The sequence below is a fragment of the Micromonospora sp. DH14 genome (assembly GCF_029809455.1).
Lineage (GTDB): Bacteria > Actinomycetota > Actinomycetes > Mycobacteriales > Micromonosporaceae > Micromonospora > Micromonospora parva.
The window spans coordinates 57,672-115,342 of the sequence record NZ_JARVKT010000006.1 but is presented as its reverse complement, the minus strand read 5'-3'; the positions used below and the strand labels follow the sequence as shown (position 1 = coordinate 115,342).

The 57,671-nt window shown below is 71.2% G+C and carries 46 protein-coding genes and 2 pseudogenes (1 of these 48 only partly in view); 24 read left to right on the top strand and 24 right to left on the bottom strand.

All coding sequences use genetic code 11. The features are described from left to right. Positions 1-183 precede the first annotated feature (183 nt). On the bottom strand, positions 184-2,244 hold the full coding sequence (locus QCZ28_RS10855; RefSeq protein ID WP_279516491.1) for a cellulose binding domain-containing protein: 2,061 nt from the start codon (positions 2,242-2,244) through the stop codon (positions 184-186). A gap of 357 nt (positions 2,245-2,601) precedes the next feature. Between QCZ28_RS10855 and QCZ28_RS10850 the strand changes: the two genes are divergently transcribed. Then, positions 2,602-3,936 carry a PHB depolymerase family esterase gene (locus QCZ28_RS10850; RefSeq protein WP_279516490.1) on the top strand — a complete coding sequence of 445 codons (1,335 nt, stop codon included), beginning with the start codon at positions 2,602-2,604 and terminating at the stop codon, positions 3,934-3,936. A gap of 562 nt (positions 3,937-4,498) precedes the next feature. Further along, the gene (locus QCZ28_RS10845; RefSeq protein WP_279516489.1) at positions 4,499-5,206 is read left to right on the top strand and encodes an ElyC/SanA/YdcF family protein; all 708 of its coding nucleotides are present in this window, start codon (positions 4,499-4,501) and stop codon (positions 5,204-5,206) included. Positions 5,207-5,212: 6 nt separating this feature from the next. Here the strand turns inward: QCZ28_RS10845 and QCZ28_RS10840 are convergent, their stop codons facing one another. The 4 genes from QCZ28_RS10840 to QCZ28_RS10825 are packed head-to-tail and all read right to left on the bottom strand — an operon-like array spanning position 5,213 to position 9,455. After that, positions 5,213-6,232, bottom strand: coding sequence for a LacI family DNA-binding transcriptional regulator (locus QCZ28_RS10840; RefSeq protein ID WP_279516488.1), 1,020 nt, complete (start codon positions 6,230-6,232; stop codon positions 5,213-5,215). 52 nt (positions 6,233-6,284) lie between these two features. Beyond that, a complete protein-coding gene (locus QCZ28_RS10835) occupies positions 6,285-7,118 on the bottom strand; it encodes a carbohydrate ABC transporter permease (RefSeq protein ID WP_279516487.1) in 834 nt (277 codons plus the stop codon). Continuing rightward, positions 7,115-8,113, bottom strand: a complete 999-nt coding sequence (locus QCZ28_RS10830; RefSeq protein WP_279516486.1) for a sugar ABC transporter permease — start codon at positions 8,111-8,113, stop codon at positions 7,115-7,117. Before QCZ28_RS10830 ends, QCZ28_RS10835 begins: the two co-directional genes overlap by 4 nt. A 49-nt stretch (positions 8,114-8,162) precedes the next feature. Beyond that, the gene (locus QCZ28_RS10825; protein ID WP_279516485.1) at positions 8,163-9,455 is read right to left on the bottom strand and encodes an extracellular solute-binding protein; all 1,293 of its coding nucleotides are present in this window, start codon (positions 9,453-9,455) and stop codon (positions 8,163-8,165) included. Between the two features lie 195 nt (positions 9,456-9,650). Here QCZ28_RS10825 and QCZ28_RS10820 point away from each other — a divergent pair. Then, positions 9,651-9,968 (top strand): annotated as a pseudogene (locus tag QCZ28_RS10820) (family 43 glycosylhydrolase); the annotation flags it as partial. Between the two features lie 91 nt (positions 9,969-10,059). Beyond that, positions 10,060-10,476: a hypothetical protein gene (locus tag QCZ28_RS10815; RefSeq protein ID WP_279516484.1), complete on the top strand. Its 417-nt coding sequence runs from the start codon at positions 10,060-10,062 to the stop codon at positions 10,474-10,476. 46 nt (positions 10,477-10,522) lie between these two features. On the opposite strand, the gene QCZ28_RS10810 is transcribed toward QCZ28_RS10815, so the two are convergent. From QCZ28_RS10810 to QCZ28_RS10800, 3 genes are all read right to left on the bottom strand, one after another. Beyond that, complete coding sequence (locus QCZ28_RS10810; RefSeq protein ID WP_279516483.1) at positions 10,523-11,161, bottom strand: hypothetical protein; 639 nt, start codon at positions 11,159-11,161, stop codon at positions 10,523-10,525. Positions 11,162-11,321: 160 nt separating this feature from the next. After that, complete coding sequence (locus QCZ28_RS10805) at positions 11,322-12,035, bottom strand: hypothetical protein (protein WP_279516482.1); 714 nt, start codon at positions 12,033-12,035, stop codon at positions 11,322-11,324. Further along, complete coding sequence (locus tag QCZ28_RS10800; protein ID WP_279516481.1) at positions 12,032-12,631, bottom strand: RNA polymerase sigma factor; 600 nt, start codon at positions 12,629-12,631, stop codon at positions 12,032-12,034. Before QCZ28_RS10800 ends, QCZ28_RS10805 begins: the two co-directional genes overlap by 4 nt. A gap of 269 nt (positions 12,632-12,900) precedes the next feature. Here QCZ28_RS10800 and QCZ28_RS10795 point away from each other — a divergent pair, with 269 nt between their 5' ends. Continuing rightward, entirely contained in the window at positions 12,901-14,109 is a 1,209-nt protein-coding gene (locus QCZ28_RS10795) for a chitosanase (protein WP_279516480.1), read from the top strand. 360 nt (positions 14,110-14,469) lie between these two features. Then, positions 14,470-14,895 carry a hypothetical protein gene (locus QCZ28_RS10790; RefSeq protein WP_279516479.1) on the top strand — a complete coding sequence of 142 codons (426 nt, stop codon included), beginning with the start codon at positions 14,470-14,472 and terminating at the stop codon, positions 14,893-14,895. 18 nt (positions 14,896-14,913) lie between these two features. Here the strand turns inward: QCZ28_RS10790 and QCZ28_RS10785 are convergent. Next, positions 14,914-15,084, bottom strand: a pseudogene (locus QCZ28_RS10785) (IS630 family transposase); the annotation flags it as partial. Positions 15,085-15,228: 144 nt separating this feature from the next. Here QCZ28_RS10785 and QCZ28_RS10780 point away from each other — a divergent pair. After that, positions 15,229-16,479 (top strand): HNH endonuclease signature motif containing protein, encoded by a 1,251-nt coding sequence (locus tag QCZ28_RS10780; RefSeq protein ID WP_279516478.1) that lies wholly within the window; start codon positions 15,229-15,231, stop codon positions 16,477-16,479. Between the two features lie 368 nt (positions 16,480-16,847). Next, a complete protein-coding gene (locus tag QCZ28_RS10775; protein ID WP_279516630.1) occupies positions 16,848-18,770 on the top strand; it encodes an ABC transporter ATP-binding protein in 1,923 nt (640 codons plus the stop codon). Between the two features lie 188 nt (positions 18,771-18,958). Here QCZ28_RS10775 and QCZ28_RS10770 read toward each other — a convergent pair whose 3' ends face one another. Both QCZ28_RS10770 and QCZ28_RS10765 read right to left on the bottom strand, forming a co-directional pair. Further along, the gene (locus QCZ28_RS10770) at positions 18,959-19,471 is read right to left on the bottom strand and encodes a PepSY domain-containing protein (protein ID WP_279516477.1); all 513 of its coding nucleotides are present in this window, start codon (positions 19,469-19,471) and stop codon (positions 18,959-18,961) included. Positions 19,472-19,610: 139 nt separating this feature from the next. Next, a complete protein-coding gene (locus QCZ28_RS10765; RefSeq protein ID WP_279516476.1) occupies positions 19,611-20,093 on the bottom strand; it encodes a GNAT family N-acetyltransferase in 483 nt (160 codons plus the stop codon). Between the two features lie 69 nt (positions 20,094-20,162). Between QCZ28_RS10765 and QCZ28_RS10760 the strand changes: the two genes are divergently transcribed. Further along, the gene (locus tag QCZ28_RS10760; RefSeq protein ID WP_279516475.1) at positions 20,163-21,044 is read left to right on the top strand and encodes a LysR substrate-binding domain-containing protein; all 882 of its coding nucleotides are present in this window, start codon (positions 20,163-20,165) and stop codon (positions 21,042-21,044) included. 59 nt (positions 21,045-21,103) lie between these two features. On the opposite strand, the gene QCZ28_RS10755 is transcribed toward QCZ28_RS10760, so the two are convergent. From QCZ28_RS10755 to QCZ28_RS10745, 3 genes are read right to left on the bottom strand one after another with little or no spacing between them, the layout of a single operon-like run. Further along, positions 21,104-21,658, bottom strand: a complete 555-nt coding sequence (locus QCZ28_RS10755) for a DUF5872 domain-containing protein (protein WP_279516474.1) — start codon at positions 21,656-21,658, stop codon at positions 21,104-21,106. A gap of 28 nt (positions 21,659-21,686) precedes the next feature. After that, entirely contained in the window at positions 21,687-22,967 is a 1,281-nt protein-coding gene (locus QCZ28_RS10750) for a HAMP domain-containing sensor histidine kinase (RefSeq protein WP_279516473.1), read from the bottom strand. Continuing rightward, positions 22,964-23,659 carry a response regulator transcription factor gene (locus tag QCZ28_RS10745; protein ID WP_210859308.1) on the bottom strand — a complete coding sequence of 232 codons (696 nt, stop codon included), beginning with the start codon at positions 23,657-23,659 and terminating at the stop codon, positions 22,964-22,966. The genes QCZ28_RS10750 and QCZ28_RS10745 overlap by 4 nt, the downstream gene beginning before the upstream one ends. 102 nt (positions 23,660-23,761) lie before the next feature. On the opposite strand from QCZ28_RS10745, the gene QCZ28_RS10740 reads away from it, so the two are divergent. After that, positions 23,762-24,286, top strand: coding sequence for a septum formation initiator (locus QCZ28_RS10740; protein WP_279516472.1), 525 nt, complete (start codon positions 23,762-23,764; stop codon positions 24,284-24,286). Positions 24,287-24,322: 36 nt separating this feature from the next. On the opposite strand, the gene QCZ28_RS10735 is transcribed toward QCZ28_RS10740, so the two are convergent. From QCZ28_RS10735 to QCZ28_RS10725, 3 genes are all read right to left on the bottom strand, one after another. After that, on the bottom strand, positions 24,323-25,399 hold the full coding sequence (locus tag QCZ28_RS10735; RefSeq protein WP_279516471.1) for a hypothetical protein: 1,077 nt from the start codon (positions 25,397-25,399) through the stop codon (positions 24,323-24,325). Next, positions 25,396-25,743, bottom strand: a complete 348-nt coding sequence (locus tag QCZ28_RS10730; protein ID WP_279516470.1) for a PadR family transcriptional regulator — start codon at positions 25,741-25,743, stop codon at positions 25,396-25,398. The genes QCZ28_RS10735 and QCZ28_RS10730 overlap by 4 nt, the downstream gene beginning before the upstream one ends. Before the next feature lie 86 nt (positions 25,744-25,829). Continuing rightward, positions 25,830-29,777, bottom strand: a complete 3,948-nt coding sequence (locus QCZ28_RS10725; protein WP_279516469.1) for a ThuA domain-containing protein — start codon at positions 29,775-29,777, stop codon at positions 25,830-25,832. A gap of 367 nt (positions 29,778-30,144) precedes the next feature. Between QCZ28_RS10725 and QCZ28_RS10720 the strand changes: the two genes are divergently transcribed. After that, a complete protein-coding gene (locus tag QCZ28_RS10720; protein ID WP_030330445.1) occupies positions 30,145-30,435 on the top strand; it encodes a DUF1540 domain-containing protein in 291 nt (96 codons plus the stop codon). A gap of 34 nt (positions 30,436-30,469) precedes the next feature. Here the strand turns inward: QCZ28_RS10720 and QCZ28_RS10715 are convergent, their stop codons facing one another. From QCZ28_RS10715 to QCZ28_RS10705, 3 genes are all read right to left on the bottom strand, one after another. Beyond that, a complete protein-coding gene (locus QCZ28_RS10715) occupies positions 30,470-31,930 on the bottom strand; it encodes a GTPase (protein ID WP_279516468.1) in 1,461 nt (486 codons plus the stop codon). Continuing rightward, positions 31,927-33,780, bottom strand: a complete 1,854-nt coding sequence (locus QCZ28_RS10710; RefSeq protein ID WP_279516467.1) for a dynamin family protein — start codon at positions 33,778-33,780, stop codon at positions 31,927-31,929. The genes QCZ28_RS10715 and QCZ28_RS10710 overlap by 4 nt, the downstream gene beginning before the upstream one ends. Positions 33,781-33,895: 115 nt before the next feature. Next, positions 33,896-34,780 (bottom strand): IniB N-terminal domain-containing protein, encoded by an 885-nt coding sequence (locus QCZ28_RS10705; protein ID WP_279516466.1) that lies wholly within the window; start codon positions 34,778-34,780, stop codon positions 33,896-33,898. Positions 34,781-35,082: 302 nt separating this feature from the next. Between QCZ28_RS10705 and QCZ28_RS10700 the strand changes: the two genes are divergently transcribed. The 7 genes from QCZ28_RS10700 to QCZ28_RS10670 all read left to right on the top strand — a co-directional run bounded on the left by QCZ28_RS10700 (position 35,083) and on the right by QCZ28_RS10670 (position 44,481). Further along, a complete protein-coding gene (locus QCZ28_RS10700) occupies positions 35,083-36,342 on the top strand; it encodes an Hsp70 family protein (RefSeq protein ID WP_279516465.1) in 1,260 nt (419 codons plus the stop codon). A gap of 5 nt (positions 36,343-36,347) precedes the next feature. Next, the gene (locus QCZ28_RS10695; RefSeq protein ID WP_279516464.1) at positions 36,348-38,912 is read left to right on the top strand and encodes a LuxR C-terminal-related transcriptional regulator; all 2,565 of its coding nucleotides are present in this window, start codon (positions 36,348-36,350) and stop codon (positions 38,910-38,912) included. After that, the gene (locus QCZ28_RS10690; RefSeq protein WP_279516463.1) at positions 38,909-40,849 is read left to right on the top strand and encodes a nitrate- and nitrite sensing domain-containing protein; all 1,941 of its coding nucleotides are present in this window, start codon (positions 38,909-38,911) and stop codon (positions 40,847-40,849) included. Before QCZ28_RS10695 ends, QCZ28_RS10690 begins: the two co-directional genes overlap by 4 nt. Continuing rightward, complete coding sequence (locus QCZ28_RS10685) at positions 40,846-41,295, top strand: roadblock/LC7 domain-containing protein (RefSeq protein ID WP_279516462.1); 450 nt, start codon at positions 40,846-40,848, stop codon at positions 41,293-41,295. The genes QCZ28_RS10690 and QCZ28_RS10685 overlap by 4 nt, the downstream gene beginning before the upstream one ends. Continuing rightward, positions 41,273-41,653 carry a DUF742 domain-containing protein gene (locus tag QCZ28_RS10680; protein ID WP_279516461.1) on the top strand — a complete coding sequence of 127 codons (381 nt, stop codon included), beginning with the start codon at positions 41,273-41,275 and terminating at the stop codon, positions 41,651-41,653. Before QCZ28_RS10685 ends, QCZ28_RS10680 begins: the two co-directional genes overlap by 23 nt. Before the next feature lie 74 nt (positions 41,654-41,727). Continuing rightward, entirely contained in the window at positions 41,728-42,462 is a 735-nt protein-coding gene (locus QCZ28_RS10675; protein WP_279516460.1) for a cellulose binding domain-containing protein, read from the top strand. Between the two features lie 102 nt (positions 42,463-42,564). Beyond that, entirely contained in the window at positions 42,565-44,481 is a 1,917-nt protein-coding gene (locus tag QCZ28_RS10670) for a glycerophosphodiester phosphodiesterase family protein (RefSeq protein ID WP_279516459.1), read from the top strand. Positions 44,482-44,528: 47 nt separating this feature from the next. On the opposite strand, the gene QCZ28_RS10665 is transcribed toward QCZ28_RS10670, so the two are convergent. The 3 genes from QCZ28_RS10665 to QCZ28_RS10655 all read right to left on the bottom strand — a co-directional run bounded on the left by QCZ28_RS10665 (position 44,529) and on the right by QCZ28_RS10655 (position 46,537). Next, a complete protein-coding gene (locus tag QCZ28_RS10665; RefSeq protein WP_279516458.1) occupies positions 44,529-45,125 on the bottom strand; it encodes a hypothetical protein in 597 nt (198 codons plus the stop codon). A gap of 94 nt (positions 45,126-45,219) precedes the next feature. Further along, positions 45,220-45,768: an SLATT domain-containing protein gene (locus QCZ28_RS10660; protein ID WP_279516457.1), complete on the bottom strand. Its 549-nt coding sequence runs from the start codon at positions 45,766-45,768 to the stop codon at positions 45,220-45,222. 1 nt (position 45,769) lies between these two features. After that, positions 45,770-46,537, bottom strand: a complete 768-nt coding sequence (locus tag QCZ28_RS10655; RefSeq protein ID WP_279516456.1) for a glycerophosphodiester phosphodiesterase family protein — start codon at positions 46,535-46,537, stop codon at positions 45,770-45,772. Between the two features lie 103 nt (positions 46,538-46,640). Here QCZ28_RS10655 and QCZ28_RS10650 point away from each other — a divergent pair, with 103 nt between their 5' ends. The 6 genes from QCZ28_RS10650 (at position 46,641) to QCZ28_RS10625 (ending at position 57,020) form a co-directional block, all read left to right on the top strand. Next, a complete protein-coding gene (locus tag QCZ28_RS10650; RefSeq protein ID WP_208648924.1) occupies positions 46,641-47,021 on the top strand; it encodes a YccF domain-containing protein in 381 nt (126 codons plus the stop codon). Between the two features lie 153 nt (positions 47,022-47,174). Next, positions 47,175-49,331: an RNA polymerase recycling motor ATPase HelR gene (helR, locus tag QCZ28_RS10645; protein ID WP_279516455.1), complete on the top strand. Its 2,157-nt coding sequence runs from the start codon at positions 47,175-47,177 to the stop codon at positions 49,329-49,331. A gap of 126 nt (positions 49,332-49,457) precedes the next feature. Then, positions 49,458-50,222, top strand: coding sequence for a hypothetical protein (locus QCZ28_RS10640; RefSeq protein WP_279516454.1), 765 nt, complete (start codon positions 49,458-49,460; stop codon positions 50,220-50,222). A gap of 371 nt (positions 50,223-50,593) precedes the next feature. Next, positions 50,594-50,845 (top strand): hypothetical protein, encoded by a 252-nt coding sequence (locus QCZ28_RS10635; protein WP_279516453.1) that lies wholly within the window; start codon positions 50,594-50,596, stop codon positions 50,843-50,845. 3 nt (positions 50,846-50,848) lie between these two features. After that, positions 50,849-56,122, top strand: coding sequence for an AAA family ATPase (locus QCZ28_RS10630; protein WP_279516452.1), 5,274 nt, complete (start codon positions 50,849-50,851; stop codon positions 56,120-56,122). A gap of 28 nt (positions 56,123-56,150) precedes the next feature. Continuing rightward, positions 56,151-57,020 (top strand): hypothetical protein, encoded by an 870-nt coding sequence (locus QCZ28_RS10625; RefSeq protein ID WP_279516451.1) that lies wholly within the window; start codon positions 56,151-56,153, stop codon positions 57,018-57,020. 105 nt (positions 57,021-57,125) lie between these two features. On the opposite strand, the gene QCZ28_RS10620 is transcribed toward QCZ28_RS10625, so the two are convergent. Continuing rightward, positions 57,126-57,671, bottom strand: the end of a protein-coding gene (locus QCZ28_RS10620; RefSeq protein WP_279516450.1) for a LuxR family transcriptional regulator. 2,190 nt of this gene lie beyond the right edge of the window; 546 of the gene's 2,736 nt are visible here — the last part of the coding sequence; its start codon lies off the right edge, out of view; it ends in the stop codon at positions 57,126-57,128.

Below are 57,671 nucleotides of genomic sequence, written 5' to 3'. Positions count from 1 at the left end.
CCTATAGAGCTGATGCCGTCAACGAATCAGCTGACCCCTGGACCGACTCCGCTGACCCCACGGCTGTCACGTGTCCTGATTCGTTTGCGGCATCAGCTCCAAAGCGTCGCTACCCAGGATGTCGCCCTCCGACGGTCGGACGACATGTGCCCAGGTCGACGGGCGCGACAGGCATCAGCTCGGTCAGCCGGTGGCGCACACCGTGCCGTTGAGGGTGAACGCGGTGGGCAGCACGTTCGGCCCGCCGTACGCGCCGACGAACCCGGCGCTCACGCTGCCGCCGGCGGCGATCTGCCGGTTGTCGTCGGTCGGGGTGACCCGCACGGCCGTGCCGACCTGTTCCCAGGTGGCGCTCCAGCCGCTGCTCACCTGCTGCCAGCCGGTGGGCCAGGTCCAGGTGAGCGTCCAGCCGTTGATCGGCTTCGTCCCGTTGTTGGTGATGTCGACGCCACCGATGTAGCCGTTGCCCCAGTCGTTGGCGGTGGTGAAGCGGACGGTGCACGCGCTGGCGGCGGGGCTGCCGGTGGCGAAGGTGAGCGGCGGAGAGGCCCAGGAGACCCGGCCGGCGGTGTCGCGGGCCAGCACGTTGACGGTGTACCTGCTGCCCGGCACCAGGTTGTCGACAGTGAACGAGGTGGACGCCGTCTCGCCGAGCTGCTCGCTGACCGCGCCGTTGTGCCGGTACACCTCGCACTTGGCGATGGGGCTGCCACCCGGGGTGGCCGCCGGCCAGGTGATCGTCGCGGCGCGTTCGGTGACGCCGCTCGCGGTGGGCTGACCCGGCGTCGAGGGTCGTCCGGCGGACGTGCCGGCCGGTCGCAGCACGATCGTGGTCAACGAGTACGCCGGCAGCGTGCGGCTGGTCGCCGAACCGGACTGGCTGGTCGCGATGCCGGTGGCGCCGTTGGTGAGGGTGGACACCGTCGGTGCGACCGCCGACGGGGTGAACCCGGCGTAGTCGATGGCGACCGGGTGGTCGTTGTCCGGGTCCTTGTTCACCAGCAGCACGGCGAGGTCACCGTTGACCCGGCGGACCGCGTGCGCGGTGACCAGCGGCTCGTCGGTGCCGGCGCGGACGAACTGGTCGCCGGGCGTCGCGAAGAGCTTCATCATGCGCAGCCCGTGGTACGGCGCGAAGGGCGTGTTCAGCGGCGGTTGGCAGACCGAGCCGGCCTCGGTGCAGGCGCCGCTGGAGAGCATTCCGAAGTCGCCGTAGTCGGTCTGGCCGGCCACCTGCGTCACGGCGCCCATGCCGTTGTGCACGTTCCACCACTGGACGGTGAAGACGCCGCTCTCCAGCAGCCCGCTGTAGACGTCGGCCAGGAAGAGTGCCGCCGGCTGGGTGGTCCGGCCCGCGTCGACGTTCAGCTCGGTGAAGCTGATGCCGATACGGTCGGCGTTCGCACCGGCGTACCGCGTGAGTTGTTGCCGCAGCAGGTAGGTGGCGTCGGGGAGGTGGTTGACGCGGGCCAGGGACTCGGCCGCCGTGCCGCCCGGGTACCAGTGCACGTCCACGAAGTCGATCTTCGGGCCGGCGATGGAGAGCACCGTCTGGTTCCACGGGCCGGGGTCGCTGCCGGCGGTGATCCCGTCCGGCCAGTTGCCCGGCATGGTCAGCACCGCCCCGACCTTGATGCTCGGGTCCACCGCCTTCATCGCGTCGGCGTACTCGACGACCAGCCTCGCGTACTGTGTCGCGCTCTTGTCCGGGTGGTTGTCCGCCTCCCAGGCGGACCCGTAGTGGCCGTTGCCGTAGTTCTCGTTGCCGACGGTCCAGTAGCGGGCGTCGTAGCCCTTTGTCACGTTGGCGTACCGCACCCAGTCGGCGGCTTCGGCGGGCGTGCCGGTGCCGTAGTTCGCGATGATCATCGGCTGGGCGCCGGCGCGCCGGACCGCCGCCATGAAGGTGTCGAAGTCGGTTCCCGGCGCGACGTAACCGCCGGGCGCGGTGTGGTCCTTCCAGTGGTAGATGTCGGCGTACGAGCCGCCGGGGTAGCGCATCATCTGCACGCCGGCGTCGCGGAGCAGGTCCGATGTCTCGGCGGTGCCGAGGTTCGCGTCCCAGATGGCGTGGTTGACGCCGAGCGCGGTGTCCGGCACGGTCGCCAGACCGGCGCGGGTGTTGACGGTCACGGTGACCGGGTCGGCTGCCGCGCTGGCGGATGGCGGGTTGACGCCCGCGAGCGCGCTCGCGGTGAGCAGCAGGCCCGCCAGGAGTGCTGCACGGGTCTTCGGTGTACGCATGGGCGGGGTTCCTTCGCGCAGGTGAGCCGCCCCGCCGGTCACTGTGCGACGCGGGGACGGGCGAGCTCGTGGACGACTGGCTCTCGTTGGTCCATCGCTTGTGTCACCGTCCCCCGGGATCGCATCTGGATCCCGGCTGCCCAGTGGACGGAGGTCAGCCCGCGCGCGGCTTCATCGACGTACCACAATGGCACTGGCGGCCGGCCAATCTCAAGGTGCGTCAGCCCGTCGTCTTGAGCCGGCGCAGCAAATCGACGGGCGTCATGGTCTATCGTTTGACGAACGGCATGTTATCGCTCACAGTCGATGTGAGGCGATCAGCGTCGGGTGCCCGACTCACGACAAAAGGAACCGCTGATGAGAGCAAGGATCGCACTGCTGGCCGCCGCGCTCGCGACGACACTGGCGACGATGACGGCCGTGGTCACGGTGGCCACCCCGGCGTCGGCCGCGACGCTCACGCAGGTGACCAACTTCGGCACCAACCCGACGAACCTCCAGATGCACCTGTACGTGCCGGACCGGGTGGCCGCCCAGCCGGCCCTGCTGCTCGCCCTGCACTACTGCACCGGCAGCGGCCCGGCGGTGCACACCGGCTTCGGGCTCAGCACCCTCGCCGACCGCTACGGCTTCATCGTGATCTACCCGTCGGTGACCCGCAGCAGCAAGTGCTGGGACGTCTCGTCACCGCAGGCTCTGCGCCGTGACGGCGGCAGCGACCCGGTCGGCCTGAAGTCCATGGTCGACCACGTCCGGAGCCGCTACCCGGTCGACGCCAACCGGATCGCTGTGGGCGGCTTCTCCTCCGGCGCCATGATGAGCAACGTCATGGTCGGCCTCTACCCGGACCTGTTCAACGCCGGGTTCAGCGCCTCCGGTGTCCCGTTCGGGTGCTTCGCCACCACCAACGGCGCGGAGTGGAACAGCGAGTGCTCCGGCGGGCGGATCGTCAGGACCGGACAGCAGTGGGGTGACCTGGTCCGCAACGCCTACCCCGGCTACTCCGGCAAGCGTCCCCGGTTCCAGATCTGGCACGGCACCACGGACACCACGCTGAGCTACGTCAACTTCGGCGAGCAGATCAAGCAGTGGACCAACGTGCAGGGCGTGTCACCGACCCCCAGCTTCACCGACTCCCCGCAGGCCAGCGCCACCCGCACCCGGTACGGGGGCACCGGCGGCACGGCGCCTGTCGAGGCGATCAGCTTCCAGGGATACGGCCACTCCATCCCGTTCGACGCCGCGCAGGCGATCCGCTTCCTCGGCTTCGACACCACGAGCCCCACCACGCCGCCCCCCGGCGGCACGGCCGGGCCGCTGCGCAACACCGGGGCCGGCCGCTGCCTGGACGTCCCGTCCCGGTCGCAGACCAACGGCACCCAGCTGACGCTGTGGGACTGCAACGGCGGCACCAACCAGCAGTGGACGGCGACCGCCGCGAAACAACTCCAGGTGTACGGCACGAAGTGCCTGGACGCCGAGGGCGCCGGAACCTCGCCGGGCACCCGGGTGATCATCTGGGACTGCAACGGCGGCACCAACCAGCAGTGGAACCTCAACACCGACGGCACTGTCACCGGCGTGCAGTCCGGCCTGTGCCTCACGCCGAACGCCGCCGGAACCGCCAACGGCACCCCGATGGTCCTGGCGAGTTGCAACGGCACGAACAGCCAGCGCTGGACCCGCAGCTGACGCGCTGACCGCCGTCGGCGTACCCCCTCGGTTGTCGCCGCCGCGCTGGGTGGCGTCCCGCTGTTCGGGCCCGGACTCCGAACAGCGGGACGCGACCCGGGCGGCCAGGGCCGGGACCGACGGTCGTCGTCAGGGGCGGCCCAGGGGTGGGCCGCTGCTCAGCGGTGCGCGCTGACAGGCGGACGGCCGGTTGTCGTCGCACGACTGTCCCGGCTGCTGCACTGCCCTGGATTCCCGGTGGCCGTTCATGCCTCGGCCGCGTGGCGCGCGGGTCGCCCGGTGGTGGTCTCGGGCCGTCTCGCGCCGGCCGCGTGCCACCCGCCCCACGCCACGATCGTCGTCCGTCACGCCTCGGATCAGTGGCGACAACTCCGTCACAACGGCCTGAGATCGTTCGAGTATCGACGACTGTCCGTAACGTTAACGCTAACAGTGAGCGATTGTCCATAGACAACCGCCTCTGTTCGCTGCCGCGGTGGTGGTGTTTCGGCGGGACGACGCGGCATCAGGTCGACGGCGACGCGGTCGATCGCCGCGCGCACGAACCGAATAGCCTTGCGGCATGCGGGGACGATTCGGGGCGGCCAGGCGGTGGTACGCGGAGCATCGACGGTTGGCCCGCCGTGCGGTGCTCGCGCTCGTGGTGGGGGCGGTGGCGCTGGCCGGGGGCACGGTGGCCAGCGTGACGTGGATCCGCGACATCGCCGACGGCCATCTCTACGCCGAGGCCGAGGTGCCGGACGCGCCGGTCGCGCTGGTGCTGGGCACCAAGGTGGACGCGGACGGCACACCCTCCCCCGTCCTCGCGGCCCGGTTGGAGATCGCGCGGCGACTGTTCGACGCCGGCAAGGTTCGGGCGATCCTCGTGTCGGGCGACAACATGGACGCCGACTACAACGAGCCCGCCGCGATGCGGAGCTGGCTGGTGGAGCGGGGTGTGCCAGCACACAAGGTGGTGCCGGACTACGCCGGATTCGACACCTACGACTCGTGCGCGCGGGCCGAGCGGATCTTCGGGGTGCGACGAGCCACAGTGGTGACCCAGTCGTTCCATCTTCCGCGCGCCGTGGCGCTGTGCCGGCGGCTCGGCATCGACGCCAACGGGGTGGGCGACGACAGCGCGAAGCGGTACGCCCAGACGTGGTGGTTCAGTTCCTCGCGCGAGAACGGCGCCTGCCTGAAGGCCGCGCTGGACCTGCTCTCCGGTCGTGACCCGGCGCACCTGGGCCGCCGCGAGACGGGCGTCGACGACGCGTTGCGGGTCGACTGAGCAGGATCACGACCGGGCAGGTGCGACGCTGTCGCGGACGATGAGTTCGGTGGCGAGCTCCACCCGGGGGCTCTCGGTCCGCTCGCCGCTGGCCAGCCGCAGCACGGTACGCGCGGCCAGCATGCCCATCTCGGCCAGGGGTTGACGGACGGTGGTCAGCGGCGGCGAGCACCACCGCACCTCCGGCAGGTCGTCGAAGCCGACCACGCTGACGTCGTCGGGCACCCGCAGGCCGCGTTTGCGGACCGCCTCGTAGACGCCGAGGGCCATCTGATCGCTGGAGGCGAAGATGGCGGTGGGCGGGTCGGGCAGGCTCAGCAGCTGTATGCCCGCGGTGAAGCCGGACTCGTGGTAGAAGTTTCCCGGCCGGATCAGGGCGTCGTCGATGGGGATACGCGCGGCGCCGAGGGCGGCCCGGTAGCCGTCCATCCGGGCCCGGCTGCACATCAGGTGCGGCGGGCCGGCGATGAAGCCGATGCGACGATGACCCAGGTTGATCAGGTACTGGTTGGCGCTGAGGCTGCCCGCCCAGTTGGTGGCGCCGATGGTGGGTGACTCCTGCGGGTCGACCCCGGCCGGGTCGATGATGACGACCGGCAGGTGCAGCCGACGCAGCTCGGCCTGCAATGGCGGATTCACCATCGAGGTCACGAAGATGATGCCCTCGGTGGAGCGGGTACGCATGTTGTCGAGCCACTGCTTGGCCGAGGACATCCGCCAGTGGATGGCCGACACGACGGTGCCGACGCCGCTGGCCTGGCCGACGTCCTCCACCCCCCGGATGATCTCCACCGCCCACGGGCTGTCCAGGTCGTTGAAGACCAGGTCGATCAGGGCGGCGTCGGTACGCCGGGCCGGTGCACGGCGGCGGTAGCCGTGCCGGTTGAGGAGCGCCTCGACGCGTTCCCGGGTGTCCGGGGCGACGTCGGAGCGGCCGTTGATGACCCGGGAGACGGTGGGTACGGAGACTCCGGCCAACCGGGCGATCATGGCGATGGTGACGTTTCGGCCGTTCTCTGTACCCACGGTCCCCCTGCCTCCTGTTGGAAACGTCAGGTCTGCTCGCGGTGGTGTGCTGTCATCCCTTGATGCTGCCGGTGAGGCCGCCGATGAGTTGGCGTTCGGCCACGGCGTAGAAACCCAGGGCCGGCACCATGGACAGCACGACGTAGGCGAGCACCCGTGCGGTCTCGGCGGTGTACTGGCCCTGGAACGCCTGCACCCCGACGGGCAGGGTCCACCAGCTCTGGTCGGTGAAGACGACCAGCGGGAGCATGAAGTTGTTCCAACTGGTCACCACGGCCAACACCGAGACGGTGGCCAGGGCGGGGCGGGCCATCGGCAGCAGGACCCGCCAGAAGAAGCCGAACGAGCCGCAGCCGTCGAGGACGGCGGCCTCCTCGATCTCCGCCGGGATGGTGCGGAAGAACTGGCGCAGGATGATGATGGTAATCGGCAGCCCGAAGGCGGCCTGGGGCAGGATGACACCGAGCGGGTTGTCCAGCAGGCCCATGCCGCGCAGCAGGACGAACAGCGGCAGGATGGCCACCGCGAACGGGAACATCAGGCCGATCGCGAACAAGGTCACCAGAAACTCGCGGCCCCGGAAGGCGTACCGCGCGAAGACGAACGCGGCCATCGCCGCCGCGGCGACGACGATGACGGTGCTGCTCACGGCGATGAGAAGACTGTTGCCGAGCTGCCGCCAGAACACCTCCGACATCAGGATGTCCGTGTAGTTCGACGGCAGCCAGGGGTCGGGCCAACCCAGCGGATTGGTGGAGAGTTGACCGTTGTCCTTGAAGCCGCCGAGCACGCCGAACCAGACCGGTACGACGATGAGCGCTCCGACGAGGACGCAGACGAGGTGCAGCACGAGGCCGCGGGACCGCTGGGCGCGGTTCACTGTCATCGCTGGCCTCCCTGGTTGGTGATCGCGCCCGCGGTGTCCCGACGCAGGACGATGCGCTGGTAGAAGAGAGCGAAGACGAGACTCAGCAGGAACATGACGATGCTGATCGCGCTGGCGTAGCCGACCTCGAAGCGGCGGAAGCCGTACTCGTACATCGTCACGGCCATGGTCTCCGACGAGTGGATCGGGCCGCCCCGGGTGAGCACCCAGACCATGTCGAACAGTTGGATGGTGCCGATGACCGACAGGAAGACGCTGATGCGGATCGTCGGCCCGAGCAGGGGCAGGGTGACGTGCCGGAACGCCTGCCAGGCGGAGGCGCCGTCGGTCACCGCGGCCTCGGACAACTCCTTGGGGATGCCCTGACGGGCGGCGAGGAAGAGCATCATGTAGAGGCCGAAGTACTTCCAGGACACCACGAGGAAGACGGCGTACAGCACGGTGTCCGGGTCGGCGAAGACCGTGCCGGCGTCGGCGCTCAACCACGTCGCGATCGCGTCGCCCAGGCCCCGGTTGGGTGAGAACACCAGGTCGAACAGGACGGCCGTGGTGACCTCGGAGAGCACGTACGGCGCGAAGAAGATCAGCCGGTACGCGGCGCGGCCCCGCAGTGGCTGGTTGAGCAGCATGGCCAGGGCCAACGCCGCGGGCAGCTGGACGACCAGGGACAGCAGCACCAGGACCAAGCCGCGCCAGAGGTCGCCACGGAAGGTCGGGTCCTGGAAGGCGCGGGTGTAGTTGTCCAGCCCGATGAAGTTCTCCGGCAGCCCGAAGCCGTTCCACTTGTAGAGGCTGGCGTAGCTGGCCACCAGGATGGGGGCGACGACCAGCAGCAGGAACAGCACCAGGGCTGGGGTGAGAAAGATGGCGAGGACGCCGCCGCGGCCCGGCCGGGGCTGGCGGCCGCGCTGTCGCACGGTGCCCGGCCCCGGTGCCGGCGGGTCCGTCGCCGGGTCGCCGCGCCTGGCGTCCGACACGGTCGATGGCCTGGTCATGCCTGCTCCACAGGGGGTTTTCCGGCTACGGATGGGTGGGTGGTCACGGTCAGACGGTCTTCGCCACCTGCGTGATGTCCTTGACGATCTGCGCGGGCGACTTGTTGCCGGCGATCAACTCGGCGACGCTGTCGTTGATCTGCGAACCGAGCGCCGGCGCGTACGCCTGGTCGAGGTAGAGCTGGAAGCCGGTGTAGCTGGCCAGGGTCTCCGCGAGGAGCTTGCCGTTGGCGTCGGGGATCGCCGTCGCGGCCTCCCGCACCGTCGGTAGCACCGCGCCGGTCTGCGCCGACTTGCGCTGGTTGTCGGCGCTGAGCAGGAACTTCAGGAAGTCGGCGGTGGCGGCGGGGGCGTCCTTGCCGATGGCGAAGCCGTTGCCGCCGCCGAACACCTCGGTCGTGGCGCCCTTTCCACCATCGACGGTGGGAAAGGGGAAGAAGCCGAGCTTGTCGCCGAGGCCCTTCTTGCTGGTGGAGCTGGAAGCCTGGACCGCGGGTGCCCACTGCCCCATCAGCTCCATCGCCGCGCCGCCGTTGCCCATGGCGGCGGCCTGGCCGTCGGGCGTTCCGTACGCCGCACCGAGGAACCCCTTCTGGAACGGCTGCAGGTCGACGAGTTCCTTCAGCCGATCGCCGGCGGCGACGAGGTCAGGCGAGTCGAAGTTCTTGTCGTCGACGGCCTTCTGCAGCGCGCCCACCCCGCCGACGCGCATCGCGAGGTAGGACCAGTAATAGTGGGCCGGCCACTTGTCCTTGCCGGCCAGGGCGATCGGCGTGATGCCGGCGGCCTTGAGCTGACGGACCGCGTCGAGCACACCCGCCCAGGTGGTGGGCGCTGCGGTGATGCCGGCGCGGGTGAAGAGGTCCTTGTTGTACCAGAAACCGACCATGCCGATGTCGAACGGGACACCGTAGATCTTGCCGTCGATCGTGTACGGCTCCAGGGCGGCGGGCAGCAGGCCCCCGATCCACGGTTTCACGTCGTCGGTGATGTCCTTGACCAGGCCCGCGTCCACCTGCTGCTTGAGCACGCCACCACCCCAGGACTGGAACAGGTCGGGCGGGTCACCGGCCTGGGTGGCGGTGGTGAGCTTGGCCTTGAACGCCTCGTTCTCCAGCGGCTGGATGTCGAGGGTGACGTTCGGGTGTGCGGCCTTGTACTCGCTGGCCAGCGCCGCCCAGACCGGAAGCATCGGCTCGGTGTTCTGGATGTGCCACCAGTTGATGGTCTGCGGGGCGTTCGGGTCGCTGGGCTCGTCGTCGCCGCACGCGCTCAGCAGACAGGCGCCGGCGCCGGCACCGGCGAGACCGAGCAGCGTTCGACGGGAAAGGTGCGTGGTCATGATCCATCCCTTCGGGGACTCACGGGGGTGCTCGAACGCCGGCGGAGCCGGCCGGTGGGGATCCACGGATCTCCGAAACTTTCAATGCTTCGCCGGTAATACCGATCGATGGCCGGCACGCTACGAGCTGTCGCCTCACCGGTCAATACCTCTGTCCTAATACGAAAAGACCGGCTAGCGTAGGCACGACCTTCAATGGCCCCTGATCGCGAGTTTCCGGAAGTTGCAGACCGCCCGCCCAGAGGAGCGCTCGTGTCGACCGACATCGCTGACGTGGCGACCGCTGCCCGGTCGATCCGCAATCCCGTCCTCGCCGGCTTCCACCCCGACCCGTCGATCCTGCGCGTCGGCGACGACTACCACCTGGCCACCTCGACCTTCGAGTGGTACCCGGGGGTGCGCGTGCACCACTCGCGCGATCTGGTGAACTGGCGCAGCCTCGGCGGGATCATCACCGAGCGGCGGCTGCTCGATCTGCGCGGCTGCGGCGACTCCAACGGGGTGTGGGCGCCCGACCTGACGTACCACGACGGTCTGTTCCACCTCGTCTACAGCGACGTGGCCAGCTTCGCCAGCGGCTACTGGGATCCGCAGAACTTCCACCATGGCGCGCTCCCGGCCCGGGATCACCGCCTACTACAACACCCTCAACTGGCACCACCTCTACCTGACCCGGGCCGACGACGGACGGACGGTGCTGGAGCTGCTCAGCTCCGACAATGGGCGGCGCACCGCGTACCCCGAGCTGAGCGTCGATGCCGACGGCGTCACCCGGGTCGGGCTGCGGGCCGTCATCGACGGACCGGCGGTGCGCTTCGAGTACGACCTCGGCGCCGGTTGGCGGCGGCTACCGGTCGAGTTGGACGCGACCATCCTCTCCGACGAACACGCCGCGCTGATCATCGACGGTGAGCCGGCGGCGTGGGGCTTCACCGGGGCCTTCCTCGGCCTGTGGGTGCAGGGCCTGGGCGGCTGCGACGTACACGCCGACTTCGACCTCGCCACCTACCGCGAGCGGTGACCACGCGGACGGCACTCGGCGGGTGCCGTCCGCGTTCCCACCCGTCCTACCTGACCTGGGCGGCGACAGTGCGCAGCTGACCGAGGGTGGTGCGGAAACCGTGGCCGGACGCGGCCGGGTCCTCGGTGAGCAGACCGCTGACGGCCATGGCCTGCGAGCGGGTCACGGCGACGGCCTCCGCGCCGGCCCCGCTCACGTCGAACACGCCGAAGTCGCCGCTGAGCGTCCGGAACGTCGGAGCCGTCGGGTCCTTGGCCAGGTAGAGCACCACGACCTGGCCCGCCTCCAGGGTGGACATGTGCGCCGCGTCCGGCACACCGCTGGGCAGGCTGGCGAGCGTGATCCGCGCCCCGGCCCGCACCGTCGATCCGGTCGCCGCGCGCAGCACCTCGTCGACCCGGAAACCGGCCGCCTCGACCTCGCCCCGGACGACCAGGTCGGCGGCCTCGCTGAGCTGCCGCACGGTGCCGTACCCGCGCAGCTTGCCCTTGATCGGCGGCACGGCGCTGGTCGGCGTGGCGGCGCTGCTCGGGGCGGCGGCCCTGCTGGGCGTGGCGGCGCTGCTCGGGACGGGTGCGGCGGCCTGGTCGGCGTCGGCGCTACCGCACGCGGACATCGCCGCCGCGGCGAGCACGGCGGCGGCGGTGGCCACCAGAGACCGGGTACGGCGCAGGTCGACTGCCATGGAACGCTCCTTGCGTCTCGGTGCCGTCCCGGGGCGTCTCGCCCGGAACGCGGCACTGCTTGCGCCTTCTATCTGTGCGCTCCGGGCTGCGGGTTCCATCTTTTTCCGGCTCGCTGGCGCTTTTTCGGGCTCAGCCGCGCTCGCCGGCGCTTGTTCAGGCTCAGCGGCGCTCGCCGGCGAGCTGGCGGAGGTCGGCCAGCGTGGTGACGAACGCGCGGCCCGCCCCGGTGGCATCCTCGGCGCGCAGACCGGTCACCGACATCGCCGACGACCGGCTGGTGGCCGTCTCCCCGGCGAGGTCGAAAATCCCGAAGTCGCCGCTGAGCGGGGCGTAGACGCGCGCCTGCGGGTCGCTGAGGGCCAGGTAGAGCACGCTCGGCCGACCGGGCGACCCGGCCGATTCGGTGCCCACCGTGATCTCCGTGGCGACCGGGGCGACCGGGGCGCGGTAGAGCACCTCGGCCACCCGGTAGACGCTCCGCCCGTCCGCCACCGACACGACCTCACCCCGGACCACCAGGTCCGCCGAGTCGGTGAGTTGGCGCACCGTGCCGTACGCCCGGATCTTGGCGACCGCGCCCGGCGGCGGGAGGCGGGCGGCCGAGCGGCTCGCCTGCGGCGACGGCAGCGCCGCCGTAGGTTCGTCGTCGCCCGAGCTGACGGCGAGCCCGGCGCCGGCCGCCGCGACCAGGACCAGCGCGGCCAGCGCGAGCGCCGGGCGCCACGACGCCCGGGGCGAGCTGTGGGTACGCGACTCCCGCGCGATCGCCGTCAGCAACCGGTCGCGGTGCAGCTCGTGCCGGCCCGCCGGCAGGTCGCGATCGCCGGGGTGCGGGGCGATCTCCGCCCACTCGGCCGGGTCGGGCGCGTTCACCGGCTCACCTCCCGCGCGAACGAGGCGTCCACGACCGGCGCTCGCGCGGCGCGCGGCGGGGCATCGACGAGGGTACGGAGCCGGGCACGCGCGCGCGACAGTCGGGACCGCACCGTGCCGACCGGAACGCCCAGCGCCTCCGCCGCGGACTCGTAGTCGAGGCCCTCCCACAGGCACAGGGTCAGCACCTCGCGTTCGGGGCGGCGCAGCCGGGCCAACGCATCGAGCGCGGCGGCGATGCGTCGGCGGTCGTCGAGTCGGCCGGCGACCTCGTCGGCGTGGTCGGGCACCGTGGGGTCGGCGGCGATCAGCGCGGCGGCCACCCTTCGGTAGCGGCGGTTGCTGCGGGTGTGGTTGCGGGCCTCGTTGGTGGCGACGCCGAGCAGCCAGGGACGCAGCGACCCGCCCTCCTCGGTGACCCGCTCCCGGGAACGCCAGGCTTGCAGGTACGTGGCGGCCATGACGTCCTCCGCCGTGGCCCAGTCGGCGGTCAGCCGGAACGCGTGGTTGTACACCGAGCGCGCGTACGCGTCGAACAGCTCGGCGAACGCGCCGGGATCACCGGCTCGCACCCGGGCGCGCAGACTCGACTCCATGACCATCTTCTGTCCGTCGGACGGTGCTGGTTCCGACGGACCGGCCCGTTGATCAGTTACGGTCCGACGATAGCCACCGGCATGGACGCGCCGCCAACGACGGGGTGAACAGGCGCTGTCACGCCTCGCGGTCGTCGATTGACGGGAAATCGACGTACTGGTATCTGTTAATACAGTTTCCTGATGCTCGCGGTGCCCGCCGGGGCCGAACTGCCGCGCCGGGTCACCGACCGGCCGGCGGCACGCCGCCCCTTCCCCGAGGACCCACCATGGTTCACCAGAGAACAGCCGCCTTCGTCGTGGGAGCCCTGCTGATCGGCGTCGCCGCCGTCGGCGTCGGCGTACCGTCGGCGAGCGCCGCGACCGCCGGCCCGATCACCGGCCTCGGTGGCAAGTGCATCGACGTGGCCGGCGCCAACCCGGCCAACGGCACACCCGTCCAGCTCTACGACTGCAACGGCAGCGTGGCCCAGACGTGGACCGTCGGCAACACCGACACCTCGATCCGGGCACTCGGCAAGTGCCTCGACGTCACCGCCGCGTCGACCGCCAACGGCGCCAAGGTGCAGCTGTACGACTGCAACAACACCGGCGCGCAGAAGTGGACCGCCAGCAACGGCGCGCTGATCAACTCCGGCTCCGGCAAGTGCCTCGACGTCACCGACCGCAGCACCGCGAACGGCGCCCGGTTGCAGATCTGGACCTGCGGCGGCACCACGAACCAGCGGTGGACCCTGCCGGGCGGCGGCACCCCCACCCCCACGCCCACCAACCCGAGCGGCACCAACCTCGACGACCCGGCGAAGAAGGACGTCGCCATGCAACTCGTCTCGGCCGCGGAGAACTCGTCGCTCGACTGGCGCGCGCAGTTCTCCTACATCGAGGACATCGGTGACGGGCGCGGCTACACCGCCGGTATCATCGGCTTCTGCTCCGGCACCGGCGACATGCTCGAACTGGTCGAGGCGTACACCCGCACCAAGCCGGGCAACGTGCTCGCCGGCTACCTGCCGGCGCTGCGCACCGTCAACGGCACCCCGTCGCACTCCGGCCTCGACCCCAACTTCCCCCGCGACTGGCGGACCGCGGCCACCGACCCGGTCTTCCAGGCCGCCCAGGAGGCCGAACGCGACCGGGTCTACTTCAACCCGTCGGTACGCGACGGCAAGAACGACCAGGTCCGGGCGCTCGGTCAGTTCGCCTACTACGACGCGGCGGTCATGCACGGGTACGAGGGCATGCGCCAGATCCGCAGCCGCGCCCTGAACCGGGCCAAGCCGCCGGCCCAGGGCGGCGACGAGCGGACCTGGCTCAACGCCTTCCTCGACGAGCGGGTCATCGAGATGAAGAAGGAGGTGGCCCACTCGGACACCTCCCGCGTCGACACCGCCCAGCGGGTGTTCCTCAACAACGGCAACTTCAACCTGAACACCCCGCTGGTGTTCGCCGTCTACGGCGACCAGTTCCGCATCGGGTAGGGCCGGTAACGGGTATCGGCCGGGTGGATGTGATCGGCGGTTGTCGGCTGTCCGTCCGGCAGTGTGTGACGGTGGCGGGTGGTCGAGCTGGCCCGGGTCGAACGCCCGGAACTTCTTGACCACCGCTGCCGTACGCGCACCCCTCAGGGGCGATCACGAGACGCCCGCGGACTGCCGGCTCCTGGAAACCCGCTCCGGTGCCACCCGAGTCGCTGATCGCGCTCGTGCACAGACCAGCGCCGTGGTCGGACGTCCGTGGAACCGCATTAGCATCGATGCGGCGCGGGCGGTGCACTGCCCGACCGGAACGGAGGGCCAGTGGGCGCGGCGAGACCGGCATCGCTTCGACGGTGGGCCGGCGTGCCCCGGTGGATTCGGGTCGTCGTGATCGTCGCCGTCTGCGTCCTCGGGTACGGCGGGATCGTCCACCTGGGCGACCTGCTCGGCGTCCGGCCGGGTGGTCCCAGCCCGTCCACCCCCACCTGGCTGATGCTGTACTTCACCTCGCTGACCGTGTTCGATCCGCTCGCGGCGCTGTTGCTGGCGCTGCGCCGGATCGAAGGACTACTGCTCGGCTGTGCCGTGTTCGTCAGCGACGCGGCGGCGAACGGGTACGCCAACTACGTGCTGGACACCATGCCGGGGATCACGCCCGGCCGGATCGGGCAAGCGGTGATCACAGCGCTCGCGGTCGCCCTGATCGCGGCGGCGCCCGCGGTCGCGCCCTGGCTGCACCGGCCGCGACGTGCCAGCGAGTGCGCTACCCATGAACGTCATCGGGTCTGATCGGTCAAGCGGCTGTGGTGGACGCCGCACGCGGATCGACGTGAGCGCGGACAGGGTGTGATCTGCGCCTTCGCGGCGGCGGTTCACACCCCGCAGCTGGCCGTCGGCGAAGCTGTAGCGGCCGTGGAAGTAGCGGATCCCATGCGTGCGCTTGTCGGTCGCGGGCAGCCGGTCCGGATCCGGCCGTGGCCGACAACCACCCGCCGGTCATGGACAGTCCACTAGCGGCTGTCTCCCACAGCGGATCATTGTCGGCCTGCACTCGATCGACCGCCACCCAGTAAATCGATCATGATGACTGAAAGTGTCGTACGTACGTTCTAGTCTCGGGTCATGGTCGAGGAGTTGGCGCAGGCAGACGACGCGGTCGCCGCGTCTGTCGACGCCGCCGCCTGGGCCCTTTCCGAGCAGGATTTGATCGCCGCGCTCGACGCCGCGCACCGCGTCGAGCAACGCCTCGCCGCGGTCAAGCTGACCCTGATCCGCGAACTCGACGGTCGCGGCACCGCCACCGCCCACGGCGCCTCCTCCACCACGGTCTGGCTCCGCGAGCGCCTGCACCTCACCATTACCGCCGCCCGCCGCCTCGTCGACCTCGCCACCACCCTCGACACCGCCCACCCCGGCATCCGACAAGCACTCGCCGACGGGCACATCACCCTCGACCAAGCCCAAGTAATCACCGACACTGCCACCACCGTGCACACCGCCGCCGGCGCAGAGGCCGCCGACAAGGCCGTCAGCCTGCTCACCGACTGGGACGGGCAGTTCGACCCCGCCCACCTGCGCAAACTCGGCACCCGCATCCTCGGCCACGTCGCACCCGACCTCGCCGACGCCGCCGCCCACGCCGCGCTCGACGCCGACGCCCGCCGCGCGACCCGCGACCGACACCTCACCCTCTCCGAGCAGACCGACGGCCGACTCCGACTCACCGCCACCCTCGACACCGAAACCGCCGGGCTGCTCCGCGCCGCCATCGACCCACTCAGCGCACCCTCCGGCCCTGACGACCAGCGCTCTCCCGGCCAACGCCGCCACGACGCCCTCGCCGACGTCTGCCGGCGCACCCTGCGCACCGGCGAGCTGCCCGATCACGGCGGTGATCCCACCCAGATCGTCGTCACCACCAGCTACGACGGGTTGACCCGGCAACTCGGCAGCGGCGCCCTCGACACTGGCCTTCAGCTCACCCCCGAGGCCGTGCGCCGCCTCGCCTGCGACGCCGCCATCCTCCCCGCCATCCTCAGCGGCGCCGGCCAACCACTCGACCTCGGCCGACAACGCCGCCTCATCACCGGTTCCCTCCGGCGCGCCCTGGTGCTGCGGGACCGGGGCTGTGCCTTCCCCGGCTGCGACCGACCACCGCGCTGGTGCGACGCCCACCACATCCACCACTGGGCCGACGGCGGGAGCACCAATCTCGCCAACGCCGTCCTGCTCTGCGGCCACCACCACCGCCACCTACACCACAGCGACTGGACCGTACGACTCGCCGACGACGGCCACCCCGAATTCACCCCACCCGCATGGCTCGACCCCGAACAACTTCCCCGCCGCAACCACTATCACCGACGAACGTAGGAGCGACCAGCCGAGAACGATCACCGCCTGCCAGGTCGGCGCGCCAGGCACGAGCGGAAAGCCAAAGCGCCGAGCGACACCCGCCTGTACGCCTGTCGACCGGGCCGAACAGAGCGCTGCCGGTGGTGACTCACGAAGGCTTGCCGTGCCGGTGCGCGATGGTTCGGCGGGCGGACCTCCACGCACCAGTGCTCCGCGAACGCGAACGCTAGGGCGTCGCGGTTGGACGCGGTGCCGGAGGTCATCGACGACACCGATGCGAACCTGAAGTGACGGCAACTGTCGGTAATCCAGTTGACCTCAAGCTTGGGTGAGGTCCTAGCCTCCGGTATCGGAGGTAATGCATGAGCATGGAAGTTACCGCGTGGATGTCTCTGCACCACGCGATGAACGCGCAGGATGAGCGACCGCTGTCCCGCGCGACCTTGAAGCGGATCGCGCAGTTCGCGCGGCCACACCGCGCTCTGATCATCAGGTTCCTGCTGCTGAGTGTGGTGACGGCGGTTCTCACCGTGGCGGCGCCGGTGCTCGCGGGTCGGGTGGTCGACGCGATCGTCGACGGCGCCGACAGTGGCGTCGTGATCCGGTTGGCGGTGCTGATCGCGGTGATCGCCCTCGCCGAGGCCGGGCTGGGTCTGGTGACGCGGTTTCTGTCCGCCAGCATCGGTGAGGGGTTGATCGTCCAACTGCGGACGGCTGTCTTCGACCACGTGCAGCGCATGCCGGTGGCGTTCTTCACGCGGACCCGTACGGGTGCGCTGGTCAGCCGCCTGAACAACGACGTGATCGGCGCGCAGCGGGCCTTCAGCGACACCCTGTCGAGTGTGGTCGGCAACGCGGTCACGCTGATGCTGACGTTGGGCGTGATGCTCACCTTCTCCTGGCAGATCACGTTGCTCGCGCTGGTCCTGCTGCCCATCTTCGTTCTTCCGGCCCGCCGGATGGGTTCGCGGCTCGCCCGGTTGCAGCGGGAGGCCGCCGAGCACAACGCGGCGATGAGCACCCGGATGACGGAACGCTTCTCCGCACCCGGGGCCACCCTGGTCAAGCTGTACGGCCGGCCGGCCGAGGAGTCCGCCGAGTTCGCGGCGCGGGCACGTCGGGTCCGGGACATCGGCATCCGCGCCGCGATGCTGCAGTGGGTCTTCATCACCGCCCTCACCGTCGTCGGCTCGCTGGCGCTGGCCCTGGTCTACGGGTTGGGTGGTATCTACGCGCTACGGGGCAGCCTCGACGCCGGGACGGTGGTCGCCCTCGCGCTGCTGCTGTCCCGCCTGTACGCCCCGCTGACCTCGCTGGCCAGCGCCCGCGTCGAGGTGATGAGCGCGCTGGTGAGTTTCGAGCGGGTGTTCGAGGTGCTCGACCTCAAGCCGCTGATCCTCGACCGGCCCGACGCCCGACCCATCCCGGAAGGACCGGTCGCTGTCGAGTTCAACGACGTCCGGTTCGGCTACCCGTCAGCGGACAAGGTGTCACTCGCGTCCCTGGAGGACGTGGCGAAGCTGGACACGCGCGGCGGCGAGGAGGTGCTGCACGGGGTGTCGTTCCGCGCCGAAGCGGGGCAGATGGTGGCGCTCGTCGGCTCGTCCGGGGCGGGCAAGTCGACGATCGCGCAGCTCGTGCCCCGCCTGTACGACGTCGAGGACGGTGCGGTGAAGCTCGCCGACGTCGACGTACGCGACCTGTCGGCCGAGTCGATCCGGACGGCGTTGGGCGTGGTGACCCAGGACGGGCACCTCTTCCACGAGAGCATCCGCGCCAACCTGGCGTTCGCCCGGCCGGACGCGACCGAGGACGAGATGTGGAGGGTGCTGCGGCGGGCCCGACTCGACGACCTGATCCGCTCCCTTCCCGATGGGCTCGACACCGTTGTCGGCGAGCGTGGATACCGGCTGTCCGGCGGGGAACGGCAACGGCTCACCATCGCACGACTGCTGCTGGCCCGTCCGCGGGTGGTCATCCTCGACGAAGCCACCGCGCACCTCGACTCCACCTCGGAGGCGGCGGTTCAGGACGCCCTCGCCGAGGCCCTGACCGGCCGGACCAGCGTGGTCATCGCGCACCGGCTCTCCACCATCCGGGCAGCCGATCAGATCCTCGTCGTGGAGGCCGGGCGCATCGTCGAACGCGGGCGACACGGCGACCTGCTCGCGGCCGGCGGTCGCTACCACGAGTTGTACCGCACCCAGTTCGCCCAGGACCAACCGACGGTCCAGGAGCAACCGACGGTCCAGGAGCAACCGACGGTCCAGGAGCAACCGACGGTCCAGGAGCAGCGCGTCGGGCGCTGACGGCCCTCGCCCACCTGAAACAGCCGCGACAACCGGCCATCCGTCAAGGACGGCCTGAAACAGCCAGGACAGCCGGCCATCCGTCAAGGACAGGCCGGACGCCTGGGTCGCGAGCCGCCGGTTGATTCGGCAGCGCCGCCCGACCCGGAAGACACTCCGGGTCGGGCGGCGGCCGATCAATCGTCGTCTCAGTCGTTGTCGTTGTCGTCGTCGTTGCCGTCATCATCGTCGTCGTCGGGCTCGTCGGCGTCGTTGTCGTCGTCGACCGGCTCCTGCTCGGCCTTGACCACCGACCCGTTGTCCCGGTCGACGTCCACCTCGTGCTCGGTGTCGCCCGCGACGATCTCGACGCTCCACACCGGCCGGCCGTTTTCCTGCTCGGCTTCAACCTCGACGATCTGGCCGCCGCCGGCCTTGGCGAGGGCGATCTCCCCGGCACGCGTCTCATCGACAGCGCTGCCCGCGGGCGCGCTACCGGTGGACGGCGTAACCGACGGGGTCCCGGACGACGGCGTGCCGCTCGACGGCGTACCCGGTGGGGCCGACGGCGTGTCGGTGGCCGGCGGGGCGACGGTCGCCGCGGCGAGTGCCGTGCCGCCGGTCCGCGAGTCGTTCGCGGCGGTGACGCCGAGCGCGACCCCGGCCACCGCCAGCACCGCCGACCCGCCGACCGACGCCAGAAGCAGATTGGTGCGCTTCATCGTGGTGTCCACCTTTCCTCGGTTGTCGACTCCGAGGATCGGTCAGATCGGGATAGCACCGCGCTGTCCGGACACTAAGGCCGGGTTAAGCCGAGGATCCCGCACCGCCCTCTCGGGACTGCGCGTCGGCTTCGAGCGGTCAGAGCGCCATCCGCATGAAAACGTCGGCGCGGGCGTACGGCGACAGCGGGATCCGTTCCGGATCGACGTGCTGGAAGCCGACACTTTCGTAGAGGTGCACGGCGTTCGGAAGCTTGGTGCTGCTGACCAGGAACAGGGTGGTCGCGCCGAGCTGGCGGGCGCGCTCGATCGCCTCTCGGATGAGCTGGCGGCCGATGCCCCTCCCGCGGGTCGCCGGGGCCACCGCCATCTTCGACAGTTCGAAGACCTCCGACGAGCTGCGGATCAGTGCGACACAGCCGACGATCTCCCGGCCGTCGCGAACGATCAGCACGTCACCACCCGGGTCGACGATGGCCGAGAACGGGTCGTCGAGCGTCTTGCGGTCAGACTCCTCAAGAGTGGCGAAGAAGTGGGAGATCCATTCTTCGTTCAACGTCCGGAAGGCCACGGCCTCCTCGGCGGTCGTCATGGACGTGACGGTCAGCGTGCTCGGGTTCATGGTTCGATTCTCTGAGCCCGCTATCCGAACGTCCAATATCTTGTTCCGAGCAATTTATATCCTTGGCATATGGATCCTGAACTGCGCCATCTGCGGTACTTCGTCGCGGTCGCCGAGGAGCTGCACTTCGGTCGGGCCGCGGCACGGCTGCGGATGGCTCAACCGCCGCTGTCGCAGCAGATCCGCCAACTGGAGGCGATGATCGGTACGCCGCTGTTCGCTCGTACCTCCCGGTCGGTGACGATGACGCCGGCGGGTGAGGCGTACCTGGTCCGGTGCCGGCGGGTGCTGGCCGCCGTCGCCGACGATGTGCACGAGGCGGGCCGCATCGGCCGCGGCGAGCAGGGGCGCTTCGACATCGGCTTCGTCAGTTCGGCGATCCAGCTCGGGCTGGCCGGGCCGATCCGTCGGTTCCGGGAACACCATCCGGCCGTTCACCTGCGTCTGCACGAGGCGTTCACGGCGCAGATCGTCGACCGGCTGTTGACCGGCGAGATCGATGTCGGCGTGGTCCGGGACGCGGACGACCACGACGACCTGGTCGGCACCACGTTCGCCACCGAGACCTTCGTCGCCGTCCTGCCGGCCGACCACCCGCGCGCGAAAGACCCCAGCATCGACGCCGCGCTGCTGCGCGACGACCCGTTCGTCTTCTTCCCCCGGGTGGCCGGCGAGCGGGCCTACCAGCGCAACCTTCGACCGTGCCTGGACGCCGGCTACACACCGCGCGTCGTCCAGCTCGCCAGCAGTTGGACCACTCTGGCGCACCTGGTCGCAGCCGGCCTCGGGGTCACGATCGCGCCGGCGAGCATCTCCGCAGTGGTGCCCCCGCCGGTGGCGGTACTGCCGTTGACCGGCACCGGGGCCACCACGGAGATGCGGATCCTGCGCCGCCGGGATGACGACCGGATCACCTCGACGAGCTTCGGGGCCGTAGGGCAGGTGCCCTGACCTCGACGGCACAAGAGCAGCCTTGACGACACGGCAGGGGCGGATCCGCCCGTACCTGGCTAGCCGCGCCTGTTGAGTTCCGCCTCCAGCCGCTGAACGAGCGTCTTGCGGTCCTTGCTGGCGCGCTCGTTGCGCAGCGCGGTCTTCAGCTGTCGGGTGTCGAGGCCACGGACCAGCTTGGTCGCTTCCGCGACCGACATCTCCGACATCCGGCCGCCCGTGGTGGCGTCCCGACGGGCGCGTTTCGCCGGCCCGGTGTTGGCGACGTACTGCCTGCCGGACCGGGACGCCTCGCGCTTCTTCGTGTCGGTCGCGCGCCGCTGGCTCTCCGACATCTCCTCCCAGGCCTTCTTGGGCAGGTAGCGACTCGTCGTGCCGTCCTTGCGCGCCCGGGTGTCGCCCTCCTTCGTCTGCCATTTCTCGTTGCCCCAGCGCTGGAGCGACTTCTGCCGCTCGTCCTTTTCGCCCAGGAATCCGCCGCCGCGCTTCTTGTACTCCTGAGTGACCAGCTGTGACTTGCGCGCCGACCACTGCCCCGGCCGGCCGCCCTTGTCGGAGGCCTTGATCTCTTCTTTGATCTGCTCCCGGAGCTCGGGTTTCGTGTACCGCGCCATGACTGGCAGCTACCCGGCACCGCACCGGCTATGCGTCTTGCGGCAACGCCGGAGGCCCGAGCCGGAGCAGCACCTGGGCGCCGCCCGCCGGGCCGGTGCGCAACTCCAGCCGACCGCCGGCGGCCTGCCGGGCGATGTCCAGGCCGAGGCCGGTGGACCCGGCGGCGCTCGCGCCCCGCCGGATCGCCCCGGCGGGCATGCCCGGGCCCTCGTCGGCGACAGTGAGCACCACCTCGCCCGCCTCGCGCGCAAGCCGGACGGCGAACGACGTGCCGTCCGGGGTGTGCGCGAAGACGTTGCCGAGCAGGGCGTCCACGGCCGCCGTCAGGTTGTCGGCGGCCACACCGACGGGAAGCGGGCCGGGCGTCAGGTCGAGGGTGACGGCCCGGCCGGTGTCCTCGGCCAGTACCGACCAGAACGCGACCCGGTCGGCGACGATCGCCGCCGCGTCCGAGGCGGCCGGCTGCGCCGCCGGGGTGTGCCGCCACCGCGCCTGCCGGATCAGCCCGGTCACCGCGCGTTCGAGCCCGTCGGCGGCGGCGGTGATCCGGGCGGCGTCGTCCGGGTCACGCAACGACTCCGCCTCCAGGCGCAACGCCGTCAGCGGCGTCCGCAGCTGGTGCGACAGGTCGGCGACCTGTTCGCGTTCCTGCACCAGGAGCACCTGGATCCGGCTGGCGAGATGGTTGAGCGCGCCGGCCACCTCGCGCAGCTCGGGGGGACCGGCCGGCGTGACCCGGGCGTCCAGCTCGGCGTTGGCGAGCCGGTGGGAGACGGCCGAGAGGTCGCTGATCGGCCGGACCAGGGTGCGCGCCAGCCGGTCGGCGACCGCCAACCCGATCAGCACGAGGATCACGCCGAGCAGCGCCAGCACCAACCAGGCCCGGGTCACTCCGGCGGTCAGCTCGTGCTGCGGTACCGCGATCCGGATCACCCCGGTGCCGTCCGCCCGACCCTGCACGGCGATGACCACCTCCCGGCCGTCCGCCGACTCTCCGGTGAGGCTCTGTCCGCGCGCGGCGAGGGCCACCGCCGGGGTACGCGGTGTCTGGGCGCCGAGCACCGTGCCGTCGGGCAGGAAGACGCTCACCGGTCGCCCGGACTCGGCGGCGAGCTGCTCGACGGTGAGCCGGATGGTCGCCGCGTCGGCGGTGCCGACCACCGGCACCAGGCTCTGCGCGTCGGCGGTGGCCCGAACGGTGGCCCGGTCCTCGGCGACGGTGCGGACCAGCAGCGCCAACGGCACCAGGAACGCGATGAGGGTGAGGACGCTGACCGCGGCGACCAGCAGCGCGAGGCGGGCCCTCACGGCTGCGCCGCCGGGGCTTCCAGACGCACCCCGACCCCCCGCACGGTGTGCAGGTAGCGAGGCTGCTGGGCGTTCTCCCCCAGCTTGCGACGCAACCAGGACAGGTGCACGTCGACGGTCTTGTCGGCGCCGCCGTACGGGATCTGCCAGACCTCGGTCAGCAGTTCACGTTTGGTGACCACCTGGCCGGGTCGGCCGGCGAGGTGGTGCAGCAGATCGAACTCGCGGGGCGTCAGCTCGACAGCGGTCCCGTCCAGGGTGACCTGCCGGGCGCGGGGGTCGACGCGGAGCCCGCCGACGACCAGCGTCGGGTCCTGCCCGTCGGGGCCGGAGGGGCCCCGGCGCAGCACCGCGCGGGCGCGGGCGTCGAGCTGCGCCGCGGTGAACGGTTTGACCACGTAGTCGTCCGCGCCCGCGTCGAGCACCCGGACGATCTCGGCCTCATCGTCGCGGGCGGTGGCCACGATGACCGGCACCGAGCTGACCGCGCGCAGCATCCGCAGCAACTCGCGGCCGTCCAGGTCGGGCAGGCCCAGGTCGAGGACGACGAGGTCGGGTCGGTCCTCCAGCGCGTCGCGGAGCCCGGCCATCGCGGTCGAGGCCGCGGCCACCGCGTGGCCGCGTTCGCGCAGGGCCCGGATCAGCGGGGTACGGATCGTCAGGTCGTCCTCGATGAGCAACAGGCGGGCCACAGGTGGCAGGCTAACCGCTGTCAGTGGCGGCGACGCGCACGTTAACCGTGCCTTAGCGTTCGGATGTGCCAACCACAAGGCCGGATCGGGGATAGTCAGGCAATGGGCCGTCGTTCGATCCTCATCGCCACCGGGTGGGTGGCCACCGCCGCCGTGGCCACAGTGATCGGGTTGGGCGCGATCCGGTTGGTGGGTGAGAGCCTGACCGGCACACCGGGTGGGGTGCGCAGCGCGGCGGAGATCGAACGGGCGCTCGCCTCACCCGAGCCGCCGCCCACCGGCGCGACGGGCACCGCCTCGGCCGCGCCGGGCACGACGGGCACCGCCTCGGCCGCGCCGGGCACGACGGGCATCGCCTCGGCCGCGCCAGACACGACGGGCCCCGCGCCGAGCGCCAGCTCCGGGGCCCGCCGGGGGTTCGCCACCGACGGCGGCACGGCCGTGGCCGAGTGCGGCCCCGGCGGCGTACGCCTCGTCTCCTGGGCGCCCGCGCAGGGTTACCGGGTCCGCGACGTGGACCGGGGCCCGGACGACGACGTCGAGGTCACGTTCCAGGGGGCGACACGGGAGTACGAGTTGAAGGTGCGCTGCATCGGCTCGGAGCCGGTGGCTGTCGCCGACGACTGACGACCGGCGAGCACCTCGGATGAGTGGTCCGTCGCCTCACTGACCCGTTGGCTGCTCGCGGTCGGCGTCTCGGCCGAGGGCCACCATGCGCAGGGTCTCCTCTCGACGACGCACGAGCAGCACCCCGGCCAGGAAGGTCACCGGCCCGACGAGCACCAGCATCGCCCACTGCGCCGGCACCAGGGGGATGGTGTGTCCCATGTGCATGGTCGAGGTGACCCAACCGGCGAGGGTGCTGTCGATCACCAGGGCCAGGGCCGCCACCGGCAGGAGCATGACGACGATCCGCCGGCGCACCCCCGGGGTGAGCGTGGCCACCGCGACAACCATGGCCAACGCGGCGACCGCCAGGCCCGCGACGTAGAGCCAGAGCACCAGCTCACTGCTCGCCTCGAGACCGTAGAAGACCTGGTAGGACACCCCATCAACGAGGCTGAACGTGGGACCGTTCAACCGGTTCGTCACCAACAGCGCGACCATCGCGGCCGGCGCGAGCAGCAGCGCCAGCAGCCGGCGTATGCCCAGGACCGCGACCGCCCGGCGACGCGGCGCCGGCACGGTGAGCGCTGCGGCAGCCACCACGGCGAGGGCGAACTGCGGCAACGTGTCCACCACGTACGTCGGGTTGTCGGCCGTCTGCGGGGCGACGAGCGCGCCCCAGCTGACCACGCCGGCCCAGGCCAGACCGGCGGCGACCCAGCGCCACCCGATCAGCACCGCCGCGCAGACGCCCGCCCAGCCGGCGACGCGCAGCCAGTCGACGAGATCCGGGCGTGCCGACCCGAAACCGGGCGGCAGGCCCCGTGCGAGGACGAGCTGGTCCAGCAGCGCCTTTGCGGCGAGGGCCAGCAGCACGACCCCGACCAGCAGGCCGGTCACCGTCGCCGCGTCCGCCCAGTTCGGCTCGGTGAACCCCCGTGCGCCCACCCGCAGCCGTGCCCGCAACCCCGCGCCGACCAGATTCCGCGCCTCGGCGGCGGCCGGTCGCCGCTGGCCCGGCCGCGCGCCGGCGAGGAGCACGGCCAGCATCTCGTCCTCGTACAGCCGGCGATGTTCCCACGGGTAGACGGCCAGCAGCCGCCGGTAGCGGCGTTCCAGATCGTCGCCGCTCACGCCGCACCCCCGTCGGCGAGCAGGCCGCCACGGCGCAGCCGCACCCGGGCGGCGTCCGCGTTGTGTCGCAGCCGGGACGCCTCTTCGGTGAGCCGCCGCGCGCCCAGCGCGGTGAGGCGGTAGTAGCGGCGCAGTCGCGACTGGACCACCTCTTCGCGCTCGACCTCGATGAGACCGTCGGCGCGGAGCCGGTCGAGGACGGCGTAGAGGGTGCCGGCGCGCAGCCGCACCCGGCCGTCGGAGATGCGCAGCACGTCCTCGATGACGGCGTACCCGTGCAGGGGCGTCTCGGCGAGCGCGGTGAGCACCAGGAACGTCGGTTCCCGCAGTGGAGCCTCAGCCATGCCAGAGAGCATATACAGTCTGTCGGTATATACGAAAGCGCGTGGCCGGCACGGATTTCCGTGCCGGCCACGTCACCGGTGGTGGTTCAGCTGGTGTACGCCTCCACCTCCCAGAGCGAGTGGCCGTATCCGGTGCCCCGGGCGGTGCCGTAGATTCGCAGGTAGCGGCCGTTGGCACCGAGACCCGCGTGCTCGTCCACCCCGCCGTCGGCCCCGGTCACCGTCCTCACAGTGGTCCAGGTGGTGCCGTCGTTCGAGGTCTGGATCTGGTACGCGCTGCTGTACGCCGCCTCCCAGCTCAACTTGACCCGGCCGATCGCGGTGGCGCTGCCGAGGTCCACCCGGATCCACTGCGGGTCGGAGAACGTGCTCGACCAGCGGGTGGTGAGGCTGCCGTCGACCGCCTGCGCGCCGGTCACGTCCGCCCCCTCGTTGCTGGACGTCGTCGTCGGCTTGTTGCGCAGCAGGTTGCCCCCGGTCGGGGTGCCGGTGCCGCCGTACACCTCGAACTCGAACAGCGAGTAGCCCCAGGCGGTGCCCCTCGTGGTGCCGAGCAGGCGGACGTACCGGCCGGACCCGCTGAGCCCGGTCAGGTCGTCCACCCCGCCGTCACCACCGGTCACCGTACGGATCGTGGTGAAGGTGACACCGTCCGGCGAGGTCTGGATCTGGTAGCCGCTGCCGAACGCCGCTTCCCAGCTCAGCTTGACCCGGTTGATGGCGTACGTGGCGCCGAGGTCCACGTCGATCCACTGCGGGTCGGCGAAGGCGCTGCCCCACCGGGTGCCGGCCACACCGTCGAACGCGTTGCCCGCGACGAACGCGCCCTCGAAGCTGGACGCCCGCGCCGGCTTGCCCCGGGCCAGGTTGGTGCCCGGTTCGGGGTCGGGGTCCGGGTCGGGGTCCGGGTCCGGCCCGGGACCGCCGGGGCTGGTGGAGAGGGTGAACTCGTCGATGTCGAAGTACGGGCCGGTGCCCTTGAAGACCAGGAACAGCGTCCGGGTGCCGCTCGGGGCGGTGACCCCACCGGTGACGGTGGCGAAGGTGGCGTACCCGCCGGTGGGTGTGACGGTGGCCGAGCCGACCAGCGGGCCGGTGGGCGAGTCGACCCGCAACTCCAACGTGCCGCCACCGCCGGCCGGTGCGCCGACCCGGGCGCTGAACGACTGGACGCCGGTCAGGTTGTACGGGCGGAACGAGATCCAGTCGTTGTTGTCGATGTAGCCGACCGCCGCCCCGCCGTGCCCGGCCGCCCCGGCGACGATCTGGACGCCGGACGAGTCACCGAAGTGCTCGGCCTGGCGGACCCGGGGTTGCAGCACCGCCTGGGTGTGCGTGGTCAGCGCCGGCTGGCCGCCCCCGCCCAGGTCGGTGTATTCGGCGTCGATGATGCCGAAGATGTTCGCCGCCGTGTCGTGCTCGCCGTCGGCCGAGGTCTGGATGACCCCGGTGCAGCCCTGCACACTGCCCAGTTGGTGGCCGTGCGAGTCGTGGCCGAGCACGTAGTTCACCTTCACCCGGGCGCAGTTGACAGCGCCGTCCTGGGCGTCGGTGACGGTGACGGAGAACGGCACCGCGTCCCCGAAGGTGAAGGTCTGCCCGTTCAACGGGGTGTTCACGGTGACCACCGGGGCGCTGTTGCCGACCGTGACGACCACGCTCGCGGTGGCCGTCTTGCCGGTGGTGTCCCGGACCGTCAGCGTCGGGCTGCGGGTCCCGTTGGTGGTGTACGTGAAGCTCGGGTTCGCCGCCGTCGAGTCGGTGGTGCCGTTGTTGTCGAAGTCCCAGGCGTAGGTGAACGGGTCGCCGTCCGGGTCGAGGGTGCCGGCCGAGGAGAACGCCACCGTCAGCGGCGCGGTGCCGCTGGTCGGGGTTGCCGACACCTTCGCGATGGGCGCTCTGCCCTCACGGGCGTACTCGATGCGGTAGAGCGCCGAGTTGGCGTCGCCGTTGAACCAGCCGGTGCCGTAGTCGAGCACGTAGAGCGCGCCGTCCGGGCCGAACTCCATGTCCATGACCTGCGTGCCGGTCCACGGGAACGGATTGATCTTCAGCGGTTGGCCGGACGCGTCGAGCTTGATGTTCTTGATCCAGCGCCGGCCGAACTCACCGGCGAAGTAGGTCCCGTCGTAGTACTGCGGGAACGCCACGGGCGAGGTGTTGTTCGGGTCGTACCGGTAGACCGGCCCGCCCATCGGCGACAGGCCACCGCCGGTGAACTCCGGCGGCGACCCGGAGCCGCCGTACGGCAACCAGGCCGGGATGGCCGGCGGCAGTTGGGTGATGCCGGTGTTGTTGGGTGAGTTGTTCACCGGCCCACCGGCGCAGTCGAACTTCGCCCCGGACGGCCCGGACGGGAAGGTGTAGTCGTTGTAGGCGTCGTTGCGGGCGGTGCAGTACGGCCAGCCGTAGAAGCCGGGTCGGCCGATGCGGGCGAACTCGACGTTGCCGGCCGGTCCCCGGTTGGGGTCGGCGGTGCCCGCGTCGGGGCCGTAGTCACCGAGGTAGACGATCCCGGTGGCCTTGTCCACGCTCATCCGGAACGGGTTGCGGAAGCCCATCGCGTAGATCTCCGGGCGGGTCCGCGCGGTGCCCGGGGCGAACATGTTGCCGGCCGGGATGGTGTACCCGCCGGCCGCGCTCGGCTTGATCCGGAGGAGCTTGCCGCGCAGGTCGTTGCTGTTCGCGGAGGTGCGCTGCGCGTCGAAGGCCGGGTTGCGCCCGGCCCGCTCGTCGATCGGGGTGAAGCCGGCCGAGTCGAACGGGTTGGTGTCGTCTCCGGTGGACAGGTAGAGGTTGCCGGCCGCGTCGAAGTCCATGTCACCGCCGACGTGGCAGCACATCCCCCGGCTGGTCGGCACGTTGAGGATCAGCGTCTCGCTGGCCAGGTTGATGGTGTTGTCGGCGTTCACTGTGAACCGGGCCAACCGGTTGACGCCGTCCCAGACGGCGAACTGGGCCGGGGTGCCCTCGGCGGGCGCACCACCGCCGGGAGTGCTCAGTGGTGGGGCGAAGTACGCGTACACCCAGCGGTTGGTGGCGAAGTTGGGGTCGGCCTTGATGCCCTGCAGGCCCTCCTCGTCGCCGGTGTAGACCGGCAGGGTGGCGGCGATCTTGGTGTTGCCGGCGGCGTCGGTGTGCCGGATCACGCCGTTGCGGCTGGTGTGCAGCACGCCCCGGTCCGGCAGGACGGTGAGGCTCATCGGCTCACCGGTCTCGGCCGCGCCCTTGGCCAACTCCACCTGCTGGAAGCTGCTGGTGACGGTGGGGCCGCAGTCGGCGTCGACAGCGCCGGCGGCCGTCCGGATGCCGCCGAGCAGGTGCTGGCGGAAGTTCGCTTCGCTGTACGACGCGTCGGTGTGCCCCAGCCCGGTGTACCAGGCTCGACCGCCGGAGTAGTTCTGGCACCAGGAGATCGGGTGGTCGGCACCCATGCTCCCGCCCGAGTAGGTGCTCTCGTCCAGGGTGGCCAGCACGTGCGCGTTGCTCCGGGGGTTGGTGCGGTAGTTGTACAGCTCGTCGAACCGGTTCCACCGCTGCGGCAGCGTGGCGGTCGACGGGTGCACCTGGTCGGCGACCTTCACCGTGACGTTCTGCTCGGCCGGGTGCGAGGCGAAGTACGCCCCGACCAGTCCCCCGTACCACTGCCAGTCGTACTCGGTGTCGGAGGCGGAGTGCACGCCCACGTACCCGCCGCCGCCGGTGATGTAGCGCTCGAACGCGGCCTGCTGGGCGGCGTTGAGCACGTCGCCGGTGGTGGAGAGCCAGATGACCGCGGCGAACCGGTCCAGGTTGGCGTCGGTGAACTGACCGGCGTCCTCGGTGGCCTCGACGGTGAAGCCGTTGGCCACGCCGAGTTGCTGGATCGCCGCGATGCCGGGGGTGATGGATCCGTGCCGGAAGCCGGCGGTCTTGCTGAAGACCAGCACGGTGAAGGGCGCGGCGCTGGCCGTGGGTGGCGCGGCGACGATGCCGCCCGCCACGAGGATCGCGCTCAGCGCGAGGCCGAGCCACGATCTCAGGGATCTGCGCACAGTGGGGTCCTTTCGCGGTGCGGGGGACGGCGTGCGCCGATCACGCCTGACGGTGGTGGGACGAGACATGCGAATGCATCGTTGCGTTTGGATCACTGGCGCGTCAAGCACTTCAGCAGCATCCGTGAGAGCGTTATCTCCGCAGGTCAGGCACGACCGTACGGAGTGAGATCGAATAACGGTTTTCCGGCCGCGAACCGCACCCCGGCTCGTCGACGGCGGTCGGAACGGAGACCGCAACGGCGCAGTGGTCGCGCGGTTTAGGCAAGGCTGGCCTATCCAGAACATCCCGAAAAGGGACAGCTGACAGGGAGTTGTCACGTCGAGACCGGGTATGAGGGTGATCACCGACGGAAGGGACACCGCCATGACCGACATGCTGGAGATGCCGCGGGTACACGAGTGCACGGTCACCGACTGCGGTTACAACCACGACGGCTGCCACGCGTTCGCCATCACCATCGGGCAGCAGAACGCCAGTTGCGCCACCTTCATCGACACCTCGGCCAAGGGCGGGCTGGACCGCGTCATCGCCCAGGTCGGCGCCTGCAAGCGGGCCGACTGCCAGCACAACGCCGAGCTGGAGTGCCACGCACCGTCCATCCGGGTGGGCCCGGGCCAGGACATCGCGGACTGTCAGACGTACCAACCGCGCTGAGACCACCACCGCGGGCGGCGGCGGCCGGCGAGGCTCAGCGGCCGCCCGCCACCAGCTCGGCGATCATCCCCTCGCAACTGCGGACGACGACCTGAGCCCCGCGCCGCTGCGCCAGCGGGAGCAGCGGATCCTCCGCCCGGTCCCGCCACCGCCACTGCGCCTCCGAAGCGACCTCCCAGAGCCGGCGCACATCGGCCTCATGCTCGACACCGAGCCGGGCCGCGAGGCCCACCCCGTCCCCGCCGACCAGCCGCTGCGCCTCGGCGGCCAGCTCCGCGTCGAACCCCAGCCGGGTGTTGCGCAACGCCACCAACAGGCGCAGCTCCCGGAACTCGTGCGCACCGGCGAGGATCTGCTCCACCGCCCCGACCAGCTCGGCGGACCCCCGGGTGGGCTCGGACCGCAGCAGCGCCTCCACCGCGGCCAGCGCGGACCGGGCCTTCAGCGCGTCGCGGCGATCGATGAAACACCGTGTCACCGACTCGCGCAGCTCGGTCAGACCACTACGCCGAATCAGTTCGGCGGACAGCTTGACCCGGCTGTCGAACCCGCTGCGCACCAACGTGGCCGCCAGCCGGACCCCGAAGACCCCGAACCGACCCAGCAACGCGGCGCGCACCTCGGTGTCCAGCCGTACCGGCAACTCGCCGTGGAGGAAGCGGTCGGCGGAGATGAGGTGGGCGTCCAACTCCGCCCGGGGCACCTGGGCCACTGTCGCGAGCGCGGCGAAGTCCGACTCGCCGAGCATCCGGCCCGCCAGGCCGATCATCGCGCTGCACGCCACGACGTTGACGCTGAGCGCGTTGACCCTCGGGTCGCGGTGGTGCCGCCGGGCCAGCTGGCGGGCCGTGAGCAGGCCGTCGATGCGGCCCCCGCCGGTCTCGTCGGCCCGGGACAACACCATGATCACGTTGACCGGGGCGGACTGACCGACAGCACTGTCGCGTGCGGACTCCAGCACCCGCAGGTCGCTGTCGCGACAGTCGCGGGTCAGGTACAACACCGCGTCCGAATCCCGCAGCACCCGCTCCAACACCGGCGACCGGTCCTGCTCGGCGCTGCTCGTGACCGCCGGGGTGTCGATCAGCGTGATCTGTCGCAGCGCCCGCGTCGGCCACCGCACCACGATGTCCCGAACCTCGCCCGTACCCCAGCCCAGATCCACCCGCAGCCCGGTCGCCGACTTCACCACCGCCAACTCCTGCGGTGGCTGCCCGACCGGGTACGCGACGGCTCGCGGCGCTTCGCCGTCCTCATACCAGGTGAAGGCGCCGTCCGCCCGCTCGACCGGCGCGACCTCCTCGCCCATCAGCGCGTTCAGCACCGTCGACTTGCCCGATCGCCACGGGCCGACGACGGCGATCCGCAGCGGCTGCTCCAACCGGGCCACCTGATGCCGAAGCTCCGCCACGGCCCGGGGATTGTCCTGGTACAGCTCGATGGCCTGGTGCAGCAACCCCCACGCCGCCTCGTCCAGGCGCACCCCCACCGTCATGTTTGCGGCTCCAGCAGCAGCGGGGCCGAGCGGGCGCCGGTCAACTGCTGGGCCTGCTCGTAGAGCGCGGCCAACCGGGTCATCTTCAGCCGGATCTCGCGTTGCCGCTGCTCGCGCACTGAGGCATCGGTGTCGGCCTCCTGCTTCGCGCTGCGGAACGACTGCACGATGGCCTCCTGGAGTTCCTCGGTCAGTCCCGTGAAGTGATCCCGCAACATCCGCTGCACCTGCCGGGCGGCGTCACGGCAGTCCCGGACGATCCGGACGAAGAAGTCGTCGACATGCCGCTGGATGGCCGTCTTGACGGTGGCCTGCCGGCGACGCAGCAACTGCTTGCTCTCGTCGCGGATGCTCTTGCCGCCGAAGAGCGCCCCGATGCCGACCGAGACCGGGTTGATCATCGGCATCCCGGCCAGGGTGGTCGCCAGGCCGAACATCAGCATGCCGCCGTACGAGCCCTTCATGCCGGTGAACAGCTTCTGGCCGGTGGTGAACCGGTCGATCATCGGCCGTTGCAGCTCGGGCAGTCGCTCGCCCATGTCCTCCGGCATCGTCATCGACCAGGGTGGCAGCACGTCGTAGCCGTACCTGTCGAAGTTGGCGGCCACCCGCCGGGCGATCCAGTCGCAGCGCTGGATCAGCCACTCGTGGTTCGCCTCCGCCGCCTCCACCAGGCTCCGCTCCAGCCACTCCTGGAAGGTGTCCCAGGCAACCAACGGGTCCGCGGTGTCGAACGCCTCGTCCACCGCGCGCAGGATCTGACGGGTCCGGTCGCGCAGGTCGTACTCGAGGTCGGCGAGCAGGTCGGTGATCTCGTCGGTCAGCGTGTTCTGCCACCGGGTGGAGCACCGACGCAGTTCGTCGACCTCGCGCTGCGCCGCGTGCAGCCGGGCGATCGGCCCGGACTGCTCCTCTTCCTCCTGGGTCGCCAACTCGGCGCGCAGCGGCGCGGCCAACTGCTCCACCACCGTGCGGGCCACCGTCTGTACCGCCGCCCGGGCCAGGTGGTCGGCCTTGCCGGCCCGGTCGCGTTGCAGGCGGGCGATCAGCGCCGGGAAACCGGACTCGGCGTTGAGCGCGCGGTCGTCGGCCGCCGCGGCGCGCAGTCGCAGCGCCGCGGAGACCGGGATCAGCGTTGCCGGCACCCCCGCCTCGGCCAGGTGCTGCCGGTTGCGCTCAGCGACCGTACGCCAGTCCGCCACCAGGTCGGTCTTGCTCTGCACCACCACCACGTTCGGATGGGAACGCATGATGTGCAGCAGCATGTTCAGCTCGGCGACGGACAACTCCCGGGTCGAGTCGGACACCAGCAGCACGGTGTCCGCGCGGTTGAACGCGGCGACCGGGGCGGCGGCGCCGAGACCGGCGACCTCGTCGGTGCCGGGAGTGTCCACCAGCACCACCCCGGCCCCGAGCAGGGCGCGCGGCAGCCCGATCTCGACGTACGCCGGGCCGCCGCCGGGTCGACGCCCGACCAGCCCGGCCACGCTCGCCGCGACCTGGTTGAGCGCCACCGGGGTCCGCTCGATGGTGACCGTGGCGGCGCCGGTGGCCTGGCCCGGGGCCGGTGGCGGCGCCTGGGCCACCGCCGCGGCGGGGGCCTCGGCGTGCCGCACCACTGTCGGCAGGACGGTGGTACGGCCGTCGCCGACCGGGCAGGCCGGAGCGTTGATGATCGCGTTGATCAGCTGACTCTTACCCTGGTTCGGCTCGCCGATGACCAGGACACGCAGTGTCGGATCCAGCAGTTGCGCACGCTTCTGCCGCACCGTCTGGAGCAGGTCACCGCGACCGTGTGCAGTGCACGTGCGGGCGATCTCGTCCAGCACGTCCAACCAGATCCCGGCCATCACCGCACCAAGTGTGCGGATTTCGGCTCAATTATCAAGAGGGACCGGATGTGGAACCGGAAGGGGCCGGATCGCCCGAGACGATCCGGCCCCTCGCTCCGCCCGGAGATCCGGGTCAGAGCAGACCGCCGGTGATACCCAGCAGCCCGTGATCGGACGAGGCGTGCGAGTCGCCGCCGAGCACACCATCGGTGACCCCACCGGTCACGTCACCGACCGTGTCGGTGACACCGGGGAGGAGGCTGTCCACCTGGTGCGTCACGCCGCCCACCGTCGACGACACGTCAAGCGGCGGGACCCCGCCGACGACGCCGTCGCCGTGCCCGAGGCCCAGCCCGTTGAGGGTGTCGTCGACACCCAGCGAGCTGACGACCCCGCCGAGCTGACCGTGGGTGCCGGAGAGGACACCACCGGTCAGGTCGCCGCCGATCAGGTTCGAGTCGGTGACGTCGAGCAGACCGGTCGGGTCACCGACCGTGCTGGTGGCGTCCCCGAGCACCGGGTCCGCGATGGCGTCCACCGGCTGCACCACGTCCGCGTCGAGCGTGTGCGCCACGTCGGAGACACCGGCCAGGTCGGTGTCCAGGCCGGACGGACCGACGCCCAGACCGATGCCGGGCAGCACGGTGACCCCGGCGGCGGCGGTCGACGGGTCGACAGCGATGGCGCCGAGCACGCCGGCCTTGACGTCCACGCCACTGGGCGAGCTGGTGACGCTGATCTGCTGTGCCACGCTCTGCAACTGACCCACCACGTCGGTGGTGTCGGTGAGCAGCGGGTCCAGCCCGAGCTGCCCCACCGGCGAGGCCAGCGGCGCGAGGCCCGCCCCCGGCGCGTAGTCGACGACCAGCGGCACGACGTCCTGCACGTCAGCAGCGGTGATGTCGGTGAGCCCGGCGCCCCGCAACGCACCCTCGGGGTCGAGGTCGAAGGCCGACCGCGCGTCCGGGTTCGTCAGTAGGTCGAGCACGAAGTCGTGGAGCGTCTGCTGCGAGTCCATGTGCCGGTTCTCCTCGGATCTGGCGTTGGGCGGGGTGTCGTACGTCGACAGTGACGACGCTATTGCCGGGGGTGGCCCCCGGGCATCGGGGCTCAGCCCGCATCCGGGCCGGTTGAACTAGGGGCTCCGCCACCTCGTACGTTAGGGGGACAGGGGGAAACCGTCCCGACGAGATTAGGGTCCCGACCAGGGACTGATCTCTGGTACGAACGTAGGAGCCCGCGGGGTTCGCCGGGGGTGCGTCGTCGGGCAGCCGGCGCCATCGCCACCGACCGGCCGACTCACGGGGAGAGACAGAGACGATGCCGTACGTCCTGGGGATAGACATCGGAAGCAGCAACACCGCCGCCGCCGTCGCACGGCGACGCGGCGCGACCTGGACCCGTCCCGAGGCCGTCCCGCTCAGTGCCGGCTCACCTCTCATGCCCTCGGTGCTGTGCCTGGCGGAGGACGGTTCGCTGCGGGTCGGTGAGCCGGCGACCGACGACGGCAGCCGCACCACCCGGGACTTCGTCCACCGGATCGGCGACGACGTGCCGGTGCTGCTCGGCGGCGAACCGTGCGCGCCGCAGACGCTGACCGCCGAGTTGGCGGCGTGGGTGGTGGAACGGGTGCACGCCCTGGAGGGCGGGCCGGCCGAGGCGATAGTGCTCAGCCACCCGGCCGGCTGGCGCCCCTACCGGCGCGAGGTGCTGCACCGGGCGTTGTCGGACCTCGGCCTGCGGCACGTGACACTGCTGCCCCGCACCGTCACGGTGGCCGAGAGCCACGCCGCTCGCGGGTTCGCGGGCAGCACAGCTGTGGTCTACGCCCTGGGCGGTAACAGCTTCGAGGCGGCCCTGGTGCGCCGCACCCCGCGCGGCACGTACGAGACGTTCGGCACCCCGCAGGGTCTCGACTCGATCGGTGGCGCCGACTTCGACGAGGCGCTGGCCGAGCACGCTCGTACCGTGCTGGCCCGGGAGTTGGCGGCGACCGGACGTCGCGGGGCCCAGGCCGCGCTGCGCGGGCTGCGCGCGGAGTGCGACCGGGTCAAGCGGGTGCTGACCGTCGACCTCACGGCCGACGTGGTGCTGACCCTGCCCAGCGGTCCGGCCCGGGTGCCGGTGACCCGGGCGCAGTTCGAGGCCATGATCCGCCCGACGGTGCAGGCCACCGTCGACCTGCTGCTGCGGGCCGTGCGCAGCGCCGACCTGACTGCGGCGCAGCTCGACGGCGTCCTGCTGGCCGGCGGCTCGACCCGGGTCCCGCTGGTGACCGAGCTGATCGGCGGGGCCCTGCCGGTGCCGGTCGAGGTGGAGCCGGACGCACAGTTGACCGCCGCCACCGGTGCCGCGATGGCCGCCTGTCAGGTGGTGTCGCCACGCCCCCGCCAGCCGGCACCGGCCCGCGTCCCGGCCCCGGTCAGCGGCGCCGGGCGGCCCACCATCCCGGCACAACGCCGCCCCCAGCACACCGTTCCGGGCGATCCGCCACCGCGGCCCCCGGTCCGACTCCTCCCACTGGAACTGCCGAAGCCGTCCCGCCTGGCGCTGGCCCGCGCCCGGGGGCGCGAAGGATGACCCCGATGATCATGAATGACCTCGCCGGACCGGGACTGACAGTGGACAAGGGGTTGCAGGCCCTGTTGGACACCGTCGCCCAGAATCCGGTCGGCCCGCTCGCCGTCGGCATCGCCGGCCCGGCCGGCCACGGCAAGACAGCGCTCCTCGCCGAGCTGGAGCGCGTTCACCAGCGCGCCGGCATCGCCGTCCAGACGGCCGCACCGGAGCCGGGCGCGCCGGTCGACCCCGACACGGTGCTGCTGGTCGACGACGCGCACCTGCTCGACGACGCCCGGATCGGGGCGCTGCTGCGTCTGGTCGCCGGCCGCCGACACCGGTTGGTGGTCGCCCACCGCCCGTGGCCGCGGTCGGCGGCGTTCAGCGAGCTGGTCGACGCCCTGCGACGCGACGGGCAGGCCGTTCTGCTCACGCCGTTCACCCGGGAGCAGACCGCCGCCCACCTCGCCGCCACACCCGAGCTGGGCCGTCCCGCCGACCTGGTCGACTTCGTCCACACGCAGACCGCCGGAGTCCCCAGGGACGTCGAGCGCCTGGCCCGAGGTCTGGCCGGCGCGGAGATTCGGACCGGCGCGATGGTCGACCCACCCCGGTCCGTCGTCCTCGAATTCGCCCCGGACCTGGACGTCCAGCCCACCGAGGTACGACGACTGCTGCTCGCCGTCGCCGCCGGCGGCACCCTGCCGGTCAGCATGCTCGGCGCGCTGCTCGGCCGGGACCCGGCCGGGGTAGACGAGCTGATCGCCACCACCCGGGCGGCCGGGCTGCTCGGCGCGGACGACCGGCTCGCGCCGATCGTCCGGCGGGCCGTCGCGACGCTCAGCCCCACCACCGAGCGCACCGCCGTCTGGCGTCGACTCACCGAGTTGCAGCTCGCCCGGGGCGGCGCCGTGCTGCCACTGGTCCGCTCCCTGCTCGCGGTCGGCGCGCTCGGCGACTGCCCGGCCGAGACGCTGGCCGCCGCGGCCGGCGAGGCGCTGGCCGACGAACCGGCGTTCGCCGCCGAGCTGTACGCGGCGGCCACCGCCGCCGGACGGCCGCCCAACGCCCAGCAGGCGCTCGCCGCCGCGCTCGCCGGTGACCTCGACGACGCGCTTCGGCTGGCGGACCGGCTGCTGGCCACTACCGCTCCCCCGGACCGCTCCGAGGCGGCAATGGTCGCCGCCACCGCACTGGCCCACCGTGGGCACGTCGGTCGCAGCGTCGAGCTGTTCCGGTGGTCGGGCACCGCCTCGGCGAGGGCGTTCGCCATCGTCGGCGGGATCGCCACCGGCGACCCGGCCGCCAGCACCGAGTCACCGGCGGGTGACCCGGCGGGCGAGCCACCCACCCTGCACGCCAGCGCCGCGCGACTGATGGCCGACGGCGTACGGGAGAGCGTGACCGGCCCACCGACCGCCGCGCTCTCCGCGCTCGTGCAGGCCGCCGCGCTGCTGGAGCCGGACGGCCGGGCGGTGCTCCTGCCGGACAGCCCGCCCGCCCTCGCCGCGTTGACCGCGATGCACTGCGGCGAGCTGGAGATCGCCGAGCGGGTGCTGCACCGCGCCCTGGCCGCCGGTGTCGGCGGACCGCTGATGGCCCGCCGGCACCGGCTGTTGCAGGCCTGGATCCTGATGGTCCGTGGCGAGATCCACGCAGCCGGCGAGCGTCTCGCCACGGTGACGCTCGACGGGCGGCACCTGGAGTCGCGCGACCAGCTCTTCGCCGCCGCCATCCGGATGGGCATCGGCCGGCGCAACAGTGACCTCGGGGCGCTCAAGCGGGGTTGGGGGCAGGCGCTGGAGGCCGTGGTGCGCCATCCCGTCGACCTGTTCACCCTGCTGCCGCTGGGTGAGCTGGCCATCGCGGGCGCGCGGCTGGGTGACCTGGCCCGGCTGGAGCCGTACCTGCAGCAGGGGCGTTCACTGCTCGACGGCCTCGGCAACCCACCACTGTGGAGTGTTCCGTTGCACTGGAGCGGCCTGCACGCCGCCATCCTGACCGGCGAGCCGACGGTCGCCGACGACCACGTCGCGGCACTGCTCGCCGCCGCCGGCCACAGCCGGTACGCGGCAGTGGTCGCCGCCGCCGCGGAGAGCTGGGTGGAGGTGCTCCGGGGGGTCGTCGACCCGACCCGGGTGGAGGCCGCCGCCCGCGGGCTGCACGACACCGGGCTGTGTTGGGACGGCGCCCGCCTCGCCGGGCAGGCCGCCATCCGTACCGCCGACCGGCGGGCGATGACCACCCTGCTGGAGTGCGCCCGAGCGTTGCAGGGGCGGCCCTCCGGTGGGCCGGCCGGGCAGACACCGCCGGCCGGTGCGAGCACGACACGGGTCGCCGGGCCCACCCAGCACGGGCTCAGCGACCGCGAGTACGAGGTCGCCGAGCTGGTGCTGGCCGGGTTGACCTACCGGGAGATCGGTGACCGGCTCTTCATCTCGGCCAAGACCGTCGAACACCACGTGGCGCGGATGCGTAACCGGTTGAACTGCGCCAACCGCACCGAACTGCTGGCCCTGCTGCGTACCCTGGTCGCCGACCGGGCCAGCGACACCGCCGGGCAGCCGTGGCCGCAGCGGGCGGGCCGATGACCCACAGCGATGTCCGGCTGATCCGGACCAGGCTGGCAGTGCTGGCCGCCGTGCTGATCACGCTCTGGTCGTACGCGGCCTACGTGTCCAGCCAGGACGCCGTCGACCTGCTGCGCGTCCGGGCGCTGGCGGACACGCTCGGACAGCCCATCGACCGTCTGATCCTGAGCCTGCAGACGGAACGCCGGATCACCGCCGAGACGATCGCCGGGGCGGGTGGGACGACGCCGGAGCTGGTCGGGGCCCGCGACGCCACCGACCGGGCCGCCGCCGAGATCCGCGAGTTCACCAAGGGTCGGGACCTTCGGCTGCTCACCGCCGGCGCGGTCCGCGACCGGGCCGGCGAGCTGGTCCGACGGCTCGACGGCCTCGGCACCACCCGGTCCCGGATGGACACCGGGCGACTCGGTCTGGCCGCGGCGATCGACGGGTACGACGAGGTCGTCGACGTCGCCTTCCGGGTGTACGGCCCGGAGTGGGGCGCGTACGAGAGCGGGTTGGCCGCCGACACCCGCGCGGTGATCGCGCTGGCCCGCGCCCGGGAGTTGCTGGCGCGGGAGGACACACTGGTCAGCGCCGCCCTGACCGGCGCGCGACTCGACGCCGACGAGCGGCGTCGGCTGACCGCAGTGGTCGGCGTCCAGCGGTACGCGAACGCCGAGGCCGCCGCCGGCCTGCCGTCCGACGGCCGCGCCGAGCAGCAGCGCCTCGCGACCAGCCCGGAGTTCACCGCGCTGCTCGCCCTGGAGGACCGGCTGCTACTCCAGTCCGGCACCGGCAACGCCCTGGCCGGTGTCACCGTCGCGGATTGGCGGGCCGCGGCGGACACCGCCCTGGGTGCGTTGCAGACCCTGGTGACGGGCACCGCCCGCAGCAGCGTCGAGCGGGCCACACCCGGTGCCGCCGTGCTGATCGCGCGGACCGGAGCCGTGGTGGGGCTCGGCCTGATCGTGGTGCTCGTGCTCCTGCTGAGCTGGGCGGGCACCATCCGACGCCTGACTGAGGAGCTGACCAGGCCGACGGCAGCCGCCCCGGCCCCGCCGGACGCGCCAGCGCCGCCGGACGCTGCGCCGTCGGGGGGTGCCGCCGAGCGGGAGCTGTTCCTGGGGCTGACCCGACGCAACCAGGTGCTGCTGCGGGACCAACTCGGCGTGCTGGACCTGATGCAACGTCGGGAGTGGTCCACCGAGGAGACCGGCGAGCTGTTTCAGCTCGACCACCTCACCACCCGGATCCGACGCAACGTGGAGAAACTCATCACCCTGGCCGGCGCGACACCCGCCCGTCGCTGGCGACGCCCCGTGCCACTGCTCGACGTGGCACGCGGCGCGGTCGCCGAGGTGCCCGACTACCACCGCGTCCTGATCGCGCCGCACTGGCCGTGGTCGCTCGCGGGGCCGGCCGTCACGGACGTCATCCACCTGCTGGCGGAGCTGATCGAGAACGCGCTGGTCTTCTCCGGGGCGGACACCACCGTCCGGGTCAGCGGCGAGCACCGACCGCAGGGGTGCGCCGTCCTCGTCGTCGACGACGGGCCCGGCCTGGACGCCGCCACGCTGGCCGAGGCGAACCACCTGCTCGGCAACCCGCCACCCGACGGTCCGCCCGCCGGTCTCACCGGTTGGTACGCCGCCGCCGTCCTGGCCGGCCGCTGCGGCGCCCACGTCTCGCTGCGCCCCAGCCGGCGCGGCGGAACGGCCGCGATCGTGCTCCTACCCGCCCGGCTGGTCACGGTCACCGACACCGGCCGCACACCGGCCGGCGCACCACCTGACACCCCGTACCCATCAGCCCGCACCGACCTGCCCGGCCCGAGCGGCGACGGGGCGTTGCCGACGCGGGTCCGCCAACCCGGGCCGATCGGCCCGGAACACGGCAGGACCAGCCACGACACTGTCGAGATGCCAGTCGCGAGAACAGCAAGGAGACATCAATGACGTCTGCAGTGGTCACCGAGGACGGCCTGACCGACGCCCTGAACAGCCTGGTCGACCGGGTGCACGGCGCGGAGTTCGCCGTGGTGCTCTCGCCGGACGGGCTGCCGCTCGGCGGCTCGCGGCGGGTGGGGGACAAACTGGCCGAACAGATCTCCGGCGTGGTCGCCGGCCTGATCGCGTTGGGGCTGGCCGCCACCCGCACCTGCGACGCGGGTCGGCTGCGCCAGGTCGTGGTGCAGATGTCGCGGGCGTTCCTGTTCATCGCCACCATCCCGAACGGCACCATCCTCACCGTGCGGGTCGCCGGTGACGACGTCGAGGTCGGTGACATGGCGTACGAGGTGGCGCTCTTCGTGGGGCAGGCCGAACGGCACCTGCCGATCACTCTGGGGCCGGCCTCCTCGGTGACGATCGGGGACACTGGTGCACACCAGCGGCGGCACTGACGAGGCGTGGTACGACGACGACGCGGGCCCGGTCGCCCGGCCCTACACGATGACCGGAGGGCGCACCGCGCCCGCACGCGGCCAGTTCGACCTGATCTCGCTGGTGGTCGCCCGGCCGGGGGTCGCACCCCCCGCGCCGCTCTTCCCTGAACAGGCGCGGATCGTCGAGTTGTGTCACCATCCAGTGTCGGTGGCCGAGGTCGGTGCCGAGTTGGACCTTCCGCTGGGGACCGTCCGGGTGCTGCTCGGTGACCTGCTCGGGGCCGGGCTGATCGAGACGCACGAACCGCCGATGCTGTCGGAACTGCCGACCGAGGATCTGCTGGAGGCGATCCTCGTCGGGCTTCGCGCGCTGTGACCGGGCAGATGCCGCCCGGTAGCGGGGCGGATCGTGGGCCCGTACCCGGCGACGAACTGAAGGAGAGACAGGCAGTGCCGGCAACACCACCCCAGCCACGCCGTACCGTGGCGATCATCCTGCTGGACAAGGTCGTGGCCCTCGTCACTGCCGTGCGGCGGGTGCTCACCGGTCGGGAGGACGTCTCGCGGGCCACCTGGTTGGCCGTCATCGCGGCGCTCGGGGTGCTGGTCGCGACGGCAGTGTCCGTGGTCGGGGTGCTGCGTACGCCGGAGAAGTTGACGCCGGTGACCCTCGACCCGCCGCCGTCCGTGCAGCAGGTGGGCGCCGCGCCGTCCGATACGCCCCGGGCGCAGGCGCGACCGGCGCTCACCAGCCCGGCGGTGCCCACTCCCCCGCCCACCTCGGCTTCCCCGGCCCCACCGACCGCGACGTCGACCCGGCCCACCCCGACCGGCGCGACCACCGAACCCACCGCGGCGGCCCTGAGCGCCGACTTCGCCATCACTGACAACGCCCTGCTCAGCTATGGCGCGACGCTGACGATCAGCAATCCGGGCGCGGTCGCGGTGCCGCAGTGGACGCTGGTGGTCACCCTGCCCCGGGAGTCGCTGAGGATCAGCGGGGTCGAGGGTGCACAGGCCAGCCACGACGGTGCGGTGTGGACGTTCGTGCCGGACGGAGACACCGGTCGGGTGCCCGGGAGCGCCTCGGTCCAGGTGACGTTCCGGGTCAATGGTTCGTTGACGGGTTCCGCCCCCGAGGCGTGCACCATCGACGGGGTCGCCTGCGCGGGCCTGTCGAACTGAACGTGTCAGTGACGTCCCGATCGGGCGTGGTACACCCGACGTTCCGGCGGCAGCCACGCTTGATTGATCATTAGTTCGGGCGCGCTTCGTACCGTTCCGACCATGACTGTCCTACCCGCATCACCGTCGCTTCGCCGCGCCGGGTCGCGCCTCGGTGCGCTGCGTACCCGGGTCGCTGCCGGCGTCGCCGCCCTCGCCGTCACCGGCGCGACCGTCGGGGTCGCCGTCGCTACCTCGTCGCCCGCCACCGCCGAGCCCGGCCACGTGGTCGTCTCGGAGAACTTCTCGACCGGGTCGCTGCCCGCCGGTTGGAACGCGATCGACGGCACCTGGAAGGTCGAGAACGGCCGACTGTACGGAACCAGCGCCAGCGCCAGCGCGAACAACAAGATCACGTTTGGTCGGCACCTGAACGACTTCCGCCTCGAGGCGACCATGCGTTTCGAGTCGGTCTCGGCCGCCACCCGCTGGGCCTCGCTCGGCATCGACGTCCCCGCCAACGGCGCCACCCCCTGGTGGATCGCCACCATGCGCAGCGGCACCACCGCCGCCAACGGGCTGGAGTTCGCCCAGCGGACCACCGCCGACGCCTGGGTGGTGACGAACACCGCCTCCGCCCCGTCCGCCGCCGGGACCGGCCGGGACGTCCGTGTCGCCGTCGAGGTGCACGGCAACCAGGCCCGCTGGATCTTCGACGGGCGGGAGGCGATGCGCACGAGCAGCCTCCAGCGCTCCGCCGACGGCGTCCAGGGGCTCTTCGTGAACGGCGCGACCGTGTCGTACGACGACGTCACCGTCACCGAGCTGGCGCCGAACGGCTACCTCCGCCCCGAGGGCAGCCCGCTCACCGTGATCGCCCACCGGGGCGCGTCCGCCGCCGCACCGGAGAACACCCTCGTCGCCCAGGAGATCGCCCGCAAGGGCGGCGCCGACTGGATCGAGAACGACGTCCAACCGAGCAGGGACGGCATCCCGTTCATCCTGCACGACGGCACCGTCGACCGGACCACCGACGGCACCGGCAACATCCGGGACCTGACCGCCGCGCAGATCAAGGCACTCGACGCCGGCTCCTGGTTCGGCCCGCAGTACGTCGGCGAGCGGGTGCCCACCCTCGCCGAGCAGCTCGCCGACCTGCGGACCCGGGGCGGCAACCTGCTCGTGGAGATCAAGGGCACGCACACCCGCGACGAGGTCGCCACGATCATCCAGGTGATCCGCGACGAGCAGATGATGGGCCGGGTCTTCATTCAGAGCTTCGAGGTCGACGCCCTGAGGTACACCTACGAGATCGCCCCCGAGCTACCACTCGGTCTGCTCCGCAGCAGCCTCGACGCCGACCCGGTGGCGATCGCGAAGGAGCTGCACCTGACCGCGTACAACCCGGACGGCAACGCGCTGCTGGCCAAGCCGGAGGTCGTCGCCGCGCTGCACACCGCCGGGGTCGCCGTGATGGCCTGGACGATGGACTCGGCCGCGCTGTGGCAGCGGCTGGAGCGCATCGGCACCGACGCGGTCATCACCAACCGCACGGCCGAGCTGGTCGGCTGGAACGCGGCCTTCCTCCAGCGGCCCTCCGCCGACCCGACAGTGCAGATCACCTCGCCGGCCAACGGGGCCCGGCTGGACCGGGCGCAGTCCCCGGTGATCGCCGTCGCCGCGACCAACGCGGAAACCGTCACGGTCAAGCTGGACGGTAAGACGTCGGCCGCCGGGCGCACCCTCGACCTAGCCAAGCTGACCGCCGGTCGGCACACCCTCACCACCGAGGCCACCGGGCCCGCCGGCACCGCCACCGCGACCAGCACCTTCACCGTGACGGTGAGCCAGGCCGGCCTCGGCTACCTGATCCTCACCTCGGGCGCCGATCCGGCCGCCGTCACCGCGATGACCACCAAGCTGGCCCACGCCCAGTACGCCCAGCTGGCCAGCTACGTCGACCGGCAGGCCGGCAAGCAGGTGCCGGCCGAGGTCGCCAGCGTCATCGCCGCCGACGCCCGCACCCTCGCCCTGAAGTAACGGTTCGCCGGGTGGCGTTGGGCCGAGGCCAGCGCCACCCGGCGTCCTCAGCGGACGGCGACGGGCGACTCGGCCCGCTCGCCGTGCTGGCGGAGAAGCGGCAGCGCCGGCGCCAAGGCCAGCGCCATGCACAGGCCGCCGATGGGAAGCAGGTCGAGATTGACCGCCGGTAGGACGATGCCGACGAGCAGCAGCGGCACGCTCCACCACGGCAGCCGCCGTCGGGCGGCGAGCATGCCCGCGAGAACGAGCAGGCCGAGGAAGAAGAGCTGGGGTACGACGTCGTAGAAGGCCACGTCCACGCCGGGGATGTCCTTGAAGCTCGCGCCGAGCCGGGACATCTCCGCCCGGTCGTCGGCCAGCAGCCCCTCCACGATGTCCGCGCCGAACTGCACCATCGTCGCGACGAGGCCGACCAGTGTGCCGGCCACCACCCCGGTGCGCCACGCGGAGCGGGGCAGCAGGTGGGACAGCGCGAGCACACCCGGAACGAAGCACACCATGCCGGCGAGGGCGATCAGGTGGGCGGCCTGCCAGTCGAGCCCGGGGCCGTACGCCCCGTCGGATCTCCCCCACAGACGAACCAGGCCGTAGGTGGCGATGCCGACCGGTCCGGCGATCACGAAGAGCGCTGCGCGTTTCATGCCAGCCATCATGTGACCGCCGACGCCCGGCGACCTCCGGGTACTTCCCCCGGTTGGCCCTGGATGTCGTCTCAGGTGTTCCACCGAGCCGTGGTCAGGGACCGAACGGCTTGCCCGTCAGCGCCGATTCATCCGGGAAGGCCAACGAGCTGAAGAACTTCTCCGTCTCGGCACCGCGAATGCTTTCGATCTTCGCCAGCAGTTCCTCTGTCGCCGCGTAGGCGCGCTGCTCCCGCTCGGCCGGATCAGCTGTCGCCTCGGCGCGGCCGAACGCGAGCCGCCAGTGGTTGCTCGCCTCGATGAGCGCGAAATGGGTACGTCGCAGCAGCGCCCACATCTGATCCCACTGATAAAAGGTGCGTAACGCGGTGGCCGCGGCGATGACCACACCCGACACCGCTATTACCAGGTTCTTACCGGGGTAGCTGAAGCCGGCGAGCAGTGGCAGCGACGCACTGATGACGATGACCAGGATGCCGGTGAATCGGAACAGTCGGCGGTGCCATTTGGCCCGCCAGTCGTATTGGTCCCTGAGCTTGTTGATGCTGTCTTCCGCCAACGCGCGGTAGACCTGCAACGGATCGCCGGGGGCCCCGTTCTGCGACTTGGCGAGCAACCCGCTCTGTCCTTGGTCAACAGACACGTCACGATGCTAGACGCTGCCCATGCGACGGTCTATAGCCCGAGAATACGATGTTGTCGGAGTATTGACGGGCAAACATCTCCCGTTCCGGTGATGCGACCGGCCAGGCAATCACCGGAACACCCCGTCGACGCCACCACGCCGTCAGACCGGACGGAAATGCGTCCACCTCGTAGGCCAGGAAATCGGGTCGGGTGACCAGATTGCTGACCATGCTGCGACCCACCATCCGGGTCAGTGGCCCGGCGGTACGCAGCAGCCCGCCGATGCGCCCCACCGGCACCCGCTGGCGCGGCGGCAGTTTGCGCACCGCGACCCGCAGCGCCGCCACGAGCAGCGGATCGAAGGATTCGACAGCGAAACGCCCGGGATAGTCGGCGGTCTGCCGCAACACCTCGTCGACGAGATCGAAGTTGAGGGTGAGCGCCGGCCGCTTCAGCTCGATCAGCAGGGGCACCCGTCCGGCGACCCGTTCCAGCACCTCCGACAGCGTGGGGATGCGCTGGTCGGTGCCCTGCAACCGGAGCCGCTGCCGGTCGGCCGGGGTCAACTCCGCGGTGGCGATCTCCGCACCGGTGAGCGCCGTCAGGTCGTAGTCGTGGACGACGACGAGTTCGCCCGCGCGGGTGAGCTGCACGTCCAGTTCGCAGGCGTAGCCGGCGTCGGCGGCCGCCTCGAACGCCGCGAGGGAGTTCGCCGGTCGATTGTGGCCGGTCAACCCGCGGTGCGCGATCGGGGTGTCGAGCAGCCAACCGTCATCGGACGACACACGATCCTCCTGAGCTTCGCAGAACCGGGCTACCGCACCCCGTGCAAGGGTTGCGGGTACCTTACCGGGCGCCCGGGTGGTGAGCATGCTTCATGCTGGAGTGGTGATTCGATTCGTACTGAATGTGCTGTGGCTCGTCTTCGGCGGTGGCATCGTGCTGGCGGCCGGCTACGGCATCGCCGCGCTGATCTGCTTCGTCCTGGTCATCACCATCCCGTTCGGCGTCGCGTCGCTGCGCCTCGCGGTCTACTCGCTGTGGCCCTTCGGACGCACCCTGGTGCCCAAGCCGGGCGCGGGTGTCGGCTCCGGCCTGGCGAACATCCTCTGGGTGGTGCTGGCCGGATGGTGGCTCGCGCTCTCCCACATCCTCGCCGGCATCGCCCTGTGCGTCACGATCATCGGGATCCCGTTCGGCATCGCCAACTTCAAGCTCGTCCCGGCCGCGTTCTGGCCGCTCGGCCGCGAGGTCGTCGACGCCCCGTGACGGCACTGCGCGGCGGTCGGCAACGAAAAACGGGAGACCCCTGGTCTCCCGCCACTTCTAACTTATAGCGCACCGGGGGGCTTGCGGCAAGACCCCGTTCATGACGCAGAATCGTCGGCCGAGGCTTGAATCTGCCGAAATGGACGTCATGACATGAATTCCTTGCCTACCTCCGTGTTCGCACTACCCGATCACCTCGCCCCCAAGGCCGACCCGGCGCTCATCGCCCAGGACGAGCGGCACTTCGCGGCCATGGCGCGGAACCTCGCGCAGCTGACCGCCGAGCTGTCCGACCGCCTGGACGCCGCGCGCCGGGCACCCGGCGGCAAGGGCCGCCAGGCCGTCGACCGGGACGAGGAGGTCCGTCGGCTGACCGCCCGTCTGCGCTCACTGAGCCGCTACGGGCTGGACCTGTGCCTCGGTCACCTGGTCGAGGCGGACAGTCCCGAGCCGGTCTATGTCGGACGGCGCGGCCTCACCGACAGCACCGGTCGACGGCTGCTGCTCGACTGGCGCTCACCCGCCGCCGAGCCGTTCTTCGGCGCGACCCACGCCAACCCGATGGGCCTGGCGAGCCGCCGCCGGTACCGCTGGACCCTCGGCCGGATCAGCGACTACTGGGACGAGGTGTTCACCCCGGACGGGTTGGTGGGGCACGCCGCCGCGCTCGACGACCAGTCCGCGTTCATCGCGAGCCTGGGCAGCGCCCGATCGGCCCGGATGCGCGACGTGCTCAGCACGATCCAGGCCGACCAGGACGCCATCATCCGGGCCGGGTCGGCCGGGGCCCTCGTGGTCGACGGCGGTCCCGGCACCGGGAAGACCGTCGTCGCCCTGCACCGGACCGCGTACCTGCTCTACTCCGACCCGCGCCTCGGTCAGCGCCGGGGTGGGGTGCTCTTCGTCGGGCCGCACCAGCCCTACCTGGCGTACGTCGGCGACGTCCTGCCCAGCCTGGGTGAGGAGGACGTGCAGACCTGCACCCTGCGCGACCTGGTCCCCGAGGGGGCGACAGCCACCGTCGAGGCCGACCCGGAGGTGGCCCGGCTGAAGTCGACGGCCGAGCTGGTCCGGGCCATCGACGCGGCCGTCCGGTTCTACGAGGACCCGCCGGTCACCCCGATGACGATCACTGTCGGCGACTCCGACCTCCGGCTGAGCGCCGACGACTGGGCCGACGCGTTCCGGGCGCCGGGCCTGGGCACCCCGCACAACGAGGCGCGCGAGGAGATCTGGGAGGAACTGCTCGCCATCCTCACCGACAGGTACGACGGCGACGAGCCGGACGACGTGCTGCGCGACTCGCTGCTGCGCAACCGGGACCTGCGGGCGACCATCAACCGCGCGTGGCCGCTGCTCGACGCGGCCGATCTCGTGGGAGACCTGTGGTCGGTTCCCGCGTACCTGCGCACGTGCGCGCCGTGGCTCAGCCCGGCGGAGGTCCGCAAGCTGCAGCGCGACGAACCCCGGGCCTGGACGGTGTCCGACCTGCCGCTGCTGGACGCGGCACGGCAGCGGCTCGGTGACGCGGACAGGTCGGGGCGCACCCGTCGGCACGACCCGGCGGCAGCCGTCGAACGCGACCACATGGCCCGGGTCGTCGACGAGCTGCTCGCCGCCGACACCTACGACGACGGCGAGGGCCTGCTGACGATGCTGCGTCAACCCGACCTGCGCGAGGTCCTGGTCGACGACTCCGGCCTGCCGGACGCTGAACCGGACCTGTTGGCCGGCCCGTTCGCGCACATCGTCGTCGACGAGGCACAGGAGCTGACCGACGCCCAGTGGCAGATGCTGCTGGTGCGGTGCCCGTCGCGCAGCTTCACCATCGTGGGCGACCGCGCCCAGGCCCGGCACGGGTTCACCGAGTCGTGGCAGGAACGCCTCAAGCGGGTCGGGTTCGACCGGATCACGGTGACCTCGCTGAGCATCAACTACCGCACCCCGGCGGAGGTCATGGCGGAGGCCGAGCCGATCATCCGGGCCGTGCTCCCGGACGCGAACGTGCCGACCTCCATCCGGGGCAACGGGCTACCCGTCGTCCACGGGTCCGTCGCCGAGCTGGGGTCGATCCTGGACAGCTGGCTCGCCACGCACGCCGAGGGGATCGCCTGCGTCATCGGTGACCCGACCTTCCCGCCCACGGACCGGGTCCGGTCACTGAGCCCCGAGCAGGCCAAAGGGCTGGAGTTCGACCTGGTCGTGCTCATCGACCCGGAGTCGTTCGGCGCCGGCATCGAAGGGGCCGTCGACCGGTACGTCGCGATGACCCGGGCCACCCAGCAACTCGTGATCCTGACCAGCGGCTGAGGGCAGCTGCCCAGCCGGTCGCGGGGCGTTGCGGGGGCGTTGTCCACTGGCGCGCCGCCACCCCGACCGGTAGCGTCGCGCTCTTCGGCCGCGACGCGCCGCCGGAGTCCGGGAAGGCGCCTCTCGATGACCCAACCCACGCCCGCCCGAGGCCGGCTCGACGCCAGTCTGGCCCGACTGGCCAGCACCTTCCGCGGCATGGTCGCCCACCCCGACGACAGCAACTGCGAGTGCCACTGGGGCAGCGCCGAGGAACTTGCCCTGCTCAAGACCCCCGACGTCGAGGTGGACCCGGATCTGCTGCGCCGGACCTACTGGACCGGCGACTGGGACTTTCCCGCCGAGATGCTGCGTCGGATCCTGCCGCAGTTCGCCACCGCTCTGACCAGCGGTGAGGTGGAGCGGCTCGGCGGGATGGATCATGCGGGACGGGCGTTCGCGCTCGGCGGCTGGCAGCGGTGGCCCGCCGAGCAGTCGACGGCGATCAGCGAGTTCCTGGACGCCTGGTGGGCCGTCACGCTCACCGATCCGGACGCCGAGGTGCCGGCACACGTGGTGCTGGCCATGCTCGTGGAGGCATCCGGCGCGCTCGGCAGGTGGCTTGACGCCTGGACGACGGCAACCACTGCCCTGGCCCACCAGCGGCTCGCCGAGGCTTTCGGAGAGTGGGAGTACGACCTGCTCCGCGATGACCTGCCGTGGCACACCTGGACGTTGACGGACGACGAGGAGGAGGTCCTCCGCACGGAGCTCACCGCCTGGCTGCTGCAGCACGCCCCGACCCGGCTGCGGATGGCCGACACCGACCCGGAGCTGCCGCACCGGCTCAGGCTGCTCGGCCTCACCGGGCCGGCCCGCTGGGACAACCCGCACTGGCCCGACCTCGCCTGAGCAGGTGCCCGTTCCAACTCACAGCCGCTCCTCCCATCGACATCTGTCCAACCGTTTGCTCCACTTCGGACGTTTGTCGCCCAGCCGGCCATTTCGGGGTAGGTGGAGCTGTCGGACCAGCGATCGACGACCTACCTCCGTCACCTACCCGGTGTCCACCGAAGGTGATTCACTGACTCTCCTGAGTAAACAGCCGAGCGGACGGACGGACGGCATCGTTGAGGGAATCAGGGGCTGCCGAGAAAGGCGACAAGGGTGCCGGAGACGCGACGCGGCGCGGTGACCCGACACCTTCCAACGCGCTACCGCCTGGATGCCGGCCCGCAGAGCTGCTGCCGACCACGACGATCGAGGTCAATGGCGTTCACATAGTGGTGTTCTCGTGCTGGGCGGTGCTGATCGGCCTGACGCTCACCGTGGTGGTGGGGCGCGGGGTGTGGCGCGTCTTCGCCGGCGCGTCGGACCGGTTCACTGTCACATTCCTGACCATGACGGCGTTCGTCATCGCGGCCGTCTCGGTGGGCATCGTGGCCGCGCATCGGCGGTCGCTGCCCTGGGTGATGCTCACGATGGCCACCGTCGTCGTCCTGGCTTCGGCCATCATCGTGGTCCCGAGGGGCTGACGAATGTCGACCTCGCCGCGACGGTTCTTCATCGGATGTGGAACGAGCTCCTACTCACCGGAGTCAGGTTTCGAGGATCGACCCGAGTTGGTCGACGAGATCCGGCGCATGAGCGACCTGTTCACCCGCTACCTGCCGTACCAGTCGGTGCCGGGCTTCAGGCCGAATCTGTCCCGGCAGGAACTCACCGGCCAGCTCAGCCGTTTCCTGACCGCCGCGGACCGGCAGCCCGATGACATCGTCGTCTTCTACTACACGGGCCACGGTGAGACGGACGGCGGTGACCTGATCCTTCCCTTCCCGGAGACCACGTCGGACCTGTCTCGGACCGGAGTCTGGGCCAGTGAGCTCACCAACTGGTTGATCCGTGGGACCGACGTCCAGCAGTTTCTGGTCATCCTCGACACCTGCTTCGCCGCGGCGGCCACCCGGGATGTCGGCAAGGGCGCGCTCGATCGTCTCGACCTGCTCGGCGGTCGGGCCGTCAACCCGAGCATCGCCGTACTGGCCGCCGCCCGCCCGCACGAGAGCGCGGGGTCGGGCGCGTTCAGCCGGGCATTCGACGCGGCGGTCAGGCACCGGGCGAGCGGGGGTCACGAACCCCGCTATCTGGCGCTGAACGCGGTGTACAACGTGGTCCGCCACGAGTTGCCGCCCTGGCAGCGGGCCCGCATCCTGCAGGCCGACGACGGTGACACGGTCACCGAGTTCCTGCCGAACCCCCGGTACAACCAAACCCTGCACGGGCTGAACCTCCGTGCTCAACGCGACCATGAGCAGCAGGTGGCGAGGCGGGCTGAGTTCCTCAGCCACGTCCTGCCCCGGGCACAGGGCCTCGACGTCGTGGTGGAGGGCGTGTGGCTGTTTACCGGGCGTACGGCGGCCCTGCGCAGCTGCGCGGCCTGGCTACGTCGGCCGCCCGGCACGCCCCGCTCGACCCTGGTGGTGACCGGGAATCCGGGGTCCGGCAAGTCGGCTCTGCTGTCCCGGCTCTACATGCTGGGAAGCCGACGGCTGCGCAGTCGTATTCCGATGACGTCCGGGAACGACGAGGTGGACGTCCCGGAGAACGTGTTGACCTGTTTCGTGCACGTCCGTGGTCAGACTGTCGGCCAACTGCTCGCGGCACTCTGCCAGGCGCTCGACGTCGACGAGGCGGCGAACGTGGAGGAGTTGCTGTCGGAGGTGGCGTCCCGGGATCAGCACCAGGCGATCATCCTGGACGCACTCGATGAGGCAGCGGACGTCGAGAGCGTCATGCGGGAGGTCGTGCAGCCGTTGGTGCGGGACGCCGGGAAGACCAACGTGCGGATCCTGGTCGGCACCCGGCGACACCTGGTGGATCGACTGGGCCGCGACGTGGTCGTGCTCAATCTCGACGATGCGGAGTACGCCGACCAGGAGAGCGTCCGACGCTACGCCGAGCGGTGCCTGCGCGAGTTGGGGAACCCTAGCCCCTACCTCTCTGTCGCCGAGAACCTCACGCAGGAGGTGGCCACCGCCGTCGGCAACGCGGCCGGGCACTCGTTCCTGGTCGCGCTGATCTCCGCCCGGAGCCTCGCGCTGCGCGACTATGTCGTCGACCCGGGCGACGCCGCCTGGCGACGCGCGCTGCCCCGGTTCGCCGCCGAAGCGATGCGCCGCGACCTTGAGGACCGGTTGGGCGAGTCGTCGAACAAGGCCCGCGACCTGCTCCTACCCCTGGCGTACGCGGACGGTGCCGGGCTGCCCTGGGAGGACATCTGGGCACCGCTGGCCACGACGCTCAGCGGCCAGGTGTACACCGACGCCGATATCGACTGGCTCATCGAGCACGCCGGCTACTACGTCATCGAGGCCCTGGCCAACCAGCGCTCGGTCTACCGGCTCTATCACGAGGCGCTCGCGTCGTACCTCCGCTCGAACAGGTCGAACCGGTCGATCCAGCAGACGATCTTCACCTTCTTCGAGAAGCGGTCCCAGGTTCCGGCGACGGCGGGTCGGGCGCCTTGGTCGGAGGCCCACCCCTACGTCCTGGCCAACCTGGCCAGCCATGCCGCCGCTGGCGGGAACCTCGACCGACTCCTGCTCGATCCGGCCTTCCTGACCGAAGCGGACCAGAACCGGCTGCTCGCGGTCTGTGACAGCGCCATGACCGAGGAGGGTCACGCGGCTGGTCGCGCGTACCGGGAGGCCGTCCACCACTTTGGTGGGGCCGACCTCTGGGAGCGACTCAGTTATCTCGAACTCGCCGCGCGGCAGCACGACGCTGGTGCATTGGCCGAGCGGATCGTGGAGCAGACGGTGCAGCGGCCCTGGCGGGCGCTCTGGGCCTCCTGGACGCCGCCGCATCCGCACCGAATCCTGGGCTCACCGGTCGACGGCGTGACAGCGTTGGCAGTGGTACCCGGCAGCGCGGCGGACCACGTGATCGCCGGAACCCGACAGGGAGCACTGCACTGCTGGGATCCGCTCAGTAACCCGTCGCAGGTGCGGGTGTACCGACCGCGCAGCTCCAGGATCAGCGGACTGGACGTGGTGGAGCTGGACGGCCGCCGTCGTCTGCTGGTCAGCGAGGCCCAGGGGCAGCTCGCCCTGCATGATCTGCCCACCCTGCGCCCGGTGGCCCGGAAACGGCTCGCCTGGCTCACCTCCATTGACGCGGCGAGCACCCTGCGCGCCGGCCGAACGCTGCTCGGCGTCGCGGCGCTGGGGCGTCGGATTCGCGCTGTGCGCATCTCGACGGGAAGCTCGGCGGGGCCAGAGATGCAGACGATCGACCGGCGCAGCCGCCGACGACTCGCCTGGTTACGACGCGATTCCACCGATGTACCAGAGTTGATCAAACCATTCCGGCACCCGTACGAGCTCACCGCGATCGTCACGACCCACCTGGCTGGCGATCCGGTCATTCTGACCGGCACGTCGAACGGTCACAGCCATCTCTGGCACGCGCTCACCGGAGAGCAGATCGCCTCGATACGCGGCGACGACTCTCCGACGTCGGACGGAATCGACCTGGGGACGGTGACGTCGGCGGTCACGGCTCTGCTTGTCATCGACCACGGCGACGCCAAGGTGGTGGTGCGAGGCTTCTCCGACGGCCGTGTCTCCAGCTCGCATCTGGAGAGATGGGGCCGTCGGGTGCTCTGGACGGGGCCGGTGGCGAGCCGGGACGCACACACTCAGGCCGTCCATGCGATGACCGCGGTGCGGGTCGGGGACGAGGACGTCATCGTCACCGCCGGCGCGGACGGCTTCCTCCGCCCGTGGTATCTCGGGTCGCTGCGCCCCTTCGGCCCGCCCTGGCGGGGGCACACAGGCCCGATCCACGCGGTCACCACGGGAGTGGTGGAGGAACGGCCACTGATCATCAGCGGCTCGGCCGACGGCACGGTGCGGATGTGGGATCTGGACGCACGACCGAGGGTCACCGGTGCCTGGCAGGGACACACCAGGACCATCACCGACATGGTGACCACCACCGTCGACGGGCGCACCGTCCTCGTCACCGCGAGCGGCGACGGGATCGTACGAATCTTCGATGGTGAGTCCGGACACATGCTACGCAGTTGGTTCGCCCACACCGGTGGCGTCACCTGCCTGGCGATCGGCCAACGGTCCGGCCTGCCGGTCGTTCTCACCACCGGCCGCAGCGGTGGCACCCGGGTCTGGGACCTGTCCACAGCCGATCTGGTCGCGGAACCGTTCCTGTTGGAGGGTCTGACCGTGACGGCCCTGACCGCCGGAACATCGGACGAAGGCGGCTTCGGCTGCGCTGGGGACGCGGACGGGACCGTGCACACCTGGTGCCTGGCCGACGGTCAGGCACTGGAGAGTCGGCCTCTGCCCAGACCAGCCCGGGTCGAGCGGCTGGCCGTTCTGCCCACGGCGGACGGGCCGATGGTGCTCGTCGGTGGCGCCGATGGTCAGGTGACCGTCTTCAAGGGGCAGCGACTCGACAAGATCGAGTACGTCGATCAAGTCGCGCGCGGAAGGATCACCGCGCTCACGATCCTGGACGACGACACGGCGTTCTTTGTCCTGGTCCTCGCCGGCGATGACCTGACCATCTGGGATGTGGCAAGCGGCAAGGGGTACCGGCGCCGCCTTCCCGGCGTCACCTGCCTGACGGCCGGCGTCGGCGGTCGCGTTCTGCTGGGCTACGCCGATGGTGTGGTGGAGGAGCTGCAACACCCGACCGACCAGACCAGCGTCCGGCAGCGGTCGGTCGAGGGTCGCATCGACGCCATCGCGGCCTTCGACGCCGGCGAGGGCATGGTCGTCGTCGCCGCGACAGAGGAGGCGGCGCTGGCGGTGTGGCGACCCACCAGCCCGGACGGACCGGCGTCGGGAGCCGGGCCACGCCAGGGCGGCGTGCAGGCGATGGCCCGCGTCCAACTCGGGGAGGATCTCGCGGTGTTGACCGTCGGCGAGTTCGGCGAAATCCGCTTCTTTCGGTTCTCCGATGGCACTGAGGTGCGGTTGCCGTGGGCGGCGCACAACGGCTGGATCCGGTCGTTGACCGTGCATCGGATCGCCGGTGTGCCACACGCGGTGACTGCTGGTGACGACGGGTACGTACAGATCTGGGATCTGGATCGCCAGGTCCGCCTGCGCCGCTTCTCCCACAGCTCGATCCGGCCACAGCGCGCAGCCGACCTGGCCGTGGTGGACGGGCAACGGGTACTCGTCTGCAAGGCCGCCGATCTGGGGTCACCCTGGCTCGGCGTCATCGAGCACGCGATCGAGGCGTGGAACATCGAGGGGGCACCTCGACGGCTCGGCCGCCCGTGGCAGCACCGGGACCCGGTTCTGGCCGTCCGGGTGGTGAACGGGGAGGACGTCACCATCGCGTTCACCGTCAGCGCAGGCGCCATGGTCCAGTGGTGGGATGTGGCCACCGGCCGTCGCCTCGGCGGGCTTCGCTTCGACGCGCCGGTGACCTGCCTCGCTGTCGACCCCACCTTGGGCACCGTCTACTGCGGAAGCGGCCAGGCGCTGTACCGGTTGTCGCTAAACGAGTGTCGCAGCGGACGGGTTCGCTGGGGCCGGGGCGGCCCACCGGAGCCCTGGCAGACCTTGAACGCACTTGTCACGGCCGTTGGCGTCGAGGCCGAGACGTCGACGATCGCCGTCGGTCTGCAGAACATCATCGTGATCCTGTCACCCGAGGGCCATCAGCGGCACCGCATCGAACTCAACTCACCCATCGCGGCTGTCGAATTCGGCGGGCCGTCGACAGTGCTCGTCGGATGCGCGGCAGGCGTTGTCGCGTTCGCGTTGACGCCCGCGTGAGCGGGATTCCCGAGCCGGAGGAACCAGCGTGCCACTGATCGTCGGGGTGCACGGGATCGGGCACCAGTACGCGAATGCCGGCACCATGCAACAGGCCTGGTTGCCGGCGGTCCGGCACCTTCTGCCCGGCTCCACGGACCTCGCCTGCGCCTTCTACGGGAACCTGTTCCGTCCACCGGGGCGGCTCCTCGGCGGGACAGCAGTGGATGTCGGTGGTGTGGTGGAGAGCGAGTACGAATCCGAGCTTCTCCGCGCCTGGTGGCGCGAGGCGTCGGTGGTCGACGCCGCCGTCGTGCCCCCCGAGGCCCGCACCCTGGCGCGGACGCCCATCGGAGTGCAGGCGGCGTTACGCGCGTTGAGCAACTCGCGCTTCTTCGCCGCCGCCTACCAACGGGTTCCCGCTGCGCTCGACAGCCTCCTGGTGGCTGATCTGCGCCAGGTACGCCGGTACCTGCTCGAGCCGGATCTGCGGCGGGAGGTGATGTCCCGCGTCGAGGCAGTCGTCGCGCCCGACACCAGGGTGGTCGTGGCGCACTCGCTGGGCAGCGTCGTCGCCTACGAGGCCCTCTGCGCGCACCCGGAATGGCAGGTCCGAGCCTTCGTCACGCTGGGCTCACCCATCGGCGTCCGCCAGTTGATCTTCGATCGGCTGTCGCCGCCGCCGCACACCGATGATCGTGGCGGGCCCCGTGGTCACTGGCCCGGATCGGTGCGGGTCTGGACGAACATCGCCGACGCGGGCGACGTGGTGGCACTGACCAAGGATCTGCGGCCGATGTTCGGGCCTGCGGTGCGGTCCTTCCTCGTCCACAACGGGGCGCACGCGCACGACAGCATCCGCTACCTGACCACGGCGGAGGCGCAGGATGCCATCGCCGACGGATTGACCGAGGGCTAAGGCGTGGTTCACAAGCTCGGTCGGAGCCATTCGCAGATGATGATGATGGTCAGGACGGCGTGGAACCGGACGGCCGGTTTGTCGTAGCGGGTGGCTACGGCGGCCTCATGGTCGCGGCGAACTGACGTCGATCGCCGCGCGCAGCTCACGGCGGCCACCGATGCCGAGCTTGGCGAAAATCTTGCGCAGGTGCCACTCGACCGTACGCGCGCTGAGGAACAACGCGGCACCGATCTCCCGGTTAGTCCGGCCAGCCGCGACCAGCCGCGCGATCTGCGTCTCCTGCGGGGTCAGCTCAGCTGGTACGCCGACGGCACGCCTGCGGACCGTCTCGCCGGTGGCAGCCAGCTCCCGGCCCGCCCTCTGGGCGAACGCCTCCGCCCCCATCGCCGTGAACGCCTCGTAGGACGACCGCAGCTGGGTTCGGGCGTCGCCACGGCGGTTCGACCGGCGCAGCCACTCCCCGTACAGCAGCCTGGCTCGGGCCAGTTGCAGACCGAGCTGCGTGGTGGCGAGCCGCTCGATGGCCGTCCGGTAGCGTTCGTCCGCTTCCGCGTCCACCGCGACGAGCGCGTCCGCGAGGGCCTGCGTACCGAGCGCCCAATCCGTCTCTGCCAGGCTGGTCCGCTCGGCGAGGCGTTCGCGTGCCTG

Excerpts from the sequence above, each read along its gene's own strand:
- QCZ28_RS10855 (WP_279516491.1), bottom strand. The coding sequence starts at position 2,244 with ATGCGTACACCGAAGACCCGTGCAGCACTCCTGGCGGGCCTGCTGCTC.
- QCZ28_RS10850 (WP_279516490.1), top strand. The coding sequence starts at position 2,602 with ATGAGAGCAAGGATCGCACTGCTGGCCGCCGCGCTCGCGACGACACTG.
- QCZ28_RS10845 (WP_279516489.1), top strand. The coding sequence starts at position 4,499 with ATGCGGGGACGATTCGGGGCGGCCAGGCGGTGGTACGCGGAGCATCGA.
- QCZ28_RS10835 (WP_279516487.1), bottom strand. The coding sequence starts at position 7,118 with ATGACAGTGAACCGCGCCCAGCGGTCCCGCGGCCTCGTGCTGCACCTC.
- QCZ28_RS10830 (WP_279516486.1), bottom strand. The coding sequence starts at position 8,113 with ATGACCAGGCCATCGACCGTGTCGGACGCCAGGCGCGGCGACCCGGCG.
- QCZ28_RS10825 (WP_279516485.1), bottom strand. The coding sequence starts at position 9,455 with ATGACCACGCACCTTTCCCGTCGAACGCTGCTCGGTCTCGCCGGTGCC.
- QCZ28_RS10815 (WP_279516484.1), top strand. The coding sequence starts at position 10,060 with ATGGCGCGCTCCCGGCCCGGGATCACCGCCTACTACAACACCCTCAAC.
- QCZ28_RS10810 (WP_279516483.1), bottom strand. The coding sequence starts at position 11,161 with ATGGCAGTCGACCTGCGCCGTACCCGGTCTCTGGTGGCCACCGCCGCC.
- QCZ28_RS10800 (WP_279516481.1), bottom strand. The coding sequence starts at position 12,631 with ATGGAGTCGAGTCTGCGCGCCCGGGTGCGAGCCGGTGATCCCGGCGCG.
- QCZ28_RS10795 (WP_279516480.1), top strand. The coding sequence starts at position 12,901 with ATGGTTCACCAGAGAACAGCCGCCTTCGTCGTGGGAGCCCTGCTGATC.
- QCZ28_RS10780 (WP_279516478.1), top strand. The coding sequence starts at position 15,229 with ATGGTCGAGGAGTTGGCGCAGGCAGACGACGCGGTCGCCGCGTCTGTC.
- QCZ28_RS10775 (WP_279516630.1), top strand. The coding sequence starts at position 16,848 with ATGTCTCTGCACCACGCGATGAACGCGCAGGATGAGCGACCGCTGTCC.
- QCZ28_RS10770 (WP_279516477.1), bottom strand. The coding sequence starts at position 19,471 with ATGAAGCGCACCAATCTGCTTCTGGCGTCGGTCGGCGGGTCGGCGGTG.
- QCZ28_RS10765 (WP_279516476.1), bottom strand. The coding sequence starts at position 20,093 with ATGAACCCGAGCACGCTGACCGTCACGTCCATGACGACCGCCGAGGAG.
- QCZ28_RS10760 (WP_279516475.1), top strand. The coding sequence starts at position 20,163 with ATGGATCCTGAACTGCGCCATCTGCGGTACTTCGTCGCGGTCGCCGAG.
- QCZ28_RS10755 (WP_279516474.1), bottom strand. The coding sequence starts at position 21,658 with ATGGCGCGGTACACGAAACCCGAGCTCCGGGAGCAGATCAAAGAAGAG.
- QCZ28_RS10740 (WP_279516472.1), top strand. The coding sequence starts at position 23,762 with ATGGGCCGTCGTTCGATCCTCATCGCCACCGGGTGGGTGGCCACCGCC.
- QCZ28_RS10730 (WP_279516470.1), bottom strand. The coding sequence starts at position 25,743 with ATGGCTGAGGCTCCACTGCGGGAACCGACGTTCCTGGTGCTCACCGCG.
- QCZ28_RS10720 (WP_030330445.1), top strand. The coding sequence starts at position 30,145 with ATGACCGACATGCTGGAGATGCCGCGGGTACACGAGTGCACGGTCACC.
- QCZ28_RS10715 (WP_279516468.1), bottom strand. The coding sequence starts at position 31,930 with ATGACGGTGGGGGTGCGCCTGGACGAGGCGGCGTGGGGGTTGCTGCAC.
- QCZ28_RS10710 (WP_279516467.1), bottom strand. The coding sequence starts at position 33,780 with ATGGCCGGGATCTGGTTGGACGTGCTGGACGAGATCGCCCGCACGTGC.
- QCZ28_RS10705 (WP_279516466.1), bottom strand. The coding sequence starts at position 34,780 with ATGGACTCGCAGCAGACGCTCCACGACTTCGTGCTCGACCTACTGACG.
- QCZ28_RS10700 (WP_279516465.1), top strand. The coding sequence starts at position 35,083 with ATGCCGTACGTCCTGGGGATAGACATCGGAAGCAGCAACACCGCCGCC.
- QCZ28_RS10695 (WP_279516464.1), top strand. The coding sequence starts at position 36,348 with ATGATCATGAATGACCTCGCCGGACCGGGACTGACAGTGGACAAGGGG.
- QCZ28_RS10690 (WP_279516463.1), top strand. The coding sequence starts at position 38,909 with ATGACCCACAGCGATGTCCGGCTGATCCGGACCAGGCTGGCAGTGCTG.
- QCZ28_RS10685 (WP_279516462.1), top strand. The coding sequence starts at position 40,846 with ATGACGTCTGCAGTGGTCACCGAGGACGGCCTGACCGACGCCCTGAAC.
- QCZ28_RS10670 (WP_279516459.1), top strand. The coding sequence starts at position 42,565 with ATGACTGTCCTACCCGCATCACCGTCGCTTCGCCGCGCCGGGTCGCGC.
- QCZ28_RS10665 (WP_279516458.1), bottom strand. The coding sequence starts at position 45,125 with ATGAAACGCGCAGCGCTCTTCGTGATCGCCGGACCGGTCGGCATCGCC.
- helR (WP_279516455.1), top strand. The coding sequence starts at position 47,175 with ATGAATTCCTTGCCTACCTCCGTGTTCGCACTACCCGATCACCTCGCC.
- QCZ28_RS10640 (WP_279516454.1), top strand. The coding sequence starts at position 49,458 with ATGACCCAACCCACGCCCGCCCGAGGCCGGCTCGACGCCAGTCTGGCC.
- QCZ28_RS10630 (WP_279516452.1), top strand. The coding sequence starts at position 50,849 with ATGTCGACCTCGCCGCGACGGTTCTTCATCGGATGTGGAACGAGCTCC.